The 57,671-nt window shown below is 37.5% G+C and carries 53 protein-coding genes (1 of these 53 cut by a window edge); 16 read left to right on the forward strand and 37 right to left on the reverse strand.

Going from position 1 to position 57,671, the window contains the following annotated elements; genetic code table 11:
• The first annotated feature begins 92 nt into the window (after window positions 1-92).
• From APB85_RS17405 to APB85_RS08135, 3 genes are all read left to right on the forward strand, one after another.
• The gene (locus APB85_RS17405) at window positions 93-2,060 is read left to right on the forward strand and encodes a CHRD domain-containing protein (protein ID WP_063870574.1); all 1,968 of its coding nucleotides are present in this window, start codon (window positions 93-95) and stop codon (window positions 2,058-2,060) included.
• Window positions 2,061-2,245: 185 nt separating this feature from the next.
• The gene (locus APB85_RS08130; RefSeq protein WP_057481133.1) at window positions 2,246-2,905 is read left to right on the forward strand and encodes a TrmH family RNA methyltransferase; all 660 of its coding nucleotides are present in this window, start codon (window positions 2,246-2,248) and stop codon (window positions 2,903-2,905) included.
• A gap of 22 nt (window positions 2,906-2,927) precedes the next feature.
• Window positions 2,928-3,470: an SRPBCC family protein gene (locus APB85_RS08135; protein ID WP_057481134.1), complete on the forward strand. Its 543-nt coding sequence runs from the start codon at window positions 2,928-2,930 to the stop codon at window positions 3,468-3,470.
• On the opposite strand, the gene APB85_RS08140 is transcribed toward APB85_RS08135, so the two are convergent.
• The 4 genes from APB85_RS08140 to rlmH form a co-directional block, all read right to left on the reverse strand.
• The gene (locus APB85_RS08140; RefSeq protein WP_057481135.1) at window positions 3,467-4,222 is read right to left on the reverse strand and encodes a carboxypeptidase-like regulatory domain-containing protein; all 756 of its coding nucleotides are present in this window, start codon (window positions 4,220-4,222) and stop codon (window positions 3,467-3,469) included. The two genes, APB85_RS08135 and APB85_RS08140, sit on opposite strands and share 4 nt — an antisense overlap.
• A gap of 76 nt (window positions 4,223-4,298) precedes the next feature.
• On the reverse strand, window positions 4,299-6,089 hold the full coding sequence (locus APB85_RS08145; RefSeq protein WP_057481136.1) for a DEAD/DEAH box helicase: 1,791 nt from the start codon (window positions 6,087-6,089) through the stop codon (window positions 4,299-4,301).
• A gap of 63 nt (window positions 6,090-6,152) precedes the next feature.
• Window positions 6,153-6,725, reverse strand: coding sequence for a non-canonical purine NTP diphosphatase (locus tag APB85_RS08150; protein ID WP_057481137.1), 573 nt, complete (start codon window positions 6,723-6,725; stop codon window positions 6,153-6,155).
• Window positions 6,726-6,735: 10 nt separating this feature from the next.
• Complete coding sequence (rlmH, locus tag APB85_RS08155; RefSeq protein WP_057481138.1) at window positions 6,736-7,209, reverse strand: 23S rRNA (pseudouridine(1915)-N(3))-methyltransferase RlmH; 474 nt, start codon at window positions 7,207-7,209, stop codon at window positions 6,736-6,738.
• 51 nt (window positions 7,210-7,260) lie between these two features.
• Between rlmH and nadC the strand changes: the two genes are divergently transcribed.
• The 5 genes from nadC (at window position 7,261) to priA (ending at window position 12,719) form a co-directional block, all read left to right on the forward strand.
• Window positions 7,261-8,118: a carboxylating nicotinate-nucleotide diphosphorylase gene (gene nadC / locus APB85_RS08160; protein WP_057481139.1), complete on the forward strand. Its 858-nt coding sequence runs from the start codon at window positions 7,261-7,263 to the stop codon at window positions 8,116-8,118.
• A 3-nt stretch (window positions 8,119-8,121) separates the two neighbouring features.
• Window positions 8,122-9,042 carry a YihY/virulence factor BrkB family protein gene (locus APB85_RS08165; RefSeq protein WP_057481140.1) on the forward strand — a complete coding sequence of 307 codons (921 nt, stop codon included), beginning with the start codon at window positions 8,122-8,124 and terminating at the stop codon, window positions 9,040-9,042.
• A gap of 26 nt (window positions 9,043-9,068) precedes the next feature.
• A complete protein-coding gene (locus APB85_RS08170) occupies window positions 9,069-9,632 on the forward strand; it encodes a chalcone isomerase family protein (RefSeq protein WP_057481141.1) in 564 nt (187 codons plus the stop codon).
• 11 nt (window positions 9,633-9,643) lie between these two features.
• Window positions 9,644-10,081 carry a DUF2147 domain-containing protein gene (locus APB85_RS08175; protein ID WP_063870575.1) on the forward strand — a complete coding sequence of 146 codons (438 nt, stop codon included), beginning with the start codon at window positions 9,644-9,646 and terminating at the stop codon, window positions 10,079-10,081.
• A gap of 184 nt (window positions 10,082-10,265) precedes the next feature.
• A complete protein-coding gene (gene priA, locus APB85_RS08180) occupies window positions 10,266-12,719 on the forward strand; it encodes a replication restart helicase PriA (protein WP_057481142.1) in 2,454 nt (817 codons plus the stop codon).
• Between the two features lie 123 nt (window positions 12,720-12,842).
• Here the strand turns inward: priA and APB85_RS08185 are convergent, their stop codons facing one another.
• Window positions 12,843-13,556: a LytR/AlgR family response regulator transcription factor gene (locus tag APB85_RS08185; protein WP_057481166.1), complete on the reverse strand. Its 714-nt coding sequence runs from the start codon at window positions 13,554-13,556 to the stop codon at window positions 12,843-12,845.
• A 258-nt stretch (window positions 13,557-13,814) separates the two neighbouring features.
• On the opposite strand from APB85_RS08185, the gene rpsF reads away from it, so the two are divergent.
• From rpsF to APB85_RS08205, 4 genes are all read left to right on the forward strand, one after another.
• The gene (gene rpsF / locus APB85_RS08190) at window positions 13,815-14,156 is read left to right on the forward strand and encodes a 30S ribosomal protein S6 (RefSeq protein WP_057481143.1); all 342 of its coding nucleotides are present in this window, start codon (window positions 13,815-13,817) and stop codon (window positions 14,154-14,156) included.
• A gap of 2 nt (window positions 14,157-14,158) precedes the next feature.
• On the forward strand, window positions 14,159-14,458 hold the full coding sequence (gene rpsR / locus APB85_RS08195) for a 30S ribosomal protein S18 (protein WP_037314517.1): 300 nt from the start codon (window positions 14,159-14,161) through the stop codon (window positions 14,456-14,458).
• A gap of 12 nt (window positions 14,459-14,470) precedes the next feature.
• Complete coding sequence (rplI, locus tag APB85_RS08200) at window positions 14,471-14,920, forward strand: 50S ribosomal protein L9 (protein WP_057481144.1); 450 nt, start codon at window positions 14,471-14,473, stop codon at window positions 14,918-14,920.
• Between the two features lie 152 nt (window positions 14,921-15,072).
• A complete protein-coding gene (locus APB85_RS08205; RefSeq protein ID WP_057481145.1) occupies window positions 15,073-15,549 on the forward strand; it encodes a DUF6495 family protein in 477 nt (158 codons plus the stop codon).
• A 323-nt stretch (window positions 15,550-15,872) separates the two neighbouring features.
• Here APB85_RS08205 and APB85_RS08210 read toward each other — a convergent pair whose 3' ends face one another.
• Window positions 15,873-17,120 carry an ABC transporter permease gene (locus tag APB85_RS08210; RefSeq protein ID WP_057481146.1) on the reverse strand — a complete coding sequence of 416 codons (1,248 nt, stop codon included), beginning with the start codon at window positions 17,118-17,120 and terminating at the stop codon, window positions 15,873-15,875.
• Window positions 17,121-17,289: 169 nt separating this feature from the next.
• On the opposite strand from APB85_RS08210, the gene hisS reads away from it, so the two are divergent.
• Window positions 17,290-18,660, forward strand: coding sequence for a histidine--tRNA ligase (gene hisS / locus APB85_RS08215; RefSeq protein ID WP_057481147.1), 1,371 nt, complete (start codon window positions 17,290-17,292; stop codon window positions 18,658-18,660).
• A 195-nt stretch (window positions 18,661-18,855) separates the two neighbouring features.
• Here the strand turns inward: hisS and APB85_RS08220 are convergent, their stop codons facing one another.
• The 3 genes from APB85_RS08220 to APB85_RS08230 all read right to left on the reverse strand — a co-directional run bounded on the left by APB85_RS08220 (window position 18,856) and on the right by APB85_RS08230 (window position 21,060).
• Window positions 18,856-19,812 carry an aldo/keto reductase gene (locus APB85_RS08220; protein WP_057481148.1) on the reverse strand — a complete coding sequence of 319 codons (957 nt, stop codon included), beginning with the start codon at window positions 19,810-19,812 and terminating at the stop codon, window positions 18,856-18,858.
• 138 nt (window positions 19,813-19,950) lie between these two features.
• A complete protein-coding gene (locus APB85_RS08225) occupies window positions 19,951-20,145 on the reverse strand; it encodes a hypothetical protein (RefSeq protein ID WP_057481149.1) in 195 nt (64 codons plus the stop codon).
• Window positions 20,146-20,397: 252 nt separating this feature from the next.
• Complete coding sequence (locus tag APB85_RS08230) at window positions 20,398-21,060, reverse strand: haloacid dehalogenase type II (RefSeq protein ID WP_057481150.1); 663 nt, start codon at window positions 21,058-21,060, stop codon at window positions 20,398-20,400.
• 587 nt (window positions 21,061-21,647) lie between these two features.
• Between APB85_RS08230 and APB85_RS08235 the strand changes: the two genes are divergently transcribed.
• The 3 genes from APB85_RS08235 to APB85_RS17285 all read left to right on the forward strand — a co-directional run bounded on the left by APB85_RS08235 (window position 21,648) and on the right by APB85_RS17285 (window position 31,968).
• Complete coding sequence (locus APB85_RS08235; RefSeq protein ID WP_103294439.1) at window positions 21,648-29,804, forward strand: malectin domain-containing carbohydrate-binding protein; 8,157 nt, start codon at window positions 21,648-21,650, stop codon at window positions 29,802-29,804.
• A 274-nt stretch (window positions 29,805-30,078) separates the two neighbouring features.
• Window positions 30,079-31,410, forward strand: a complete 1,332-nt coding sequence (locus APB85_RS08240; RefSeq protein ID WP_037314492.1) for a site-specific integrase — start codon at window positions 30,079-30,081, stop codon at window positions 31,408-31,410.
• A 414-nt stretch (window positions 31,411-31,824) separates the two neighbouring features.
• Window positions 31,825-31,968, forward strand: a complete 144-nt coding sequence (locus APB85_RS17285) for a hypothetical protein (protein WP_156100706.1) — start codon at window positions 31,825-31,827, stop codon at window positions 31,966-31,968.
• 267 nt (window positions 31,969-32,235) lie between these two features.
• On the opposite strand, the gene APB85_RS08245 is transcribed toward APB85_RS17285, so the two are convergent.
• The 28 genes from APB85_RS08245 to APB85_RS08380 form a co-directional block, all read right to left on the reverse strand.
• Entirely contained in the window at window positions 32,236-33,489 is a 1,254-nt protein-coding gene (locus APB85_RS08245; protein WP_051931244.1) for an MFS transporter, read from the reverse strand.
• Entirely contained in the window at window positions 33,490-35,592 is a 2,103-nt protein-coding gene (locus APB85_RS08250) for a copper-translocating P-type ATPase (protein ID WP_037314489.1), read from the reverse strand.
• 21 nt (window positions 35,593-35,613) lie between these two features.
• Window positions 35,614-35,907 carry a hypothetical protein gene (locus APB85_RS08255; RefSeq protein WP_009778877.1) on the reverse strand — a complete coding sequence of 98 codons (294 nt, stop codon included), beginning with the start codon at window positions 35,905-35,907 and terminating at the stop codon, window positions 35,614-35,616.
• A 6-nt stretch (window positions 35,908-35,913) separates the two neighbouring features.
• Window positions 35,914-36,558 (reverse strand): hypothetical protein, encoded by a 645-nt coding sequence (locus APB85_RS08260; protein WP_037314483.1) that lies wholly within the window; start codon window positions 36,556-36,558, stop codon window positions 35,914-35,916.
• Window positions 36,555-37,448: a ribose-phosphate pyrophosphokinase gene (locus APB85_RS08265; RefSeq protein ID WP_034886808.1), complete on the reverse strand. Its 894-nt coding sequence runs from the start codon at window positions 37,446-37,448 to the stop codon at window positions 36,555-36,557. The genes APB85_RS08260 and APB85_RS08265 overlap by 4 nt, the downstream gene beginning before the upstream one ends.
• 6 nt (window positions 37,449-37,454) lie before the next feature.
• Entirely contained in the window at window positions 37,455-38,957 is a 1,503-nt protein-coding gene (locus tag APB85_RS08270) for a thymidine phosphorylase family protein (protein WP_037314474.1), read from the reverse strand.
• A 28-nt stretch (window positions 38,958-38,985) separates the two neighbouring features.
• Window positions 38,986-40,362, reverse strand: coding sequence for an MBL fold metallo-hydrolase RNA specificity domain-containing protein (locus APB85_RS08275; RefSeq protein WP_037314473.1), 1,377 nt, complete (start codon window positions 40,360-40,362; stop codon window positions 38,986-38,988).
• Between the two features lie 15 nt (window positions 40,363-40,377).
• Window positions 40,378-40,632: a hypothetical protein gene (locus APB85_RS08280; protein WP_013072813.1), complete on the reverse strand. Its 255-nt coding sequence runs from the start codon at window positions 40,630-40,632 to the stop codon at window positions 40,378-40,380.
• Window positions 40,633-40,673: 41 nt separating this feature from the next.
• Window positions 40,674-41,516 carry an ATP cone domain-containing protein gene (locus APB85_RS08285; RefSeq protein ID WP_057481152.1) on the reverse strand — a complete coding sequence of 281 codons (843 nt, stop codon included), beginning with the start codon at window positions 41,514-41,516 and terminating at the stop codon, window positions 40,674-40,676.
• Between the two features lie 2 nt (window positions 41,517-41,518).
• Window positions 41,519-42,349: a universal stress protein gene (locus tag APB85_RS08290; RefSeq protein ID WP_057481153.1), complete on the reverse strand. Its 831-nt coding sequence runs from the start codon at window positions 42,347-42,349 to the stop codon at window positions 41,519-41,521.
• 26 nt (window positions 42,350-42,375) lie between these two features.
• Window positions 42,376-43,149, reverse strand: coding sequence for an SDR family oxidoreductase (locus tag APB85_RS08295; protein ID WP_037314466.1), 774 nt, complete (start codon window positions 43,147-43,149; stop codon window positions 42,376-42,378).
• 53 nt (window positions 43,150-43,202) lie between these two features.
• Window positions 43,203-45,539 (reverse strand): glycosyltransferase, encoded by a 2,337-nt coding sequence (locus APB85_RS08300; protein ID WP_037314464.1) that lies wholly within the window; start codon window positions 45,537-45,539, stop codon window positions 43,203-43,205.
• 84 nt (window positions 45,540-45,623) lie between these two features.
• Entirely contained in the window at window positions 45,624-46,706 is a 1,083-nt protein-coding gene (locus APB85_RS08305; protein ID WP_037314462.1) for a glycoside hydrolase family 130 protein, read from the reverse strand.
• A gap of 9 nt (window positions 46,707-46,715) precedes the next feature.
• Window positions 46,716-47,066, reverse strand: coding sequence for a phosphomannose isomerase type II C-terminal cupin domain (locus APB85_RS08310; protein WP_037314460.1), 351 nt, complete (start codon window positions 47,064-47,066; stop codon window positions 46,716-46,718).
• 10 nt (window positions 47,067-47,076) lie between these two features.
• Window positions 47,077-48,048: a 6-phosphofructokinase gene (locus tag APB85_RS08315; protein WP_037314458.1), complete on the reverse strand. Its 972-nt coding sequence runs from the start codon at window positions 48,046-48,048 to the stop codon at window positions 47,077-47,079.
• A gap of 2 nt (window positions 48,049-48,050) precedes the next feature.
• Window positions 48,051-49,391: a dicarboxylate/amino acid:cation symporter gene (locus APB85_RS08320; RefSeq protein WP_057481154.1), complete on the reverse strand. Its 1,341-nt coding sequence runs from the start codon at window positions 49,389-49,391 to the stop codon at window positions 48,051-48,053.
• An 8-nt stretch (window positions 49,392-49,399) separates the two neighbouring features.
• Window positions 49,400-50,461, reverse strand: coding sequence for a class I fructose-bisphosphate aldolase (locus APB85_RS08325; protein ID WP_037314454.1), 1,062 nt, complete (start codon window positions 50,459-50,461; stop codon window positions 49,400-49,402).
• An 11-nt stretch (window positions 50,462-50,472) separates the two neighbouring features.
• Window positions 50,473-51,486: a type II glyceraldehyde-3-phosphate dehydrogenase gene (locus APB85_RS08330; protein ID WP_037314452.1), complete on the reverse strand. Its 1,014-nt coding sequence runs from the start codon at window positions 51,484-51,486 to the stop codon at window positions 50,473-50,475.
• Between the two features lie 19 nt (window positions 51,487-51,505).
• Entirely contained in the window at window positions 51,506-52,861 is a 1,356-nt protein-coding gene (locus APB85_RS08335) for an APC family permease (RefSeq protein ID WP_037314450.1), read from the reverse strand.
• Between the two features lie 7 nt (window positions 52,862-52,868).
• Window positions 52,869-54,224: an NAD(P)/FAD-dependent oxidoreductase gene (locus tag APB85_RS08340; RefSeq protein WP_057481155.1), complete on the reverse strand. Its 1,356-nt coding sequence runs from the start codon at window positions 54,222-54,224 to the stop codon at window positions 52,869-52,871.
• Window positions 54,221-54,682 (reverse strand): universal stress protein, encoded by a 462-nt coding sequence (locus tag APB85_RS08345; protein WP_037321886.1) that lies wholly within the window; start codon window positions 54,680-54,682, stop codon window positions 54,221-54,223. Before APB85_RS08345 ends, APB85_RS08340 begins: the two co-directional genes overlap by 4 nt.
• A 132-nt stretch (window positions 54,683-54,814) precedes the next feature.
• Entirely contained in the window at window positions 54,815-55,633 is an 819-nt protein-coding gene (locus APB85_RS08350) for an AlbA family DNA-binding domain-containing protein (RefSeq protein WP_037314446.1), read from the reverse strand.
• 94 nt (window positions 55,634-55,727) lie between these two features.
• On the reverse strand, window positions 55,728-56,003 hold the full coding sequence (locus APB85_RS08355) for a DUF5676 family membrane protein (protein ID WP_027884440.1): 276 nt from the start codon (window positions 56,001-56,003) through the stop codon (window positions 55,728-55,730).
• 12 nt (window positions 56,004-56,015) lie between these two features.
• Window positions 56,016-56,240, reverse strand: coding sequence for an SHOCT domain-containing protein (locus tag APB85_RS08360; protein ID WP_027884439.1), 225 nt, complete (start codon window positions 56,238-56,240; stop codon window positions 56,016-56,018).
• Window positions 56,241-56,262: 22 nt separating this feature from the next.
• The gene (locus tag APB85_RS08365) at window positions 56,263-56,475 is read right to left on the reverse strand and encodes a heavy-metal-associated domain-containing protein (protein WP_027884438.1); all 213 of its coding nucleotides are present in this window, start codon (window positions 56,473-56,475) and stop codon (window positions 56,263-56,265) included.
• 10 nt (window positions 56,476-56,485) lie between these two features.
• Window positions 56,486-56,713 carry a hypothetical protein gene (locus APB85_RS08370; RefSeq protein ID WP_034892122.1) on the reverse strand — a complete coding sequence of 76 codons (228 nt, stop codon included), beginning with the start codon at window positions 56,711-56,713 and terminating at the stop codon, window positions 56,486-56,488.
• Between the two features lie 182 nt (window positions 56,714-56,895).
• A complete protein-coding gene (locus tag APB85_RS08375) occupies window positions 56,896-57,477 on the reverse strand; it encodes a helix-turn-helix domain-containing protein (RefSeq protein ID WP_037314444.1) in 582 nt (193 codons plus the stop codon).
• A gap of 176 nt (window positions 57,478-57,653) precedes the next feature.
• A protein-coding gene (locus APB85_RS08380; protein WP_027884435.1) for an HYC_CC_PP family protein crosses the window boundary here: on the reverse strand, window positions 57,654-57,671 show its 3' portion. Its footprint extends 399 nt past the window's final position; only the last 18 of its 417 coding nucleotides appear in the window; its start codon lies beyond the right edge, outside the window; it ends in the stop codon at window positions 57,654-57,656.

Genomic DNA, 57,671 nt, shown 5'->3' on the forward strand with positions numbered 1-57,671 from the left:
GCCCTCGTATCTATAAGTAGATTGAGCATTGGAAGCAAAATTAAAATCTGTTTCCAGTCTCTAAATTTACTAATAACTAAAAATTAAAACTTATGAAGAAATTCTTACTCGCTATGTTTATAGCACTTCCATTTATGTTTATGAGCTGCAGTGGAGACGATGATGCAGTTGACCCCGATGGGGATGGTGATGACTTTCAAGGTGAAACAAAAAGCTTTGAACTTTACTCGGTTGCCGACCCTTCAATTTCAGGAACCGCTACCTTTATGGAAAATGAAGACAATAGTACTACTGTTGAAATTGAATTAAACGGCACTCCAGATGGAGGCATGCACCCGGCACATATTCATTATAATACCGCTGCCGAAGGTGGTGATATTGCGGTTTCTTTTGAACCTATAGATGGAGCTACCGGGATGAGTACCACTACTTTTTCCACTTTAGACGATGGAACAAATATTACATATACCGAAGCAATTAATTTTGACGGGTATATCAACGTGCATTTAAGTGCAGACGATCTTGGTACTTTAGTGGCACAGGGAGATATTGGAGAAAATGAGCTTACCGGAGAATCTAAAAACTATATGCTTGAAGAAAAAGCTGTAGAAGGAATTTCCGGAAATGTAATGTTTCAGGAAAGAGTAAACGGGGAAGCCCTGGCAACTATTATGCTAGATGGAACTCCAAATGATGGTGAACATCCGGCACATATCCATATGGGATCTGTAGCTGAGTCTCCGGGAGGTATAGCTTTTACCTTTACGCCGGTTAATGGGGCAACAGGAATGAGTAAAACCAATATAGCTACATTAGACGATGGTACCGCATTTATGTATAACGATGTACTTAGTTATGATGGTTATGTAAATGTACACCTAAGTGCAGATGAGCTTGGAACTCTTGTAGCTCAAAATGATATTGGCGCAAACGAACTTACCGGCGAAAGCAAAACTTACGAGCTAAATGAAAGAGCTGTAGAAGGAATTAGCGGAACTGTGATGTTTGAAGAAAGAATGAGTGGTGCTGCTCTAGCAACTATTATGTTAGATGGAACTCCAGAAGATGGAATGCACCCAGCACATATTCATATGGGATCGTTTGTAGAAGGTCCAGGAGATATTGCTTTTACTTTTAATCCAGTAAATGGAGCAACCGGAATGAGTATGACTCAGGTAGAAATGTTAGACGATGATACCGAATTTGGTTACGAAGAAGTACTAAATTATGACGGTTATGTTAATGTTCATCTAAGTGCAGAAGATTTAGCAACTGTGGTTGCTCAGGGCGATATTGGAGCAAATGAATTAACCGGTGAAAGCAAAACTTACGAATTAGGTGAGAAAGCTGTAGAAGGAATAAGTGGATCTGTGATGTTTGAAGAAAGAATGAGTGGGGAAGCTTTGGCTACTATTATGCTAGACGGAACACCGGCAGATGGTATGCATCCGGCTCATATTCATATGGGAACAGCTGCTGAAGGTCCTGGAGATATTGCCTTTACTTTTAATCCAGTAAATGGAGCAACCGGAATGAGTATGACTCACGTAGCTATGCTTGATGATGATACCGAATTTGGTTACGAAGATGTTTTAAATTATGACGGTTATGTAAACGTTCACCTAAGTGCAGACGATTTAGGAACTCTTGTAGCCCAGGGAGATATCGGGCAGAATGAATTGACCGGCGAATCAGCTTCTTATGATCTTGGAAGTGTAGATGTTGATGGCATTATGGGAACTGCAATGTTTGAAGAACGTGTAAATGGTGAAACTTTGGTGACTATTATGTTAGACGGAACTCCGGCTGATGGAATGCACCCGGCACATATTCACGTTGGCTCTGTTGCAGATGCTCCTGGAGATATCGCGATTACTTTAAATTCAGTTAACGGCGCTACCGGAATGAGCGCTACCAACGTTACTAAGTTTAACGGAGAAGATGGAGATATGATAGATTATAACGGCCTTCTGGAATATGACGGTTATATAAATGTGCATTTGAGCGCAGATGATCTAGAAACTCTTGTTGCCCAGGGAAATATTGGTTCTAATTCTTAGAATTTAATTTCTACCCTATTGTAATTAAAAATCCGGTCTCGATGAGGCCGGGTTTTTCTATTTAATATAGAATACTAATAATTTAAATATCAGAATTATAAGCTTATAGATTTTAAAAGATAAAAATCTTTAAATATTTCTTTTGAAAAAGCCCGACTTCGTGTTGGGTTTTATAATTTTAGCCTATGCAAAATAACAAGCTTTTGGCTCATCTTGAAACCTTTCTCACTCCAAGGCGTATCGCTTTGTTTGATAAGGTGATCGCGCAGCGAACCAATCATTTTACCGTGGCAACCCAAGACGTTTACCAGCTACATAATACCAGTGCTGTAATTAGAAGTTGCGAGGTTTTTGGGATTCAGAATATTCATGTGATAGAAGAGCGCAAACCTAAACGAATAGATAGAGAGATTGCGATGGGAGCCCAAAAATGGGTAGACGTAAATCGATATGCTACTTCAAAAGAATGCATTAAAGAATTAAAAGCGAAAGGTTATCAAATTGTGGCCACAACGCCCTATGGAGAAAGTACAGAACTCAAAGATTTTATTATTGAAAAACCTGCAGCTATCTTCTTCGGAACTGAAAAAGATGGATTAAGCAAGGAAATTCTGGATCAAGCCGACAGTAGAATTCAAATTCCCATGTTTGGTTTTACTGAAAGTCTTAATATTTCAGTTTCAGCAGCTATTATTTTACAGCACCTTACTTCGGAATTAAAAAGCAGTGAAATTAGCTGGGAACTTTCTGAAGATGAAAAGGAAACCCTTAAATATGAGTGGCTAAAAAAATGTATTAAAAATTCAGATTCAATAATATCACAATACAATTCAGAAAATCCTTAAATTAGTTGAATAATTTGCTCCAATGACCCTCTTTTTCTACCTACTTATTGCATTTATTACATTTATTGCTTTTCTACACGCCTGGGCTAAGAAAAGATATGATATTAGTCGAACGATGGTGATTAATGCTCCTCGTGATGTGGTGTTTAGCTATGTGAGACAATTAAGAAAACATCCCCTCTGGGTGCCCTGGTTTTCAAAATATCCAAAGACCGTTTTAAAACATAAAGGAGAAGATGGAAAGCTTGGCGCTGCTATTTATTGGAAAGGTGAAAATAAGGAAGTAGGGGAAGGCACTCAAAAGATTATAAAGGTAAAACATCCAAGAGTTTTTGAAACACGGGTGCTTTTTGTAAAACCGGTAAAAGTGAGTATGCTTACTTATTTTGCCGCTAAAGAATTGGAGCCCGGCAAGTCTAAAGTAGTTTGGGGAATAAGAGGAAATTTACCTTTCCCGCTTTCGGTAATGAGTCTTTTTTATAGCCCAGATAAATTATTGGGACAGGATATTGAAAAAGGACTGATTAACTTAAAAACCAGAATGGAGAATAAAGTGCAGGTTTAATTTCGTTGTAAAACCCGGTATTCTTCATAACATCCACTTAAAGCATCAAGAATTTGCAGATCATTTGCCGATCTTAAGAAGTCTTTAGAGTAGCTGCATCGCTGCAGGATTTCATTAAGTTCTACTTCATTTAATGGTAATAAGGCAATTAATGTTTCCCGGTCAAATTTATTTCTAAGCAGGTTTCTAATCTCATCGTCTTCTTTCATCTGCCTTAATTTTCGCATCTGTCTCGGTTTTTTTCCGAAAATATTATGCATCAAATCGGCGGGATTAAATATTGCGCCTAAAGTTCGGGAAACCGCACTGGCAGAATTATCTCCACCTTCGTAACCGGCATTTAAGCCTGAAATACTATAGCGATTATTCTCATAAATAGGAATGTTCCTGGCATCGATCTCCAAATATCCGGTAAGCGTAACCGGCTTTAAAACCACTTCTTCCAAAGCAATTCCTAACTCGGTCATTTTTACTTTTACACTCCCATACTTAAGCCAGTCGTTTGTTACCCTAACTTTAATAGGTCTAAACCCAAGGTAAGAGAAATATAGGGTATCGTTAACGGTGGCCTGTAATTTAAAACTTCCATCTTCTTCACTAACGGCGCCCTTAACCTGGTTGAGGTTCACAATATGAACTTTCTCAATAGGTTTATCGTCGGCAGCGTTCATAACGGTTCCCGATACAACATCCTGTGAAAATGCCTGAAAAGCTAAAAAAAGTAGTAAAAAGGTAAAAAGGAATTTTTTCATAACAATTGGCGCCTAAATTATAAAATACTTATAAAAAATAATGCCATACTTTAAAATTTAGGCGCCAGATGTAGTTTTAATTTTTGTTGCGTCTTCTTTTAATAGAGCTCTCAATGTTTTTGCTTCGGTTTCCAGATTTTTTTCCTTTTCCAGAACCGCCTTTAAAATCGTCTGAGCGTCTGCGACCACCACCTTTAAAATCAGGTTTTTTGCCGCCTTTGTTGAATTTCCCGCCTTTTCGGCCTCCGCCACCGCCGCCGCGTTTTCCACGTCCGCCGGTATCAGTAGTTTCTTCAACATTAATAAATCTACCCTGGTGTTTAAAGTCTTTGAAAGTACTTAAAACAGTCTCGGCATTTTTAGTATCAGTATTAAAGAAAGAGAAGCTGTCCTTAACGTCAACTTTATAAACATCGTCACGTCCAAGATCTAAAGTAGCCTTAAGGAAATCTTTTAGGCTCATCCAGTCAAAATCATCTTTAGCGCCAACATTTATAAAGTAACGCGTAGAGTCTCCAGAACCACCTCCATCTGCAGGAGCTGAGGGAGAACTTAAGCCTTCAGAATTTTTGTAATAATTGAAGAAACGAGTAAATTCTACAGAAAAGAACTTCTTAATAAGCTCTTCTTTGGTAAAATCTTCTAAAACTTCGTTGATGCTCGGTAAATAAGCATCTATCTCGTGATTAATCTTAGTTTCCTTTATATCATTTGCTAAGTGGAACAGCTGTACGCGGCAAATTTCCATTCCGTCCGGAATATCTTTTTGCTCAAATTTTTGCTGAATTATGCGCTCAATACTTTTTATTTTACGCATTTCACTTTTGGTAACAATTACCATAGAAACTCCGCTCTTTCCTGCACGACCTGTACGGCCACTACGGTGAGTATAAGTTTCAATTTCATCGGGTAGCTGGTAGTTGATTACGTGTGTAATATCATCTACGTCAATTCCACGAGCAGCAACATCTGTTGCCACTAACATTTGAATTTGCTTGCTTCTAAAGCTTTTCATCACCAAATCTCTTTGGTTTTGGCTTAGATCCCCGTGTAAAGCTGCGGCGCTATAACCGTCTTCAATAAGCTTTTCAGCTACTTTTTGAGTATCTCTTTTTGTTCGGCAAAAAATTACCGAAAAGATATCTGGATTAGCATCTGCCAGTCTTTTTAAAGCTTCGTAACGTTGTCTCGAATTAACTAAGTAATACTCGTGAGAAACATTAGAAGTTCCCTGGTTTTTAGATCCTACAGTAATTTCTATAGGAGTACGCATAAATTTCTGGGCGATAGTTGCAACCTCTTTAGGCATAGTTGCAGAAAATAACCAGGTATGCTTTTCTTTTGGGGTATGAGAAAGAATTGCTTTAATGTCTTCAAAGAAGCCCATATTTAGCATCTCATCTGCTTCATCTAAAACACAATATTCTATTTTAGAAATATCTACCAGATTACGATTAATCATATCCTGCATACGTCCGGGAGTGGCAACAATTATTTGCGCTCCTCGTTCAATTTGTCTGGCCTGGTCTGTAATGCTTGCGCCACCATAAATAGCAACAGGATTAAGACCTTTTTCGAATTTTGAGTAATTCTTTAGTTCATTGGTAATTTGCAGGCAAAGTTCACGTGTTGGTGAAAGAATTAATGCCTGGGTATGTTTTTTACTTACGTTTATTTTCTGGATAAGCGGGAATCCAAAAGCAGCTGTCTTTCCTGTACCGGTTTGGGCTAATGCCACCATATCGGTATCTTCATTTAGTAAAACAGGAATCGCTTTTTCCTGTATCTCACTCGGGCTTGTAAAACCCATATCTTCGACTGCTTTAAGAATAGAAGGGTTTAAACCTAATTGTTCAAATTTGTTCATATAAAAAATTAAATAAGCGGCAAAGGTACGGCTTAGATAGCAATATATGCCTATCTACTTCTTTTATTTTGAAAGATAGGCGATTAGCTTCTTAAAGGCTATTCCGCGATGGCTAATTTCAGATTTTTCGCTCAAGCTCATTTCAGCAAATGTCTCCTTGAAACCTTCTGGAACAAATATTGGATCGTAACCAAACCCCTGATCGCCACGTTTTTCCTTTATAATTTTTCCTTTGCAAATTCCTGTAAAAAGATTTTGATTGTCGTTTAAGTTTAGAGCGATGGCCGTTTTAAACTGTGCATTTCTATTTTCTTTGCCATCTAAGTTCTTTAATAATTTAGTGACATTAGAATCATCATTTTTATCATCCCCGGCATAGCGGGCAGATAAAACACCCGGCTCACCATTTAAGGCCTCTACTTCTAAACCGGTATCATCGGCAAAACAATCGTAACCGTAACGATGCCTAACGTGCTCGGCTTTTAAAATAGCATTGCCTTCTATAGTGTTTGCAGTTTCGGGAATTTCCTCATTGCAGCCAATATCATCTAATGATAAAAGTTTAATGTAATGCGGCAAAAGCGCCTTTATTTCAATTAGTTTGTTCTTATTATGAGTGGCGAATACAAGTTCCATAGCGTAATTTTTATCGGTGGTGATAGGGTTCGTTTTTTAAAATAGTAAAGGCGCGGTAAAGCTGTTCGGTAAAGAAAAGTCTTACCATTTGGTGGGAGAAAGTCATTTGTGAGAGTGCCACTTTAGAATCGGCTCTTTGGTAAACTGCTTCCGAAAATCCGTAAGGCCCGCCAATTACAAAAATAAGTTGCTTAAGCCCACTGTTTAATCTCTTTTGAATGTATGCTGAAAATTTTTCTGAAGAAAACTCTTTTCCGTTTTCATCTAAAAGTACCAGAAAATCTGAATTCTGCACTTTAGCAAGGATCAATTCTCCTTCTTTTTCTTTTTGCTGATTTTCATCCAGGCTTTTAGTCTTTTTAAGATCTGGAATAATATCAATTTCAAATTTATTGTAAAACTGAAGGCGTTTTTTATAGACTTCAATAAGTTGCTTAAGCTCCCGGTTATCGGTCTTTCCTATACAGAGTAATTTTATGGTCATTCGGTAGATTTTACACAGACTTTGCTACATTTACAAAAATAAGTATTGCAAATGATCTCAAAAGCACAATTTGAAAAAGAAATAGATCTTATTATCGAAAACGCCATTCGAGAAGATGTGGGGAGTGGTGACCACAGTTCGCTAGCTTGTATTCCTGCTGAAGCGAAAGGGAAAGCGAAACTCCTGGTAAAGGATAAGGGCATTTTAGCCGGAGTGGATTTTGCCTTGCAGGTTTTTGGATATGTAGACCCAAATTTAAAAATTGAAGTTTTAATTAAGGATGGGAGAACAATAGAAAGGGGAGATATCGCTTTTTATGTTGAAGGTAGTTCACAATCTATATTAAAAGCGGAAAGGCTGGTTTTGAATGCCATGCAAAGAATGAGTGCCATTGCCACTAAAACCAACACTTTTGTTCAAAAATTAGAGGGTACTAACACCAAAATTCTTGATACCAGGAAAACCACACCCGGGATTAGGGCTTTAGAGAAATGGGCGGTAAAAATTGGAGGAGGAGAAAACCATAGATTTGCTTTATATGATATGGTAATGCTTAAAGATAATCATATAGATTTTGCCGGCGGAATTACCAAAGCAATCAATAAAACCAAAGATTACCTTAAAGCTAACCAACTTGATCTTAAAATAATTGTTGAGGCGAGAAATTTAAAGGAAATTGAGGAAATTCTGGAAAGTGAAGGTGTTTATCGTATTTTAATAGATAACTTTAATTATGAAGATACCCGGCAGGCGGTAAAACTTATTAATGGTAAATGCTTAACTGAATCTAGCGGAGGAATAACTCTGGATACCGCTAGGAAATATGCAGAATGTGGTGTAGATTATATTTCCAGTGGTGCTTTAACGCACTCTGTTTATAATTTAGACCTCAGTCTAAAAGCAATATAATGTATGGCGCCCAAAAAAGCCCTTCTATCAAAAATAGAACAATTTTCAAATTGGTGGGAAAATAAAACCAAGGGGATAATTTTGCCCGGCTTTGATGGTTTATCGCTTTACGATCTTTGGGAAATATATTCTGGCGGAATTATAAAAGGGACTTTCTCAACCAGGGCAAGCGCTATTGCGTTTAGTTTTTTTATGGCGCTGTTTCCTTTTTTGCTGTTTATGCTTAACTTAATTCCTTACATCAACTTTATAGACGATTTTCAGTTGCAGTTCCTGGTTTTTATGGATTCTTTGCTGCCGCCAAATACCTCAGATTTTTTTAATGATATTTTTCTGGATATTGCTAATACCCCTCGTGGGGGCTTGCTCTCCTTAGCATTTATTGTTTCTATTTTTTTAATGACTAATGGAATAAATGCCATCTTTACCGGTTTTGAATTCTCTTATCATACCAATGCAAATAGATCTATTGTAAGACAATACCTTGTTGCGGTTGGAGTTTCACTTATTATGGCCTTACTTTTACTGCTTACGGTGATTCTTGCGGTTTACCTAACCTACGCAGTAAATGATTTTAATGAGCTGGGATTAGGATTCAATGATCTTAGTGCATCTTTTGTAAAATATTTGGTATTTATTTTGCTAATTTATACCGCTGTTGCCACTTTATATTATTTTGGCACTAAAGAAGCACGGCAAGCCCGTTTCTTCTCTATTGGGGCTTCTTTTACCACTTTATTAATTGTCATCTTTACCTACTTGTTTGGTTTGTATATAGAAAATTTTTCTACCTATAATGAGCTTTATGGCTCGATTGGTGCATTACTAATATTAATGGTGTATATCTGGTTAAATTCTAATATATTGCTCCTGGGATTTGAATTAAATGCATCTTTAATAAAAATGAAGAAAAAAATTAAATAACTTAACAAACTAAAACCACATTAAACATGAAAAAATTATTAGTACTTTTTGTTGCCGTTTTTGGCTTAAACTTAACTTCAGCACAAACCGAAATTGGTGGTGCCACATTACCAAATACTGTAGAATATGGTTCTGAAAAACTAACACTTAACGGAGCCGGAGTAAGAGAGAAATTCTGGATGGATATGTATGCCGGCGGACTTTACCTCAAAAACAAATCGGGAGATGCTACCGAAATAATGAATAAAGATGAAGCCATGGCACTCAAATTGCACATAGTTTCAAAAATGATTACCAGTGAACGAATGATGGATGCGGTAAATGAAGGTTTTGAAAATGCTACCGGTGGAAATACAGCACCTATTCAAGCCGAAATCAAGAAATTTATCAGCTTTTTTGAAGATGAAATCAATAAAGGAGATATTTTTGACCTTGTTTACCTGCCAGAAAGAGGTTCGGTAATTTATAAAAATGGAAAAGAAAGTGGTGCTATCCAGGGAATGGAGTTTAAAAAAGCTTTGTTTGGGATATGGCTTTCTGATGAACCAGCAGATGATGACCTTAAAGAGGGAATGCTGGGTAAACAATAAAATTTTAAATAATGAAAATTAAATTTAACTTACTAAACCTATTAATTTTTGGATCTATCCTGATTTCTTCAGGACTGCAGGCCCAGGAAGTTTTTGGGAAATGGAAAGTAGTTAATGATGCCGGTCGTGTAAATTCTATTGTAGAAATTTATGAAAAAGATAATGCTGTTCATGGTAAAGTAATAAGAATTACCAAAGAAGAACACCGTGATCGTAAATGCACTGAATGCCCGGGAAAACTTAAAAATCAGCCTATAGAAGGTCTAAACGTTATTCGGGATTTTAAAAAAGAAGATGACGAATATGTAGATGGTACTTTAATTGACCCAAAATCTGGAAAAGAGTATAAAGGGAAAATTTGGGTTGACGAGGAACACCCTGATAAGCTTAACGTTCGCGGATATATCGCTTTTTTCTATAAAACTAAAGTTTGGGAACGCGCCGAATAAATTTTCTAAGAAATTAAATAGATTAAAAACCATTCTTTTTTAAGGATGGTTTTTATTTTTGAATAAACTTACTTTACTCGATAATCGAGATTAAATGCATCTTGAGCTTACTCCGAAGTTTACTGGGTAAGATTTAAAAATGCGAGTATTGCAGCAAAATATTTAGAAATTCTCAACTTTAAATATGCCCTATTTTATAGATGTTATTTTACCATTACCGCTGCAAAAGCGTTTTACTTACGCTATAACTGAGGCAGAGGCTAATTTTTTAGAAGAAGGGATGCGGGTAGCTGTACCATTCGGTAAATCTAAAGTTTATACCGCAATTATGGCTGCAATTCATCAAAATCCACCACAGGTTTACGAAGCTAAACCTATAAACCAGATTTTAGATAAAAACCCTTTAGTTACAAAACATCAATTAAAATTTTGGGCCTGGATAGCGTCCTATTATATGTGTGCTGAAGGAGATGTGCTAAAGGCAGCACTGCCCGGTGCTTTTTTATTGGAAAGCGAAAGCATTGTAGAGCTTAAAAAAGATGCAAATGTTGAGGAAGCGGAAGTAGGAGATGAAGAATACCTGGTGATAGAAGCTTTACAGCGACAGTCTTCAGTAAAGATCCAGGAGGTTATGAAAATTCTGGATAAAAAAACTGTATTACCTATTATTAATGCACTGGTGCAAAAGGAATTGGTAGTGCTTAACCAGGAGATTTATGAGCAATATAAGCCGAAGAAAATACGCTTTGTTAGGTTAAACCCTGATTATGACAATGAAGCCAGGATGCATCAACTTTTAGATGATTTAGAAAAGGCACCAAAGCAAAAAGAAGCTTTATTAAGTTTTTTCAGCATAAAAGCGCAGCATAAGAAACCTTTAAAAGTAAAAGATCTAAGCGATAAATCGGGAGTTTCAGCAGCTATTATTAAAAGCCTTATCAAAAAGAAAATTCTCGAGGAATTTTATGAAAAGACCGATAGGGTAACTTTTTCTGGTGAATCTTCTCAAACGGGAATTCAGTTAAGTGAAATTCAACAGAAAGCTTTTTCAGAAATAGAAGACGGCTTACAGGATCAGGATGTTTGCTTGTTTCACGGCATTACTTCTTCAGGAAAAACAGAGATTTATATAAAACTGATAGAAAAAGTTATTGCAAACGGCCAGCAGGCACTTTATGTTTTGCCAGAAATCGCGTTAACTACCCAGTTAATTGAACGTTTAAGAGCTTATTTTGGTGATAAAGTTTTGGTTTATCACAGTAAATATTCGATAAACGAAAGGGTAGAGGTTTACCGGCATATTTTAGAAGATTCTGAAAAAGCCCGAATTGTAATAGGTGCACGTTCTTCAATATTTTTGCCCTTTGCTAATTTAGGTCTGGTGGTGGTAGATGAAGAGCATGAAACTTCGTTTAAACAATTTGATCCGGCACCTCGCTATCACGCGCGAGACGCTGCGGTAGTTCTGGCCAATTTATTTAAAGCTAAAACCATTTTAGGTTCGGCGACTCCTTCATTAGAATCCTATTTTAATGCCCAACATCATAAATATGCTTTTGTAGAATTAAACCGAAGATATGGCAATGTTTTGGAGCCCGAAATTGAAATTGTTGACATAAAAACCAAGTATAAGAAGAAGGAGATGAAAGGGCATTTTTCTGATAGAATGCTCGCTGAAATTAAAGAAACGCTGGATGTTGGAGAGCAGGTGATCTTATTTCAAAATCGCAGAGGATTTTCCCCGGTACTGGAGTGTAATACTTGCGGACATTCTCCGCAATGTCCTAATTGTGATGTAAGTTTAACTTATCATAGCCATAACAACCAGTTGCGTTGTCATTACTGTGGTTATCATATTGCAATGCAAAAAAAATGTATGGCTTGCGACAGTCCCGAAATTACCACTAAAGGTTTTGGAACCGAGCAAATTGAAACCGAGTTAAAAGCTATTTTTCCAGATTATAAAACCGCCAGAATGGATCAGGATACTACTCGCGGAAAATATGCTTACGAAAAATTGATCACTGCATTTGAGCAACAGGAAATTGATATTTTGATTGGTACGCAAATGCTTACTAAAGGGCTTGATTTTAGAAAAGTAAACCTGGTAGGAATAATGAATGCCGATAATTTATTGAATTTCCCCGATTTTAGAGCGCACGAACGCAGTTTTCAATTGATGCTTCAAGTGGCCGGTAGGGCAGGGAGGACAAAAAAACGAGGAAAAGTCTTGATTCAAAGCTACAACCCGCATCACCAGATCATTCAACAGGTTTCTATGGGAGATTATGCCGGGATGTATAAAGATCAGTTAGAAGAACGCTATAATTATAAGTATCCCCCATTTTATCGATTAATTAGAATTACATTAAAATGCCGGGATTACTCTAAAACCAATGAGGGTGCTGACTGGTTAGCAGCCGGAATGAAAAACGTTTTTAAGGAAAATGTGTTGGGGCCTGAATTTCCGCCAGTTGCCCGTATTAGAAATGAATATCATAAGAATATTTTGCTTAAAATTCCGCAACAGCAATCATTAGGAAAGACCAAAAAAATACTTCAACGTATTATGGAAAGCTTTAAAGCTATTGGAGCTTTTAGGAGTATAAAAGTGGTGATCAATGTAGATCCTATTTAAAAATCAGACTGGCTTTTTTAGAATGTCATCCTGAACTTGTTTCAGGGTCTATTGAGGTAATAAATTAAAACCTAAAAATAGTTCAGGTTTATGATAGTATAATAGAATGTAAGTAATTAGAATTTACTGAATAGCACTTAAAGCTTCAACCAGATTAGTTTTCTTATGGCGACTAAGTGGTAATTTTTGCTTATCGATCTCAATGTTCTTAGAGTTGTATCGCTCAATCTTATCTAGGTTTACAATATAGGATTTATGCGTTCTAAGAAACTTATCATTGGGTAATTGCTCTTCAAAAGACTTCATAGTGGCAAGGACTACAAAGTTTTCTTTTTCAGTTACAAATTTCACATAATCACCTAAGGCCTGGATATACTTTAATTTATTTAGAAAGACCTTTCTATTCTTTAGGTTACTTTTTACAAAAATATAGTCTTCATCTTCCGGAGCCGCGGCAATTTGATGTTTTAGTTTATAGAGGTTTATGGCTTTATTTACTGCGTTATTAAAGCGCTCTTTAGTTACCGGCTTATGAATATAATCTACCGCATCATAATCAAAAGCTTTAAACGCATATTGAGTTTTCCCGGTTACAAAGATAATTTGTGGTTTATTTGGAAGATCGTCTAAAAGTTCAAAACCTGTTAGAACAGGCATTTCTATATCCAGAAATATTAAATCGATCTCATTATCGAGGAGGCCATTTTTAGTTTCAATAGCATTATTATACTCTGCAACAAGCTTTAGGTTCGCATGGTCTCTAATTAACTTGACGATAGATAATCGTTGTAAGCTAGAATCGTCAACAACAATACATTTGAGTAAAATTTCTTCCACGGTAGTTAGGTTAAGTAATAACAATATTAAACATAAAATATCATAATTACAAGATAAACTTTACATTCGTCGGATTAATTTGAACTTTATCCTCCACTAAATAATTGAGTTTTATACATTTTTTTACTAATGTCGAAATTTTTGATCTGCAGCGAAAAATACTTAATTATTAAGTATAAAAGTTCCTTCACTTTTATGCTTTGAAAATAGAAATAATTGAGCTACTTTTGCACTCAATTTAATTTAAAGTAAATTTTTATGAACACTTATGAAACTGTTTTCATCTTGAATCCCGTTTTATCTGATGAACAGATAAAGGAGACAGTTCAGAAATACGAAGAATTTCTTGTTTCTAAAGGGGCCGAGATGGTATCGAAAGAAGATTGGGGGCTTAGAAAATTAGCCTACCCAGTTCAACACAAAAAGAGCGGGTTTTACCACCTGTTTGAATTCAAAGCTCCAGGAGAGGCTATAGAGCCGTTGGAACTTGCTTTTAGAAGAGACGAGCGCATGATGCGTTACCTAACTGTGAAGTTAGATAAACACGCGATCGAATGGGCCGAGAAGAGAAGAAATAGAAGACAACAAGAAAAAGCGTAAGTATGGCTACATCTATTGAACAACAAGCAAAAGGAAAAAAAGACGGAGAGATCAGGTATCTTACTCCTCTTAATATAGAGACCAGCAAAACCAAAAAGTATTGCCGTTTTAAAAGGTCTGGAATTAAGTATGTAGATTACAAAGATCCAGATTGGTTAATGAGTTTCGTAAACGAACAGGGAAAATTATTGCCTCGCCGTCTAACCGGAACTTCTTTAAAGTACCAAAGAAAAGTGGCTGTTGCTGTAAAAAGAGCGCGTCACCTTGCGTTAATGCCATATGTTGGTGATTTACTAAAATAAAAAGAGGCAATTATGGAATTGATACTTAGACAAGACGTAGATAATTTAGGTTTTAAAGATGATGTTGTAAACGTAAAAAATGGTTATGGCAGAAACTATCTTATTCCTCAGGGATATGCACATCTTGCAACTCCTTCGGCTAAAAAAGTTTTAGCTGAAACCCTGAAGCAAAGAGCCTATAAAGAACAAAAACATATCGATGAAGCTAAGAAGCAGGCAGAAAAACTTAATAACGTAGAGATTAAGTTAACTGCTAAAGCTGGTGCTGGAGACAAATTATTTGGATCTATCACTAATGGTGATTTAGCTGAAGCTTTCGCAAAAGAAGGAATCCAAATCGAAAAGAAATTTATTAGCATCGCAGGTGGTAACATCAAAAGATTAGGACAGTACGAAGCAACTTTACGTTTTCACCGTGAAGTAGTGACTACTTACAACTTTGATGTAGTATCTGAAGCTTAATATAATTTATTATAAAGTTAAAAGCCCGCTCCAGTAGTGGGCTTTTCTTATTTTAGTGAGACCCTGATTTATAAATAGCGAAGCTATGCAATAAATTAGTAGGTCAAACTAATCCCGACGCAATTCGGGAACTCTTTTAATTTTTATTGAAAATGAAATATTCCAGATTAACCAAAGAACAGTTTGAAGAAATGAAGCAGGAATTTATTAATTTCCTAGCTTCGCAATCTATTACTGCTGATGAATGGGAGAAAATAAAAAAAGAGCAACCAAAAGCGGCAGAGCAGGAGCTTGATGTTTTTAGTGATCTTATTTGGGAAGGCGTTCTAAATAAAGTGGAATACCTGGAACATTTTTCTGCCAATCAAATTTACCTTTTTCATATTACCGAAGTCACAATCCATCTTATTGCTATCAAAATTGAACATGAAGGCGTAGATCTAACCACAAGAAAAGGTTACAGCTGGCTACAAACTAATTTGCTAGACGAATCTGTAAATATTTATACCTCTTCTAAAGCCCTAAGTGAAGATAGAAATAAAGATATTTTTGCGCTTATAAAGCAAGGTGCAAATATTACTAAAGGAGAGCTTTATCGCTATTTCGATAATATGGTTGAAAGTAAATAAGATTATAATAGGTCTCTGGGAATTAGCTGAATTAATTTCCAGATCAATATCTATTCTAGTTCTTTTTCCACTTCTGTTGTATATCTACACTTAACCTAAGCGCTAAAAAAGCATTTATTACAAATTATTGATTTTTAGGCTTCTGGAATACCTGGTAGAATAAATATTATGTAAAGCTTAGTTTAAGAAAAGGAAGAAAATAGTAATATTTAGCTATCTATTTATGCCTTCAACGGAATTAAATTTAATTTCACTACTCACTACTCACTACTCACTACTCACTACTCACTACTCACTACTCACTACTCACTACTCACTACTCACTACTCATACCTAAGCGATTCTATAGGATCTTGTTTGGCTGCTTTGGCTGCAGGATAACTTCCGGCTAGAATAGCTACTAAAATAGTAATTGCGGTTGCCCAGAGAATAGCAACCCATGGTGTGGTGAAATCAAAATCGGCAGCGGCCGAAACGGCTATCCCAATTAATATTCCAAGAATAATTCCTAAAAGACCACCTAGTTGGCCAATAATAAGAGTTTCCATAAAGAATTGGGTAGCAATAGTTTTTCGTTTCGCTCCCAGGGCTTTTCGCACCCCAATTTCACGCGTTCTCTCGGTTACGCTTACTAGCATAATATTCATTAAAGCTATTGAGGAACCAAAAATAGTAATGATAGAAATAATCCACGCCGCATAATTTAGGTAACTGGTGATGGAGAAAATTCGGTTGATAAGATCGTCACTACGTTCCAGGCCAAAATTATTTTCTTCTATAGGATTGAGTTTTCTAATATTCCTAAAGGTTAAAATAGCCTCATCCTGCGCGCCTTCCAATAACTCTTTATCATCAACTTTCACGCTTACGTTGTAGTTAATTTGCGGCTGGGTAAACATAGAGCGTGCTACCTGAATTGGCATAAGAACCCGTAGATCCTGATTGTTTCCAAAAGTAGAGCCTTTAGATTCCAGGATTCCAATAACCCTAAATTTCCCGCCTCTAATACTAATAATCTTATCTATAGGGTCTGCACCTTTAAAAAGCCCTTCGGGTTTAGCGAAATCAGATCCCAATATGACTACGTTATTATTATTCTGAATATCAAAAATGTTGAATTCACGACCTTTTTCGACGTTAAGGCCAGAATTCTCAAGAAAATTTTCGTTAACACCCAGCACCCTTACTTCGGGATCGGTTTTTTCGTTGATATATTTCACTTCAGCTCCAGAAGTTCCTGTGAAAGAAACTGCAGTTTGCGCCTGCGGATATTGATAATTATCTTCAAATTTCTTTACTTCTCGATAACTGATAATAGGATTTATCTTTTCAACTTCACCGCCGCCCTGGCGTTGTGAATTGAATTCATAGCGTTGGATATTAAAGGTATTTGCACCCATAGAAGCAAAATCACTACTAATAGTGTTTTCTAAGGCGGTCACCGCACTCAAAATTCCAACCAGTGCAGTGATTCCAATAGCGATAATCAAAACGGTAAGTATGGTTCTAAGTAACTGACTTTTAATAGAATTAAAAGCAATGCTTATGTTTTCTCTAAATAACCCTAACATAAAAAGTTTTTTCAGTGCTATCTAGTTAGACATCAATCGTGCAAGAATGTTACTTAAAATCTGAAATTTGTTTGGGTTCATTTAAAATTTAAGATATTTGCAGCACTGTTTCAGTCGCTTTGTGGCGCTAATTTTAAACTAAAAATGGTATTTATACCCTAAAGATTTTATGGCACAAAAACCTTCTATCCCAAAAGGAACTCGTGATTTTAACCCGGCCGAAGTCGCTAAAAGAAATTTTATTTTCGACCAAATTAAAACTGAATTTAAAAAATTTGGTTTTCAACCTATCGAGACGCCAAGTTTTGAGAATTCTGATACCCTGATGGGTAAATACGGGGAAGAAGGAGATCGATTGATTTTTAAAATTCTGAATTCAGGTGATTTTCTTAAAAAAGCAGATGACAAAGCTTACGAAGATAGGGATAGCTTAAAGATTACTTCTTCTATTAGTGAAAAGGCCTTGCGATACGATCTTACGGTACCTTTTGCCCGTTATGTAGTTCAGCATCAAAACGAAATAGATTTTCCGTTTAAACGCTACCAAATTCAACCGGTTTGGCGAGCTGATAGACCACAAAAAGGCCGTTTTAGAGAGTTTTTTCAGTGTGATGCAGATGTAGTTGGGAGTAAAAGCCTTTGGCAGGAAGTGGAATTCGTGCAGTTATATGATGCAGTTTTTTCGGCTTTAAAATTGGAAGGTGTTACTATTAAAATTAATAACCGAAAAGTACTTTCTGGTTTCGCCGAAGTAATTGGCGAAAAAGATAAACTTATTGATTTTACCGTCGCTTTAGATAAACTGGATAAGATAGGGGAAGAGGGAGTTAAAAAGGAAATGCTGCAAAAAGGAATTTCTGAAGATGCCATTGAGAAAATCCAGCCAATTTTTAGTTTAACCGGATCTTTTACTGAAAAAATTGCCGGGATTAAGGAAATTCTAGCTTCGTCTGAAACTGGAAAAGAAGGTATTGAAGAGCTGGAATTTATTGAAAAAGCTATTGCAGAAATGCCATTAAAAACAGCTAAGCTGGATCTTGACGTAACATTGGCTCGTGGACTTAATTATTATACAGGAGCTATTTTTGAAGTTTCGGCGCCAGAAAATGTAAAGATGGGATCAATAGGCGGCGGCGGTAGATATGACGACTTAACCGGGATTTTTGGTTTAAAAGATATGAGCGGCGTGGGAATTTCTTTCGGTTTAGATCGTATTTATTTGGTTTTAGAAGAACTCGATCTTTTTCCTAAAGCTGTTACTCAAAATACCAAAGCACTTTTTATTAATTTTGGTGATAAGGAAGCACTTTATGCGCTAAAAGCCGTGAACAAATTGAGAAGCGAAAGTGTTACTGCTGAACTATTTCCCGATGCAGCCAAAATGAAAAAGCAAATGAATTATGCTAACAAGCGCGAAATCCCATTTGTTATTCTTGCTGGAGAGGAAGAAATAGAAGCTGAAAAATTTACCCTGAAAAATATGAAAACCGGCGAACAGCAAAAAGTTGATTTCGCTGAATTGATAAAGGTTTTAGATTAAAAATTTTTAATCTTGGAAATATTTCATCTCAGCAAGGAATAATTCGATTTTAGAAGGATTATAACGTGGCAATCTTTTTCTGGATAAATTGGATGAGATTGCTTCAGCCGCCGAACAAAGCGGCTTTGCAATGACGGGTAGTTTGTTTTTCTACCATTGCAAAGTTTTAGCTGAAGCAACCTCTTGGTATTTTACCTATTCAGTTTCACTGGCCTTATTTAAAATTTCCATATCTTCTTTTGAAAGCGAAACTTCAATGGCCTCACTAAACGATTTAAGATGAGAAGATTTAGTGGCGCTGGCAATTGGCGCACTCACCCCGGGTCTTTTTATTAACCAGGCAAGAGCAACCCCAGCCTGAGAAATATTATGCTTTTCAGAAATTTGATCCAGACTTTTTAGAACTTTTTCGCCACGCTGATTCAAAAATTTCTCGGTAAACATCTTTCTATCTTTTCCTTCTAAATCTTCTTTTGTACGATATTTTCCGGTAAGGAATCCACTTGCGAGCGAGAAATAAGGAATTACGCCTAGATTATTTTCAGAACAAATTTTTTTAATTTTTCCTTCAAATTTGTCTCGCACCATTAAATTATATTCCGGTTGAAAAACTTCATAAGCCGGTAAATCTTTTTCAGCAGCCACAGTTATGGATTTTTGCAATCTTTCCGCAGAAAAATTTGAAGCTCCAATATGTTTTATTTCGCCACTGGTCATAAATTTTTGATACGCTTCCAATGCTTCTTCAACCGGAGTTTCTTCATCATCAAAATGTGTGAAATAAAGATCTATATAATCGGTTTGAAGTCTTAGCAATGAATCTTTTACCGTACCGGTAAGATAATCTCGAGAATTATCTTTTGGCCCTCCGGGCTGTAAACCAGAGCCACCTTTGGTAATTAGCGTAATCTTATCTCTTAGTTTACGCTCTTTCATCCATTTTCCAATAATTCTTTCTGAAGTTCCGTGTGATACGCCGTCTGCCCAGCGGGAATAAACATCGGCAGTATCTATCGTGGTGAAACCTCGTTCAAAAAGCTCGTCTAGCATCTTGAACGATTTTTTTTCATCTAATGTCCAGCCAAAAACATTGCCGCCAAAGATAATTGGTGCCGATTTTAAGCCTGACTTTCCTAATTTAACTGTTTTCATTTTTTAGCATTTTTACTAAAATTAATGATCACAATTAAGAAAGGCGAATTCTATTTAAGGTTTTGGACAGATCTAACGTTGCGAATAAAACAAAGAAATTGCGAGTAGTAAATAGAAATTTGGCGATTAGTAGCTCATTTATTCTTCGGTAGTACTACCTTTTCTCCTCCATATCACGAAAATAGCGGCTATCGCTCCAAGGCCTAAAACAATAGGGAAAATTTTTGGAGGAGCATCAAGGGTATTTTCCAGTTCAAAAGTAAAGGAGCCAATAAGAACAAAACTTCCTAATATAACGCCCAGGGTCATTAATATCTTTCCTACTATTTTCATGCGCTTTAATCTTCAAAATCTGATTTTCAAAGAGGTTTAGTATTCTTTTTTAACCAGATTATCTTGTTAGTATTCAGTTAAATAGGAATTTATAAGTTAAGTAATAAGAACTGGCGGAAGGTTAATTTAAGGTAAATTAATCGTTAAGTATTTATTCATTTAATGCCTAAAAAAGAAAAAAATATTATCAGGGGAATGAAGGACTATTAGGTTGATTTTGTAATAACTTTTGATTGTGAAAACCTAAAGTTTTTAGTTCAAATTTTCAGCAATCTCATCAATACCGGAAACTGTAATTTCTGGTTTTTTGGCTAAATGATAAAAACTTTTTCCTGGTCTTTCAATAAAACAGGTTTTAAGATTTGCTCTTTTTGCACCAAGAATATCCCAGGCGTGAGCCGCAACCATTAAAGCGTTTTTAGCTTTAGTTTCGTATTTACTTAGTATATATTGATAGCTGTTCGGGTGTGGTTTGTATTTTTCAATTTCTTCAACACTATGGATTCCATCAAAGAAAGAGTCTATTTCGGCAAATTCAAGTTGAGATTTTAATACATCTGGTTTACCGTTGCTAAAAGCGATAAGCTTATAGCCAGAGTTTTTTAATTGTTGCAGGCCGGGTTTCACATCAGGGTAGGGAGGAAGTTTAGTGATCTCAGAAAGTATATTCTTTATTTCTGAATTGGTAAAAGATTTATCAAATTTCCCCGCAATCATTTTAAAAGTCGCAGCAGCTATTTCAGTAAAATTCTTGTAGTTTCCCGTAGTAGTTTCAACCAAAGAGTAATGTAGTAATTTTGGAAACCATACTTCAAAGCCCATCTCATTTTCCAGGGCTGCATTTATTTCTTCCTTTAAAGGAAAGAGGTTTAAGAGGGTCTCATTTACATCGAAGATTATGATTTCCGACTTCATAAAGAATAGATTTTGAAGAGGAAAGATAGGTTTTCTTTAGATAATCGCATAAAAAATAATTTCTGAAAGAACGCATTTTAGTAGCGAGAACGAGAATTGAACTCGGGAAGGTCTGGATTATGGATTCCAAATTCTAACCAACCGAGCTAACTTGTGCAGCAAAAGCTTTCGGTTGGTTTAAGGTTGTATAGAGTAGATTTGTTTAAACTATAATCCATAATTTAGTGCTTATCTCTATTGACTGCTAATTTGTTAAGGTTTATAATTTTTTTCATCTTTTAAAATTAATAGCAATTTTTTTACTAAATTTAGTTGTATAAAATCTCCCCGAATCATTCCCTAATTTCTTTTACTGCCCCTAAAGTTTGTAATCAATTGGCCCAACCCCGTTTGTTGATTGATACATAGTACTAATTGTAATCCCCAACAAGTTTGTTATTAAGTTAATAATAGTCTTAAAGTAGTATAATTGAATTTTTAAAAGCTGGAATTAATTGTTCTATAACATATCTCTGCCCCTGGATAATGAACATCTAGTTTTGATTGAATTATTTACTGAAATCTAATTTTTGAAAAATTATATCGGGATGAAAAAAAATTATTTTTTAAGGGGATGGAATATTATTTTATTAGTAATAATATGCGCATTTATTTTCAGTACAAATTTATACGGACAAAGTTTCTCCCAGAGCAATTTGAATTTTAATGGTAAGGGATCAATCTCCAATGGTACTTCATTAATGTTTGGACCAGACGGGCGTCTATATGTAGCTGAATATACAGGAGCTATCAAAATTTTTACTATTCAACGCACATCAGGAACTGATTATAAAGTGCTTGAAAGTGAAGTTCTTTCAGATATAGCATCTATTCAGGATCACAACGATGACGGTAGTCTCTACAGTACAACATTAAGAGAAACCACGGGCCTTACCGTTGGCGGTACGGCCACCAACCCTGTGATTTATGTAGCGTCCAGTGATTTCAGAATCGGTGGAGGTGGCGGGGGTGGAAGCGGAGATACTAACCTGGATACTAATTCAGGTATAATTACCCGTTTCAGTTGGAATGGAAGTTCATGGGATGTAGTAGATATAGTTCGCGGCCTTCCCCGTTCAGAAGAAAACCATGCTACTAACGGGATGGAATTAGCCACTATAAATGGAGTGAACTACCTAATTGTAGCTCAGGGTGGACACACGAATGCCGGTGCACCTTCAATAAATTTTGCATATACCACAGAATATGCCTTATCAGCTGCGATATTATCGGTTAACCTGGATATGATAAACAGTTTACCCATCAAAATCGATAATGGCAGAAAATATTTATATGATCTTCCTACTCTTGATGATCCAACTCGTCCAAATAAAAATGGTATTACCAATCCTGATATTGCAGGATATGATGGAGTGGATATAAACGATCCATTTGGCGGTAACGATGGACTGAATCAGGCTAAAATTGTACCGGGAGGGCCGGTGCAAATTTTTTCTCCCGGGTTTAGGAATTGCTATGATTTGGTGTTGACAGAAGCTGGGGCTGTGTATGTTACAGAAAATGGTTCAAATGGAGGTTGGGGAGGATTCCCGGTCAATGAGGGAGGGGGGAATGCTACCAATGATTATGATCCGAACGAACCTGGTAGTACAGTTTCTTCAGGCGGAGAGAAAGTAAATAATTTGGATCATTTGCAATTAATTACTCCGAATATCCAAAATTATTCATTTGGTACTTTTTATGGCGGGCATCCAACTCCTGTTAGAGCGAATCCATTTGGAGCAGGTCTTTATACCAATCCTTCTAAAAATGGCACCACCGGCGCTATTTTTAGAACTAAAAAATACCATCCTACAAAGAATACCGGAGATTTTACTAATGATCCAACTATTGGACTTCCCGCCGATTGGCCACCTGTGGCTGTTGCGAACCCTGTGGAAGGAGACTGGAGAGGCCCTGGAATACCTAACCCTGATGGGCCGGTAGATGATATTATTACTACTTGGGGAACAAATACCAATGGGATAGATGAATATACAGCCAGCAATTTTAATGGTGCAATGAAAGGTAATCTTATAGCTGGAGTTAATACCGGGGTATTAAGAAGAGTGGAACTAAAACCAGACGGAAGCCTGAGCAAGCTAACTCCTTCTTTTGTATCGGGATTGGGCGGAGATGCTTTAGGGGTAACTTGTAACAACGATAACGACATATTTCCAGGAACGATTTGGGTAGTTACCTTAAACGGGAAACTTATAGTGCTAGAGCCCCAAGATTTTGGAGAATGTAAATTACCTGGAGATCCTGGTTATGATGCGAATGCCGACTATGATTTTGATGGTTATACCAACCAGGATGAAGAAGATAATGGCACAGATCCTTGTAATGGAGGTTCACAGCCAAACGATTTTGATAAGTCTAACGATGGCTCCAATATTTCTGACCTAAATGATTTGGATGATGATGCAGATGGAATACTGGATGAAAATGACCCATTTCAATTGGGGGATCCACAAGAATCAGGGAGTGATGCATTTTTACTTCCTGTAATCAATGAGCTTTTCTCGAGTAATACAGAATTAGGAGGTTATAAAGGCCTTGGTTTAACCGGGATAATGAATAATGGAATGCCTAATCCTAATTGGTTGAATTGGTTGGATAGGCGTGATGATCCAAATGACCCGAATGATAATGATATTCTTGGAGGAGCAATTGGGGCCATGACCATGCAGATGACTTCTGGAACCGCATTCGGTTCTAGTAATAGTCAGGAAAAAGGTTTTCAATACGGCGTTCAGGTTAATTCTAACTCAGGTATATTTACAGTAGAAGGTGGAATCGCTAATTTTAATGGTCCTGTACAACTATATGGTTCTAATTCTCCTTCTAATGGAGAACTCGGATTTTTTATAGGTGATGGAACTCAGAGTAATTATATAAAATTCGTTATTACACCCAATGGTCTAGTAGCTCTTCAAGAAGTAAACGATATTCCTCAGACGCCTATAAGCATAAATATTCCTGTTTTAGAGCGGCCAGATAGTAGTGTATCGTTTTATTTTGTGGTAAACCCCTCCAATGGTGAGGTAGTTTTTAAATATTCATTTGATGCCGGAGTTCAAGTGACAGCAGGAATTATTACCGCTAAGGGACCAATTTTACAGTCTTTACAAGATGCAAATAAGGATTTGGCTGTTGGGATGATAGGTACTTCGAATACTGTTGGAGTAGAGCTGGAAGGTACTTGGGACTTTCTAAATGTAATTTCCGATGGCCCTACCATCGCTTCAGAACTTTCAGATATAGAAAGAACAGTAGGGGTTGTAACAGAAAACATCAGTCTTTTATCTTATTTTGAGGATAACCAGGGTGTTGAGAATCTCACCTATAGCGTTTCTGGCAACACCAACACTGCTATTGGAGCTACAATATCCGGCAGCACACTCACTATTAGCTATCCTGATTCACCTGCGGTTTCAGCTATTACGATTCGTGCTACCGATGCTGATTCGAATTTTATAGAGCAGAGTTTTAGCGTAAGTGTAATTGAGGAACAGGTGGCAGATGAAGTCCTGTATCGTGTAAATGCCGGGGGACCGGCTATTACTGCGATCGATGGGAAGTTAGACTGGGAGCAGGATACCAAAGCTAATAAATCGTTATACTTAACTCAGGCAGGTATGAATAACACTTATGCAGGAGGAATGACGAGCTATAATAACGAGGTAGATCAAGCTACCACTCCGGTAAGTATTTACAATACCGAGCGTTATGATAGTGGTTCCGGGGCTCCTAATATGACTTATGCTTTTCCCGTGGATAAAGCAGGTATGTATGAGGTGCGTTTGTATATGGGGAATAGTTATTCAGGGACCTCTGCGGTAGGAAAACGAATATTTGATATCTCCATCGAAGGAGTAGTAAATCCTTCCCTGGATGATATAGATCTTTCGAGTAGGTTTGGTCATCAGGTTGGCGGTGTTATCATTAAAGAAGTTGAAGTCACCGATGGGCTTTTAGAGATATCTTTTATCCATGGAGCAATTGAAAACCCTTTAATCAATGGTATAGAGATCCTGGGAGTGGCCTCGGGAGTCCCCAGTACTCCAATTAATGTATCAGCAATTGAAGACCAGGTGAATTTCGAGGGAGATGCTTTAGATGGTAGTCTGGCAGTTTCTGCTAGTGGTGGTGACGGTAATCTAACCTATAGCATAAGCGGAGCTCCTTCAGGAGTAGTCATAGAACCTACCAATGGACAAATAAGTGGAACGATCAGTTCCGGTACAGCAGCAAACAGCCCTTATACCGTTACTGTAACAGTAGATGATAGCGATGCTGAAACCAGTGATGCGGTAGAGATTAGTTTTAACTGGGAGGTTAAATCTGGTATTCCTATTGAGGTTACAGCAATTGAAGACCAGGTGAATTTCGAGGGAGATGCTTTAGATGGTAGCCTGGCGGTTTCTGCTAGTGGCGGTGACGGTAATCTAACCTATAGCATAAGCGGAGCTCCTTCAGGAGTAGTCATAGAACCTACCAATGGACAAATAGGTGGAACGATCAATTCCGGTACAGCTGTAAACAGTCCTTATACCGTTACGGTAACAGTAGATGATAGCGACGCTGAAACCAGTGATGCGGTAGCGCTTAGTTTTAACTGGGAGATCAATTCTGGTAGTCCCACCATCGCTTCAGAACTTCCAGATATAGAAAGAACAGTAGGGGTTGTAGCAGAAAATATTAGTCTTTTATCTTATTTTGACGATAACCAGGGTATTGAGAATCTTACCTATAGCGTCTCAGGCAACACCAACACTGTCATTGGAGCTATAATATCCGGCAGCACACTCACTATTAGCTATCCTGATTCACCTGCGGTTTCAGCTATTACGATTCGTGCTACCGATGCTGATTCGAATTTTATAGAGCAGAGTTTTAACGTAAGTGTAATTGAGGAACAGGTGGCAGATGAAGTCCTGTATCGTGTAAATGCCGGGGGACCGGCTATTACTGCGATCGACGGAAAATTAAATTGGGAGCAGGATACCAAAGCTAATAAATCGATATACTTAACTCAGGCTGGAAACAATAACACTTATGCAGGAGGAATGACGAGCTATAATAACGAGGTAGATCAAGCTACCACGCCGGTAAGTATTTACAATACCGAGCGTTACGATAGCGGTTCCGGGGCTCCTAATATGACCTACGCTTTTCCCGTGGATAAAGCAGGTATGTATGAGGTGCGTTTGTATATGGGGAATAGTTATTCGGGAACCTCTGCTGTAGGAAAACGAATATTTGATATTTCGATCGAAGGAGTAGTAAATCCTTCCCTGGATGATATAGATCTTTCGAGTAGGTTTGGTCATCAGGTTGGCGGGATTATCATTAAAGAAGTTGAAGTCACCGATGGGCTTTTAGAGATATCTTTTATTCATGGAGCAATTGAAAATCCTTTGATCAATGGTATAGAGATCCTGGGAGTGGCCTCGGGAGTCCCCAGTACTCCAATTAATGTATCAGCAATTGAAGACCAGGTGAATTTCGAGGGAGATGCTTTAGATGGTAGTCTGGCAGTTTCTGCTAGTGGTGGTGACGGTAATCTAACCTATAGCATAAGCGGAGCTCCTTCAGGAGTAGTCATAGAACCTACCAATGGACAAATAAGTGGAACGATCAGTTCCGGTACAGCAGCAAACAGCCCTTATACCGTTACTGTAACAGTAGATGATAGCGATGCTGAAACCAGTGATGCGGTAGAGATTAGTTTTAACTGGGAGGTTAAATCTGGTATTCCTATTGAGGTTACAGCAATTGAAGACCAGGTGAATTTCGAGGGAGATGCTTTAGATGGTAGCCTGGCGGTTTCTGCTAGTGGCGGTGACGGTAATCTAACCTATAGCATAAGCGGAGCTCCTTCAGGAGTAGTCATAGAACCTACCAATGGACAAATAGGTGGAACGATCAATTCCGGTACAGCTGTAAACAGTCCTTATACCGTTACGGTAACAGTAGATGATAGCGACGCTGAAACCAGTGATGCGGTAGCGCTTAGTTTTAACTGGGAGATCAATTCTGGTAGTCCCACCATCGCTTCAGAACTTCCAGATATAGAAAGAACAGTAGGGGTTGTAGCAGAAAATATTAGTCTTTTATCTTATTTTGACGATAACCAGGGTATTGAGAATCTTACCTATAGCGTCTCAGGCAACACCAACACTGTCATTGGAGCTATAATATCCGGCAGCACACTCACTATTAGCTATCCTGATTCACCTGCGGTTTCAGCTATTACGATTCGTGCTACCGATGCTGATTCGAATTTTATAGAGCAGAGTTTTAACGTAAGTGTAATTGAGGAACAGGTGGCAGATGAAGTCCTGTATCGTGTAAATGCCGGGGGACCGGCTATTACTGCGATCGACGGAAAATTAAATTGGGAGCAGGATACCAAAGCTAATAAATCGATATACTTAACTCAGGCTGGAAACAATAACACTTATGCAGGAGGAATGACGAGCTATAATAACGAGGTAGATCAAGCTACCACGCCGGTAAGTATTTACAATACCGAGCGTTACGATAGCGGTTCCGGGGCTCCTAATATGACCTACGCTTTTCCCGTGGATAAAGCAGGTATGTATGAGGTGCGTTTGTATATGGGGAATAGTTATTCGGGAACCTCTGCTGTAGGAAAACGAATATTTGATATTTCGATCGAAGGAGTAGTAAATCCTTCCCTGGATGATATAGATCTTTCGAGTAGGTTTGGTCATCAGGTTGGCGGGATTATCATTAAAGAAGTTGAAGTCACCGATGGGCTTTTAGAGATATCTTTTATTCATGGAGCAATTGAAAATCCTTTGATCAATGGTATAGAGATCCTGGGAGTGGCCTCGGGAGTCCCCAGTACTCCAATTAAGGTATCAGCAATTGAAGACCAGGTGAATTTTGAGGGAGATGTTTTAGATGGTAGCCTGTTAGTTTCTGCTAGTGGTGGTGATGGTAATCTAACCTATAGCATAAGCGGAGCTCCTGCGGGAGTGACTATAGAACCTACCAATGGACAAATAGGTGGAACGATCAGTTCCGGTACAGCTGTAAACAGTCCTTATACCGTTACGGTAACAGTAGATGATGGCGATGCTGAAACCAATGATGCGGTAGCGCTTAGTTATAACTGGGAAATTTCAGAAACCGCTGAAAAATGGATTCTTAAAAATGAAAGTGAAAACTATACAGCGAGACATGAATGCTCCTTTGTTCAAGCCGGAGATAAATTCTATTTACTCGGAGGTCGTGAGAATGCTAAGACAGTAGATATTTATGATTATAGTTCTAATACCTGGACATCTCTAAACGGTTCTTTACCATTTGAATTTAATCATTTTCAGGCAGTTGAATATCAGGGATTAATATGGGTAATTGGCGCTTTTGGTGATAATGGATTTCCTACAGAAGTTCCAGAAAAATTTATTTGGATTTTTAATCCAGCAACAAAAGAGTGGATTAAAGGTACGGAAATTCCCTCAGAAAGACAGCGTGGCTCTGCAGGATTAGTAGTATATAATGATAAATTTTATATCGTTGGAGGTAATAGCGATGGACACAATGGTGGTGCGGTTGCCTGGTTTGATGAATTTGATCCTGCTACCGGAACCTGGACCCCTTTAGTTAATGCTCCAAGAGCCAGAGATCATTTTCACGCCGCTGTAGTTGGCGATAATTTATATGCTATTGGCGGAAGATTATCAGGCGGTAATGGTGGTACTTTTAAACCAGTCATACCTGAAGTTGATGTTTATGATTTTAGCACAGCTACCTGGAGTACACTTCCATCTAATAAAAATCTACCTACACCGAGAGCAGCGGCTTCTGTGGTAAATTATGATGAAAAAGTTTTGGTGATTGGTGGAGAGGTCGACAATGAAATAGTATATGGGGAGAATATAAGCGGAGCCCTTAAAATCACTGAAGAATATGATCCAATAACTGGAAGTTGGGAAAGAATGGAAGATTTGAATTACGAAAGACATGGAACACAAGCAATAGTTTCAGGTATGGGAGTTTTTACTTTGTCAGGATCGCCTAAACTTGGAGGAGGTAATCAGAAAAATATGGAATATTTAGGAGTAGATGAGCCCATAGGGATCTTAAGTATTGAAAGTTCGCTAACTGTTCCGTCTTCAGTGCAAGTCCCAAATGACTCTGGTTCGCAGGTTTCTATTTCGGTAACTGGTGGTAATATCGGTAAGATTATTACTTCGATGGAGATTACAGGACCAAACAAAGAAAATTTTGTAATTACTTCTGGAAACTTAATCCACGGATTATTGAAACCAAATAGTAATCACAATGTTCATTTAAATTTCCTCGGAGATACCGCAAATGAAACTGCAAATCTGGTTATTTACTATGATTCTGGTGCAATCGAAACAGTTGCTCTTCAAGGTAATTTAACTAGCACTTTAAAAAGTTCTATATCTTCTGTAGCAATGTATCCTAATCCAGCAGCTTACGAGGTAACTATTCAAATTTCAAATCCAGAAGTAATTGTAGAAGAAATATATGTCTACAATTATAGTGGGATACTTTCTAGAACATATACTTTCCCTGAGAATGAAGAGTCTGGTATTTATAATTTTGATGTAGCTACGCTCCCTTCTGGAGTGTATATAGTGAAGTTAAAAACAAACCAGAGTAAATACATAAATTTGAACTTGATTGTTAAAAGATAATTGTTACTAATAAAAAAATCCCTTCTGAAAAGAAGGGATTTTTTAGTAGCGAGACCGAGATTTGAACTCGGGACCTCCGGGTTATGAACATCGACAAGTAGTTATTCCAAATAGATTAAAAACCGTTAAAATATATGATTATCAGTTAAATACGTAATTTTTGCAATCAATTGAATTCTGTTAAAATCAAGTGATTTTGTACTTATTCTGTACTTATTCTGTACTAGTTTTTAAACTAATTATTTATCTTTATAAAGTTCTAAATTAAATAGTTATGGCTAGTATAAAAATAGTTTTAAGGAAGAATATGATTCGAAAAGATGGAAGAATTCCTCTAGCACTGAGAATTAGTGAGAATTATAAAACTAATTACAAGTGGCTTGGACAGTATGTTTTTGAAAAAGATTGGGATAAAAATGCTGGAATGGCTAAGAATAGTCATCCAAACTCGCAACAGCTCAACATTTTTTTAATGAAGAAAATGGTTGAGGCTAATAACCTATTTTTCCACTCTGAAGATCGTGTTACTCCAAAACAGATCAAGCAAAAATTAAAGGGAGCCAGGGGGCAAAAATCATTTTTTGAATTAGCGGCTGAACGTATAATGGAAAAATATGAGAGGGGAATATTCTCAGTTGCAAAAGGTGATTTATCTATACTGTATAATATTGAAGAATTTTTAAACTTTAAAAGGACTAAAAGGAAGTCAGCGATCATTGAGGATATAAAGGAACGCAGATTGAAACGTATCAGTAATGCTCGTCGTAATAAATATGTATGGATGGATGGGGTAGAGCATTTCAAAAAAAGTAAAGCTCTTTCTTTTAGAGATATCGATGAAGTATTCATTAATAAATACAAAACCTTTTGCTATTCTTATTTAGGACAAAAAACCAGAACTATTACTAATCAGCTTATTTTAATTAGAACCCTGTTTAATTTAGCAATTAAGCAAGGAATTATTGATCAAAAATATTATCCTTTTGCCGGAGATAAGGAAAAAATTAGAATTGGTTCTGGTAATAAAGTAGGACTTAGCGTAGAAGAGGTTGAGAAAATTGAACAGTTGAAATTGGAGGAAAATACTTCTATCTGGCATACGCACAACATATGGTTATTTTCTTTTTATTTCGCAGGAATTCGTATTTCCGATGTGGTTAAAATGAAGTGGTCTGATTTTAAGGACGATCGTCTTTATTATGTGATGAACAAAAATGAAAAAGCACTCAGCCTTAAAATTCCTTTGAAAGCGGAAAAAATTTTAAATTATTACAAAAAGGAGAAACACCTTAATAAAGGTTTTGTATTCCCCTTTTTAAGAAATACCAATCCTAAGGATGCTGAACAAATTTATATAAAAACAAAAAGTGCTACGAAGGTTTTTAATAAATGCTTAAAGCTAATTGCCACGGAATGTGGAATCGAAAAAAACTTATCTAATCACATTGCTAGGCATAGCTTTGGTAATATTGCTGGCGATCGAATTCATCCATTAATGTTACAAAAGCTCTATCGTCATAGTGATTTAAAAACTACCTTGAATTATCAAGCTAATTTTATGCACCGGGATGCTGATGAAGCACTTGATGAAGTTATTAATTTTTAAATTTATATGGATTAAAAGTCTGTAATAACATGATTTATGATGGTTAATCAACCGTTGATAAATATCTGACATTTGGTAATACCAAGTTTATAACCAGAAGGTCTCTCGAGTCCAAGTCCCTCTACTGGCATTGACAAGGTTTCAAGAAATTGAAATCTTTTTTTTTGGACTGGGTACAACATTTTTTGAAAGTCCGAATTCCCTGAAATTTAATATTAATTAAAATTATTCAGAATAAAACCTTATGATAACCGGGATAAATATGGTCGCCATAGCCCAGACTTGGTTATTTCGTTTTATCAAATATTGTGGTGAAGTGACTACAGAATGAACTTTATATTTTAATTGATATTATTAAGATTATTCTATTGTGCCTATCGCAGCTTTGAGACCTTTAGAGGGAAATCCCTATTAGTGAATCCCGCTGATACAGACCGTAAAGGAAAGGAGCAATACACCACAAATGACAGGATGGACACTCAGCTCATTAGTCGGAAACTTATAGACGGTCGTCTGGATAGTATTACTATACGTAATATAGAGCGCGAGGAATTGTGAAGTCTTTTCCGTCGTAGTATTGAACTGATTCTTATGAAATTGGGGTGATATTACAATATAAATAAATAGCTAAAATCAGAATAGTAAAAGTTTGTACCACAAAAAACGTAGGTGACCAATTAGGATCACATTTTTTAGCAGATGGACGGACTTATTTCACCAATCAGAGTGATGCTGATGGCGCTCTGGAACTGCCTTAAAAAATTAAATGATTATGAGATAATAAAAATTTAAATATATTTTTAAGAAATAAGATTATTGCTTTTCTTAGGATACTTTGTTGTCTTGTCCTATTTTAGTTGTTTTACTATTAAAGCTTTTATAAAAATAAAGTAATCCAATGGCGGTCAATATAATGATGCCGGCAATAATAAAGGGAAAATAAAACCCACCTGTAATAAGCCAAGTCCCTATAACCGGACCTAAAATTTGTCCCACACTATTTGCCGATGTTTGGATAGAAATATTGCTGCCCGCATTTTCTTTTGAAAGTTGGGAAACAGCTGAAAGTAGGTTTGGGGTCACCATAGCACCTCCTGCGGCGAATATGATGATTAATAAATAGACGGCAAATTCATTATTAAAAAATGGGAATGCAATCATTGAAATTCCTGAAATAAACAACCCGGCTGCAATTTGCTGCTTTGCCGTTAATAGTTTTTCCCCATAGGTTGCAAATACTGGCTGTAATACGGCCATTACCACTCCACAAAGCATAAAGCCAATGCCTATTTGATTACTAGAAAATAACAACTCATTTTTTCCGTAAATTGAAAAAACCGTTTCGAAGAGGGTAATTACGAATTGCATTACAAAAGAAAGCAGTAATAGGACAGTAAAGAACCTACTAAAGCTAAAGCTCAATTTTTGTGCTTCTGAAACAAACCGACTTATAGGTGTTGTGTTCCCAAGCCATTTTATGAGTATGCTCAATATAACAAAACCCAAAAGAGCAACCAGGAGAAAGGGGATTGAAAAGCGATCCAAATGTAATATTCCCAAGGAATACTTGAAATGTAGATTGGTTTGGGATAGAAGGCTACCTAAAACAGGGCCAAAAATAACCCCTGAACTTATCGCTACCCCAGACCAGGCCATAACCTTGGTCCTGTGCTTTATAGAAGTGATATCACTAAGATATGCATTACTAACGGGAATTACAGCTGATGTAAAAATACCTCCGAAGATTCTAGCTATATAGAGCATCGTCAATGATGTAGCAAGACCGGTAAGTAATTGCATAATTACAAAGCCGATTAGCCCAACAATGATAATGGGCTTACGTCCGTATTTATCGGATAGCCTGCCCCAGAGTACAACGAAAAGAAGCTGGAAGAGCGGATAAATACTGGTCAAAAAACCAATATGAAAGTTAATCGAATCAGTATCTAGGTTATCTCCTAAAGCTAATCTTTCGGTATAGTAGGGAAGGGTTGGCAATAAAATACCATAACCCAACATCACTACAAATAAACTCAACAGGATTAAAGATATCCTGTTGAGTTTTTCTTTTCTTTCCATCTATTTTTTACCGATTTTTCGCTTTAATAATTGCGCATTAATAGCTACTATAATCGTACTTAAACTCATAAATACCGCACCAACCGCAGGACCTAAAACAAAGCCTGAAGAATATAATACACCGGCTGCTAAAGGAATAGCCACGACATTATATCCTGTAGCCCACACAAGGTTCTGGATCATTTTATTGTAGGTAGCCTTGCCGAAAAGAATCAGGTTAGCAATATCTTGCGGATTGCTGTTTACCAAAATAATATCCGCGGTTTCAGCGGCCACGTCAGTACCTGAACCAACGGCAATACCAACATCAGCTTTTGCAAGTGCAGGCGCATCGTTTACACCATCGCCAGTCATAGCCACAAATTCTCCTTTGTTTTGTAACTTTTCTACAATTTCTACCTTTTGATGTGGCAGCACTTCAGCATAGTAACCATCCAAGCCAAGCTTATCACTTACAGCTTTGGCTGTTTTTTCGTTATCTCCTGTTGCCATCAAAACTTTAATGTTATTCTTTTTAAAGACTTTTATGGCTTCGGCAGATTCTGGTCGTATTTCATCGGCAAGAGCAATGTAACCAGCTAATTTTCCATCAATCAAGACAAAAACAACTGTTTCAGCGGCATCACTGTATGCGTCTTCGGGAATAGTGATTTTTTCATCCCTTAAAAAACCAGGACTAACCACTTTTACTTGCTTACCTTCTACATTGGCCTCAACGCCTTTACCTGTAATTGCATTAAAGTTTTCAGGCTTTGGGATGGTCATATTATCTTCTTTGACTTTTTTAATAATACCTACGGCGATAGGATGTTCCGAACTTTGTTCCAATGCACTCGAAAGCCTTAAAATTTCTTCAGATGAATAAGTTTCGCTAACAGACTCAATTCGAGTAACGCCAAAATCGCCTTTGGTCAATGTTCCCGTTTTATCAAACAATAAAGCTGATATTTTTCGGGATTCTTCAAAAGCTGTCCTATTTCGAATTAATAACCCGTTTTGAGCTGAAACAGCAGTAGAAATAGCAACCACAAGTGGTATGGCAAGACCTAATGCGTGTGGACAAGCAATGACCATAACGGTAACCATTCTTTCTAAAGCATAGACAAATGGAAAGCCTAAAATCAGCCATACCGCTAATGTTCCAAAACCAATACCTAATGCGATATAGGTAAGCCATTTTGCAGCTCTATCCGAGAGGTTTTGCATTTTTGATTTGGTTTTTTGCGCTTCTTCGACCATTTTGATGACCTTGTTGAGATAGCTATCTTTTCCAGTATGCTCAACCTTTACTTTTAAGGTACTGTTACCATTTACCGAACCACCAATAACCTTATCGTTTTCATCTTTTTTTACAGGTTTGGATTCGCCTGTAAGCATAGATTCATTTAGGTAACTTGAACCGTCTACTATAATCCCATCAGCAGGAACTTTTTCACCTGGTTTAACCAAAATCACATCATCTTTTAACAAATCTTCCAACGGAATATCTTCTATGGTATCATCCTTTACCCTATGCGCTTCTGCGGGCATCATACTTACCAAAAGCTGTAAGGCCTTTGATGCTCCCAAGACGCTTTTCATCTCTATCCAATGTCCTACCAACATAATAGCGATAAGGGTAGCCAGTTCCCAGAAAAAATCAACTCCTTCTAAGCCGAACACGGTTGCCGAACTATAAACGTAAGCCACGGTAATGGCCATAGAAATAAGGGTCATCATCCCTGGCGCACCTTTTTTGATTTCAGACCAGAATCCTTTTAAAAATGGCCAACCACCATAGAAATATACGATTGTGGAAAGTGCAAAAAGGATATATGGATTTCCGGGAAGCAAAAACTCATATCCAAAAAAGTCCTGAATCATCGGCGAGAAGAACAGTATGGGAATAGTAAGTACAAGGGTTACCCAAAACCGTTTTCTAAAATCGGCAATCATCATTTTATGATGGTCGTGCCCGTGTTCTCCGTGCCCTGGATTGTGGCCAGAATGGTCTCCACCTTTGTGGTTCATTTTAGAATGGTCTTCTTTTTTGTGTTTCATCTTCGAATGGTCCATTTTAGAATGGTCCATTTCATCGTGATTGTGGTGTTCGTGATTTTCCATAATTTTTGTTTTTGTTGATTTTTATCGTAATTTTTTTCTCATAGCTTCCGAAATGTTTTCGGCATAGACGCCATAGGCATCTACTAAAAGACCTTTAAGCTCTTTTTTGGAAGATATTGCATATAAAATGCTGTTATCATCGGTACTGCTCATTCCTTCAAAGCGATATATTTTATCCACTTTAAAATCTTCTGGTCGAATCTCAATTTTCAGGGAAGCACATTCCAGACATTCAGGTTTTAAGTTGAAATCATAAGGGTATTCGTTTGTCTGCAAATCGTTAATAGCTTCTGAAAGGGTGTTATAATTTTTCATTTATTTTTATTTATAAGTCATTGTAAAATAACTGTTGTCTTCTTCGGTAAATTTTTGAAAGGTCAATAGACCTTGTGCATTTAATTTCTCGTTAACAGTATAATTGAGTTGCTTAATGCGAATTCCCAAGGCATAGGCCTTAATGTTAATTTTTGAATTAATATTATTTTCGCTATTATTAAATTTTCGGTCGTAAATTTTTATGGTACTTTTTGAGCCAAAAAAATTCAACAAGCCCGAATCAAAACTCATTTCCAATTCTATATCTTCAAGGTTGTCCAAATCGTAGAGCTCTTTAAATTTTTTAGAGGTGGTATTAATTTCGGTCTCCTTTGATTTTGGGTTTGAAAACGGAAAAGCCATTACCATTACACTTGCCTCATCAGGCTTACAGCGATAGGTTGTGGTGTATTTATCGGTCGATTTTTTGTCTTTATCAAACAATTCCGTAACTACCTCAATTTCATAGTATCCATTTTTCTTTATTGTTTCACTGGCTTTGAAAGTTTGTTTATTTAAAAAAGAACCATTTTCATCAAAGTTTTCCCGAATAACAACTCTGCCTGAAATCTGCCCAATGAGCATTTCAGTTTGTCCAGTCATTGTGATGCTGAATAAAGTGATTAGTACTATAAAGCCTTGTTTTCTCATATATGGTGCATTAATTTTTTTACCTCTTTTGCCATAATATCACTTAAATCTATTCCATTTGAAGAGTGTGGGATGGTATTACAAGTCACTATTTTTTCTACTCCGGAATCCAATAAATCTTGATAGGCGTTTCCTGAAAAAACGGCGTGAATGCCTACACAAATAGGTGGTTTCATTCCTGCTTTTTTAAGATGTTGTACGGTTTCAATCATTGTTCGGGCTGTGGAAATAATATCATCTACCAAAATGGGTGTAGCATCTTTATATATATCCACATCGGGAACAGAGACTTCTACATCACGGTCACCGTGACGCACCTTTTGTAATACCGTAAATGGTGCTCCTGCATTTTTGGCGACTTCTGATACCCATTGTTCACTTTCAGAATCAGGTCCGATAAGTACCGGGTTTTCAATGTTTTCTTTTATCCATTCTGAAATGGCATCGGCAGCGTGAATCACTTTATTTGGAATTTGATATACTTCTCCCAACGAACTAATTCTGTGCAAGTGAGGGTCAACCGTGGTAATGCTATCGGCAAAACCTGATATCAATTTTCCGAAGAAACCAGAAGTCACTCCTTCACCTTCATTAAATACTTTGTCCTGCCGCATATACGCCAAATAGGGTGCTACCAAACAGGTACACATTGCCCCCAATGATTTGGCTGTGTGACTTAAAAAATAAAGCGGCAACAGTTTTTCGTCCGGTTCGTGTAAGGTGCATACCAGTACCACACATTTATCTTTAACATCAGATAATATACGTGTGTACGATTCCCCATCAGGAAAATTACGCAAAGTGGCTTTGCCCACTTCAGCATCCATTTTTGTAGCCATAAGTTCTGTGAGTTCTTCATTTCCGGGAAGACTGAATAATATTGTTTTCATAGTTTTTTAAATTATAGTTATGATGTCGTTATGGTTGTTTTCATATTCCAAGGCATAATTAAGTTCACCTTTGGATTCAGCATATATGGTATAAAGCAGTTGGTTCTCTTCGATTTGTTCTCCCAAATGCACATTTAGAAGAATCCCTGCCGATTTAGATTGTGGTGCTCCAGAAAGCTTGGCCAGTTTTGCAATTTTACGGTTATCAATTCGTTGCAAAACGCCTGACTTTTCAGCTTTAATTTCAATTTTATAAGGTGCTAAAACTGGTTTTGAAAATTGACCTTGCGCCTTACAAATGGCTACGAATTTTTCATATGCTTTTCCAGATTTGAGAATTTTATGTGCGGTTTCCTGTCCCTTTCCTTTTTCTACTTTTCCAGAAAGTTCTAATAGTTCAGTAGCTAAAAGCAATGCTCTTTCTGTTAAGTCTTTAGGTGCATCTTCCTCATTTTTCAAAACTTTTAATATATCTATGGCTTCTAAAGTTGGACCGATACCTCTTCCAACAGGCTGCGTGCCATCCGTAACTACAACTTTTACATTCAACCCAACAGCAGTTCCAACGGTTTCCATATGATTTTTTAGTTTTTCTGCCATTTCGGTACTGCGAACCTTGGCGGTTTCTCCCACGGGAATATCAATGACCACGTGAGTAGAACCAGCTGCTGCCTTTTTAGAGAGTACTGAAGCGATGAGCTGACCTTCGCTATCAATATCCAAGGCTTTTTCAATTTTAATGAGCACATCATCGGCAGGACTTAACTGCGCTGTACCGCCCCAAACAAAACATCCGCCTTCTTTTTCTACTACGGTCTTTATTTCCTCGGAAGAGAGCGTAACATTGGTCAGTACTTCCATTGTATCTGCTGTGCCTGCTGGCGAAGTGATTGCCCGTGAGGATGTTTTTGGCATAGTAAGCCCATACGCGGCAACAATGGCAACTACCAATGGTGTTGTCCTATTGCCAGGCAATCCGCCAATACAATGTTTGTCGACCACGATATCCTTGTTCCAGTTCAGTTGCTTTCCGGAAGCAATCATTGCTTTCGTTAGGTCGGATATTTCATCAATATCCATTCGGTCGCCAGCACAGGCAGTAATAAATGCCGAAAGGTGGATGTTGGAATAATCGCCTTCCACGATATCGGTTATGATGTTGTTATAGGCCTTATAATCCAGTTTTTTGTTATAGATTTTTGCCCTGACGTGGCTTAAGGATTCAATAGGCTCTAAATGGGAAACATATAATGTATCGTTTGGGGAAACATTGAGTTTTTTCGCAGCAGCATCTGATAGTCCGATTTCATTAGGCAACAGAATATCAGAATTCAGGACATTAAGACTTGCTACGATTGATGTATTTGCATTGGATATTCTTATTCGGGTAAGTGCCTCAAACCCTTCTGAAATACAGACGTGGCAATCTTCGCGCATATACACTACATTTTCGTTTTGGGTATAGATTCCGAGATGTTTATATTTTAATATGTTTGAGTGTGTGTCCATATTTTATTGGTTGTTGTGATTTTTCGATTTATTCTATTTCTTCGATGGTGTATAATTGCGGAATTTCTGCATCCCACCCATAGGTTTCCTTGATGCCTTTTTGCAATGCTTCTGCACTCTCTTTTTCACCGTGTACAATGAAAATACGTTCGGGTTTGTTTTTTATCTTATCCATCCAGTCCATAAGTTCTGCGTGGTCTGCGTGTGCCGAAAGCCCTTCAATTTCTGCAACTTCCATATCAAAGGGCACCCATTTTCCATAGACTTTTAGTTCCTTATCGCCTTCCAATAATTTTCTGCCTCGCGTACCTTCAGCTTGATAACCCACAAAAAGCAAGGTGTTGTTGGGGTTTTGTGCCTGTGTTTCAAGGTAGTTTAGCATTCTTCCGCCTGTGAGCATTCCGCTTCCTGCAATCACGATTTTCGGTTTATTATCTGTTCGTAATTCCATTGTTTCCCGATAACTGCTTACGACCGTAAAGTGCGAGCACATTTCGTCACATTCGTTATCTTCCAACCTGTGCCAATCTCTTGTGCGATGAAACAATTCTAATACACTTGCTCCCATTGGGCTATCCATTATCATTTGTATTTTTGGTATTTTCTTCTCTTTCAATAATTTCCAAAAAATCAGCATCATCAATTGGGCACGTTCTACTGAAAAACTTGGAACAAATAGGCTGCCACCTCTGTTGATGGTGTCATTGACCAATTTTTCTATCTGTGGAAGTGCTTCTACTTCATCAGGATGAAATCTTCCTCCGTAGGTGGATTCAATAAATAATACATCTGCCTTTTTTGGCTTTAATGGCGGAAACAGTAATAAATCGTTTGTTCTGCCTATATCGCCAGAAAACACAAAACGTTTCCTGTGTACATCCAACTCAATGTAAGTTGCTCCCAGAATGTGTCCATTATATTGAAATCGAGCCCTTATGCCATCAAACAATGGAATCCATTGTGATTGCGGAATTCCTTTAAAATGAGGGATAGTTTTTTCTACATCATTTAAATCGTAAAGTGGTTCAGCAGGATTATGTTTGGAATAGCCTTCTTTATTGGCACGTTCTGCTTCTTGTTCCTGAATTTTTGCACTATCATTCAAAATGATTTTTGCAATGTCCAAGGTGGGATTGGTACCATAGATGGGCCCTTTGAAACCTTGCTTTACCAATCTCGGCAGATAACCTGTGTGGTCCATATGGCCGTGGGTGAGCAAAACAGCATCAATATCACCTACATTAACAGGTGGGTACTCCCAGTTTTTAAGGCGTAATTCCTTTAACCCTTGGAAGAGGCCACAGTCTATAAGTATCTTTCTATCTCCTGTATCCACCAAATATTTTGAGCCAGTCACGGTGCCTGCCGCTCCCAAAAAGTGGATGTTTATTTTTTTGTTTTTCATCGTTATAGTATTTATTTAGAGTCCACCACAGCAGGAAGGTGTATTTCCTTTATCTTGTTTTGATTTGCTCAATTCCACTATTTCTTTATATAGATTACGAGAATCCTCTTTAATAAAAAGAGCCAATTTCTTTACTGATTTAGGTTCAAAGTGAACCATTTCCAATAATATCTCAAGGGCTTCTTCAAGTAGTTTTGAGTCATCTTCCAATGCCTGGTAAAATGGTTCTAAATCTATGTTGCCCTGTTTTTGCAATTCTTCAGTTTTCATTTGTATTATTTTTAAAAATTAGTAATTATTCATTATTTGAATTAATGGGATCTACATAATTCTCTTGAATCTTCGAGTATCTTATTTTGCCTTAGCTTACTGATACCCATTTGTTCCAAAAAGTCTGGATTTTCGTGTAGCTCCTTGCAGAGTATGATGCCTTGATCCAATAATTTTGTTTTTTCAGCTTTGGTAAGTGTTGTTAAAGCGGTTAAGGGATGTAGCCCCGATTTATCTATTCTGTCCTTGAGACCATTTCCTCTTGGATAATCCCAACTGGTCATAAGCATTCCAACACATTTCCCGTACTGAATGGCATCGGTTGTGAAACGCGTATTGGTGTAAACCCCGCCTTTATGAAGTTTAGCCTCGTGACCTTTTTGGTGTTTCCATTGCTTTTCCACGTCCAAAAACCGTGAATGGATATATAATGGGATTTTTACATTGCAAAACCTGCCTTGGTCACTATGGTATTTACATTCAATCATATAATGTTTATTTCCTTTTTGCGCTATCACATCCACTTCGTGCTGAACGCAATTGCCTTGAACTATGACACCAACCTGTGTTGAAAATCCTTCGTGTGCCAATAGTTTGCCTACTAACTTTTCAAATGGAAAACCGGTTGGACCTAGTTCCATTAAAGCTTTTTTGAGCTTGTACTTTGAAGCACTTACTCTCGACTTACCTTTTAGCATTTTAAATGCCATTTGATAGATTTTTTTGGTTGTCATTCCTTCTTCAATCTGCTCTTGCACCTTCCGGGCTATATCCTGAATAATATCCTCATCTGCACGTGAGCGACGTAGGGAGTTGATGAGTTTGTTTATATCAAAAGCTTCGTACTCGCCGGAATTTTTTTTTATTAAGAGTGGTTTATTCATCGTTATACCTTAATAGTCATTACCGGCAGGTCAAATTTTTGTACAACGCCCTCTGCGACACTTTTGGAAAAAAGGCTTAGGAAACCGGTTTTTCCATGCGTACTCATCACGATAATATCCACCGGGTTGTGTTTTGTAAAATGACTGACCCCTTCGGTCACCGACGGGCCATTGTACACGTGGGTTTTTGCCTGTTCCAGTTCAGGGAAACCTTTTAAAAAATCTTTTATTGGGGCCCGACCATCGTTAATACTATTAAAGTCAGTCTCGGTATTGATACGGAGCAGGTTTAGCTTTGCATCCAGTTTTTGGACCAGTGGGATTACTTCCTTAAAAGCCCTGCTCACATCTTCTTGAAAATCGGAAACAAAAAGGATATTTTGCCAAGGAAAATTTGCTTCGGTTTCCTTGGCCACGATTACGGGTACGTCGGCATTTCTGACGATTTGGTCGGTATAGCTGCCCATAAGTTCTCCCAAAAAGCCTTTTTTTCCACTACTACCTGTCACGATAAAATCATGTTCAAAATGTCCCGAGTGGTGGAGGATGTTTTTCTGACCAGGGTTGTAATCTATAAAAGTCCTGCATTTTAGGCCTTTTTTCTCGGCAGTCCGTTCCAGTTCCCTTAATTCCGTTTTTGCCTCGCCTATTCTTCCCAAAACTTCGGGATATCTTTTTTCTTTGGTTTTATCCAGATCTACCCAGTCCATCGGGGTTTGGATCATATGCAGGAAGTGGATCTCTGCTTTAAAGGTCTGGGCAAGTTTTATTCCTAGTTGTGCAGCCTGCTGGCTGCTTTTGGAAAAATTTGTAGGTACGAGTATGTTTTTCATAATTTATTGTTTTTTAAATTTGTCTTTTATTGTGCAGTATAACCACCGTCGATTACCAATTCAGAACCTGTCATAAATTTAGATTCATCCGAAGCCAGATACACCACTCCATAACCTATATCATCTGGCTCTCCCATATGTCCAACAGGGTGCAAACTTTCCAATTGCTTTTTTCCTTCTTCTAAATTACCTTGGGCTTTAAGGAAATTTTCTACCATTGGTGTCCATATATAAGCTGGATGAATGGAATTGACACGGATGCCATAACCCTGTTTCGCGCAATGAAGTGCAGCAGACTTGGTAAATAAAGTTATACCACCCTTACTTGCGTTATATGCAGCTAAATTGGGGTCGCCAATAAGGCCTTCAATAGAAGAAAAGTTAATGATTGAACCACCTTCCCCGGTCTCTTTCATAGCCTTAATGCCGTATTGGGTGCCTAGGAAACTGCCATCCAAATTGATGCTTAAAAGTTTTTTCCAGTCTCCAAGCGTTATCTCTTCCACGTTTTTACCAACTGCTATTCCAGCAGCGTTAGCCAGAATATGGAGTTTTCCAAATGTTTTGAGCGCAGTATCGATTACCTTTTTCCATTGATTTTCTTTGGATACATCTTGTTTGATGAATATGGCTTTACCGCCATTATCTTTAATTTGTTGAACTACTACATTTCCGTTTTCTTCGTCCAAATCTGTTATCACTATTTTTGCTCCTTCACGTGCTAACAAAATAGCACTTGATTTTCCGAGGCCAGAGGCACCTCCCGTGACAATGGCTATTTTATTTTTTACTCGATCCATAATTAAGATTTAAGTGTTTATAAGAGCTTTCTTAGGTGTGGGTTTTCTTGCACCTATATCGAATTTTTAATTTTTATATTTTTCTTTCTTCCTTTATATTCCTGTTGTTCACACTGTTTTTCATCATTACAATCACACATAAATAACTTACCTTTTTTTAATTGAAAGGGTTCTGTACTTTTCGTTACCCAGTGATCCATAACCAATCGGGCAATAAAATAACAAATGGAAGATTCCGCTCCTTGATTAATATTGATGTGGTTCTTTTCCAGCCCGTCATAACAGGCCCCATTTACCGGGTTATACATAATTTGGTTAAGATGGTTGTTGCCCAGAAACCAACTAAAGGCAATTTGCAATTGTTCTTTGTACTTGCTTTTTTGTGTTACTTTAAAAAACAACTCCAGACTAAAAATGGTGTAGGCTACTTCTATGGGTTGTTCTCCAAAAAAAGTGCGTTGATTGCGTTTGTGAAACCATCCCTTATTAGAAATTACCTGGATTTCACCTTTCATAAAATATTGGGACAACAGGAAATCAAAAGTCACTTCTGCTATTTCTTTATATTTTTTGTTCCCTAAAATTAAATAGGCATACATCATAGCTTCCGGTAAGACACTATTGGCATAGGTGAGGTAATCTTCATACCACTTCCAGTCTTGGTCTGAAGTAAGCTCATAATATCGCATTAATTTATTCACTAATTTCTCCGTCAATATTTCAATACTGGTATTAGAAGTGGTGTGATAGTAGTAAAGTCCTTTTAAAGTAAAACTGATAGCCCTGGGCGAAGTAAAGTTGGCAACGTTTGGCAATGCTTTTTCGAGACACTTTTTAGCCTTTTCAGTAACAGCCTCAGGTAGCAATTGGTTGTTTGATACCACATATCCCAGGCTCCATAAGGCTCGGCCATTAGCATCTTCCAGATTAACTTCTTTGTTCTGTGCAGTTATTTTACCGTTAAAATCCACATAGTTTTGAAACCATCCATTTTCTTGTTGAACAAATTCCATAAACTCCAAATACCGGGTTACCAGCTTTAAGGTATCGGGATTGTTATATCTCTCATAGTACATTGTCATCGCAATCAATGCCCTGGCATTGTCATCTAAAGTATAGCCGGAACAAGGATCGGGTGTATCAAAGTGCGAGAATTGAAGCATTCCGAAATTGGTAGTGAGCTCTTCGATATGCGCGGCTTTTACAGGGGGAAGTTGATAACATAGATCTTTATCTTTATTGGTTATTTCCCAAAACACCCTGCCGTAGCCAATGGCCACATTTTGCCAGCTGGTGGCGCGCAGTTTAGAAAATGCGCTTTTGCCCATCTTTATCCTTTCCTCTTTATTTTCTATTAAATAGAGAATGGCTTTTTGGAATTGTGCGGGATCGTTGAAATCATTCAGCAGTATCCCGTTGGAATCATCTATCAATTCATTTGCGTGGGGAATAGGGGTGGAGACCACAGGACAGCCTGTACTCATTGCATATACAAAGGTCCCGCTTACCGCTTGATGTGGATCTTTGGAAGAAAATAAGTATATGTCCGAAAGGTTCAGGTATTCGAGCACTTTTTCAAGTGCTAGGTATTTATTGATAAACCTTACATGGTCTTTTAGATTCAATTTATCAATAATGGTAACCAATCTTTCCCGGTATTTTTCCCCTTCTCTTTTAAAAACCTCAGGGTGTGTTTTCCCTAAAACCAAAAACAATACATTAGGATGTTTTTGCACAATTTTGGGTAATGCATATAGCACGGTTTCAATACTTTTATTTTCGCTAAGAAGCCCGAAGGAAGATAAGATTATGTTTTGCGTAAAATCATATTTCTTCTTTAGCGTTCCTTTTTCTTTCCATAAAACAATGTGTGTACCGTGGGGAATCACTTCAATTTTTTTGGAAGCAATACCATATTCGTTCATTAATATTTTACGGGAATTATGGGTAAGAACAATTAATCTTTCAGAAAAATCGTTGATAGCCGCTACAATACTTTTTCTCCTGCTGTCCGCGTTGGGCAATACCGTGTGGAAAACCGTTACTATGGGTTTATTTACGGCCAGCATGAACGATAAAATATGCTCCCCATAGTCTCCTCCAAAAAGACCAAACTCGTGCTGAATGCATACCATCCCCACATCTGTACGTTCGTTTATGGCATCGGCGATTTTCCTGTAATCGGTTAGAGTGGGGCTGTGCAATGTATCTGTAACATCATCTTTATCCTTACATCTTTCCGGATCGTTTTCCAAAGCATATACTTCCACAGGCAGTGTACAGCCATAAATATTCTTCACGGCGTTGACAAGGTCTTGTGAAAATGTAGCAATACCACACTCCCTGGGAGGAAAGGAAGAAATGAGTATCATTTTTAGGGTTGTGTCCATAATTTTGATTTTTGTGCAATAGTTTCCTGTTACCTATTTTGTTACTTTAATTTCGTTATTACATTAATCGTTATCAGCTATCTACTATGGTGTGTTTTTCTGTGAAGGATGTTTTTTTAGCTCACCCAATAATTGTTTGAGGCTTAGTTTGGCCACAGCAATATGTTTATCTGCTGCCCCATAATAGATATAGAGATCATCATCAAACAATGAGGTTCCCGTAGGGAATACCACGTGGTTCACCACTCCTTCTAATTCCCATTTTTCTGAAGGGGAAAACAAGGGATAAGGCAACCTCCCGATTACTTTTGTAGGGTCTTCAATATCCAATAGCGCAGCTGCCGCGTGATACGTTTTTCCGATGTTGGTTTCACAAACCCCGTGGTATATTATCAGCCAACCATCTTCTGTTTCTATGGGTGCGCCTCCCGCACCCAGATAATTCACTTCAAAATCGAAGAACGGATCCATAAGGATATGATCGGTGAGGTTCCTTATATGATTTATCCAAAATTCTTTGGTAAGGTCTTCCCATTTTTCAAATTGTACTATTTGTATTCCCGGCCATATACGGTGGAGCATGACGAATTTCCCGTTGATTTTTTTTGGGAAGAGTACAATATCCTTGTCCCGTAAAAATCTATGTTTTTCATCTGCTAAACCTATGCTAGCAAAAAGGTTGTAATAGTGATAGTATTTTGGGTTTAACTTTTCCTGACTACAACATTCAAGATGGTATTTATATTCCTTGTAATTCAATTTTGGAGTAATAATCCCTTTTTTATCGAAATGTCTCATGTCTTTGGAGGTAGCCAAAGCACCCATGGCATTGAACCCGTCATAAGCTGTATAAGTTAAATAATAGGTATCTTCAATTTTAACAATACGAGCATCTTCCACACCATGTTTTTCATAATCAAAATCACGAGTTATTAACGGGCTTGATTTCCTTTCTATGAGATCTAAATGCTCATTGGTTTTGGCATATCCAATGGTAGAGTAATTGCCATCTTCCACCGCACGGTAAAAGATATGCACCTCTTCACCCTCTTGAAATATTCCAGGATTGAGCACGCCGTTATTTTCAAATTCCAATTTAGTGGGACTAAGTAGGATCCCTAATTTTTCTATGGGTACTTCTGTATTAATCTGAATTGTATGTTCCATGTCTCTGTATTATTTTGGGTCTTCCCTGTTGTATTTATCCTCCAGTCTAACAATATCGTTTTCATCAAAATTGCCAAAGGCTATTTCAAGGATGCTTACCGAAGAATCTGATGTTTTTATTTGATGTACGGTTTCTTTTGGAATAAAAAATTCGTCTCCTTTTTGGCCCACTGTTGTTTTGTCGCCTATTACGAAACTTCCCATTCCTTCCAGTACCCTCCAGAATTCTTCCCTGTTGTGGTGAAACTGGAGGCTTAGTTCTTCGTTTGGAATAACCGTGAGTATCTTTACGGTGCTTACCTCATTATGGGTAAAGCGTTCAAAGTTTCCCCAAGGCCTTTCTTCTTTATACTTTTTCATTTTTCTTGTTTTATGAGCTAAATAGTTTCAAAAGATCCTGTAGCTCATCATTTATTTTATGTTGTTTAACCACCTCTTCAAAAGGTGTTAAGTGCAATTGATTGTTTAAAATCCCTACCATTACGTTGTTTTTCCCTTGCAAAAGTGCATCTATTGCTGCCACTCCAAGCCTAATACCAAGCATTCTATCTAAAGCAGATGGGTTTCCACCTCGTTGCACGTGGCCAAGCTTCGTTATGCGTAAATCGACATTGGGATTGACTTCCTTTATTTTTGAAGAAACAAGTTCGGCACCAATTTCGTCACCTTCAGAAACTACGATTAGAAAAGCATCGTCGCTATCGTAATGTTTTACCTTATCCAAAAGGTTAATAAAGTCGGTATCGCTCTCTGGGATGAGTATGGCATCAGCGCCAACCATCAATCCTGAATGAATGCCGATATAGCCAGAATCTCTACCCATTACTTCCACGATAAATACCCGATTGTGAGATTCGGCAGTATCCCTTATTTTATCAATGCTTTCAATGGCTGTGTTAACTGCGGAATCGAAACCAAGGGTGTAATCCGTACCCGAAATATCGTTGTCAATAGTTCCGGGAATCCCTATGAATGGGATATCGCATATCTCTGAAAAAGCAAGTAATCCTTTAAATGTACCATCACCACCAATGGCAATTAAAGCGTCTATTTTGTTTACATTTAGAGTTTGCAAGGCTTTTTTTCGACCTTCCAGTTCGAGAAAACGTTTGCTTCGGGCTGTCTTAAGGATAGTGCCACCCTTTTGGGTCAGTTTTTGTAATTCGTGCGATTTTAATTGAACCAAGTCACCGTCTATCAATCCTTCATATCCTTTTCGAAAGCCGCTTACGTTTATACCATTTACTTCAGCCGTTTTTGTAATGGCGTACAAGGCTGCATTCATCCCTGGACTATCACCTCCAGAGGTAAATACACCTATATGTTTTATAGTACTATCCATAGTTATAAAGCTTCTTTTTTAAGAATTTCAATGTTTTTTATACCATACAACCTATTAAAAACCATACAAGCTGTAAGGTCACCCGTTACGTTTACAGCAGTCCTGAACATTCCCAACAATCTTTCTACACCAATAATAATGATGATGCCTTCGGCTGGGATACCAACACTTCCCAAAACAGAAGCGAGTATCACCACACCACCTCCGGGAATGGCAGGTGTGCCGATTGAAGCAGCAACGATAGTTACAATGACCACAATAATATTGAGTAAACTCATTTCCAGTCCATAGGCTTGGGCTATAAAAAGGGTTGTTATCGTTTGATAAAGTGCAGTACCATCCATATTGACGGTTGCGCCAATGGGAATGATAAAATTGCTAATGGTCTTGTCCACCTTTAATTTTTCTTCGGCTGTTTGAAGGGAAAGTGGCATCACGGCCGCAGAGCTTGTGGTTGAAAAGGCCAATAATTGAACGTCCCTTATTTTTTTTAAGAAATGCATAGGGTTTGCTTTTCCAAGAAGCACAATTAGCCCTAAATAGAAAATTACCAAAAGTAATAGACCGAGCAGGACGACGCCAACATAATAGGTGAGACCGGAAAGAGAACTTAAACCAACACTAGAGGTAAGCTGTGCCATAAGTCCGAAAACAGCAATAGGGACTAATAACATAGACCATTTTACCACCGTCATACAGACTTCCTGAATGGCACTTAGAAGCAGCTTTACTGGGCGCAGTAAATCATTTTCAAGAGATAGCACAGCTACACCAATAATGATTGTGAAAATGACAATACTTAACATTTCACCACTTACCATAGATGCCAATGGATTTTCAGGAAGCAGGTTTGAGATGGCATCAGGAATCGTTTCAACTCCGAAGGAAAGCTCGGGTTCATCAGTTGAAACTGCCGTAATTTCATTATGCTCTTTTAGTGCTTGTTGATGAAGAAAACGACCCGGTCTAAAAATTTGGGATAGTATCGTACCAATGCTAACCGAAACTATTGTTGTGCCCAAAAAATATAGTAAAACACCACCACCTAATTTTTTTAAACTGTCCTTATCATTACTTGCGATTCCTGTGATGATGGAAGCCACAATCAACGGAATCATAATCATTTGAACCAGTTTCAGAAATAGTACACCGGGCAATGCCAGCCAATTCCCCGCGATATCTGCTGTTTCTTTAGAAATCCATCCATTTTGTGGACTCAATAGCAGACCAAATCCAACACCTAAAAATAAGGCAATGATTACTTTAAGCCATAGACGGCTTTCTACCAGTTTAAGGAGGTAGTGGTTAAGTGATTTTAATGATTTTATCTCTGTATCAAACATTCTGTTGATTATGCTATACTAATTTTATCGTCCAAATAAACTTCCTGAACAGATTGTAATACTTTCACGCCTTCGCTAAAAGGCTTTTGAAATGCTTTTCTTCCCATTATCAGCCCAGAGCCACCAGCCCTTTTATTGATGACGGCAGTAGTTATAGCATCAACTAAATCGGACTTCCCTTTAGAACCACCGCCAGAATTTATCAGTCCTATTTTACCCATATAACAATTTGCTACCTGTAATCGACAAAGGTCAATGGGATGGTCTGTCGTCAACGTTTTATACATTTCATCATCATATTTTCCAAATCCTATTTCTTTAAACCCGAAATTATTGGTTGGTAATTTTTGTTTGATGATATCCGCTTGAATAGTTACGCCCAAATGATTGGCCTGCCCAGTAACATCGGCAGCCGCGTGGTAATCTTCTTTTTCGGTTTTAAAAGCTTCATTTCGTGTATAGCACCATAAAATGGTAGCCATACCAAGATTATGAGCTTCTTCAAAAGCCTCTGCTATTTCTTTGAGTTGTCTGTTACTTTCCGCTGAACCAAAATAAATCGTAGCTCCTACGGCAATTGCTCCCATATCCCAAGCGGTTTTTACCTTACCAAAGAGTGTTTGGTCATATTTGTTCGGGTAGGTAAGCAGTTCATTGTGGTTAATCTTAACGATAAAAGGGATTTTATGGGCATATTTTCGGGCATTCAAACCCAAAACCCCAAACGTGGAAGCCACCCCATTACAACCGGCCTCAAGGGCGAGTTTTATAATGTTCTCTGGGTCGAAATAATCTGGGTTTTTATAGAATGAAAAGGCCGCGCTATGCTCAATACCTTGGTCAACAGGAAGGATACTTAAATAACCAGTTCCTGCCAGATTTCCGTGATTGTATAATTGGGAAAGGCTACGAAGTACCTGTGAATTTCTGTTGCTATTGCCAAATACTTTTTCTAAACTATTTTTGCTTGGCACTTGCAATTCATCCTTTGTTATTTTTTCACAAACGTGTTCTAAATAGAAGTCTGCTTTTTCTCCTAAAAGTTCTACTATATTCTTGTCTGTTTTCATTTTGATAGTATTTAATGGATTCCTAAACTTTCATTTGTTTTGGCTATGGATTTTGTACCATCTGTTTCAATTCCAGTTAATGCCCTAATAGCATCGATTGTTTCCGGGATTACAATGGCTTGGTTATCGACTACATAGGCATAAAAAAGTTCATCTCCCTGTACTTTGAGCATATCTTCCCACAGCGCAACTTCATACATATCGCCCCAAGGTCTTCCCATATCCAAGAACATTTCCTTAATGGTATTGTTAGAAACCAGACCTTGGTCATATTGAATTAATTTAATACGACTTGAAGTTTTGAAAGCATTTAGCACTTCTTCCTTTGTCGCCTGCTTTTTCAATTTCACATTCCAGTAGTGCATATGGCTCAATGTTTCGGGTACTTTTACCGCTGCGGTGATGACATCCAGTTCTGGGTCAACACTTTTAGCATCTGGACCTTGATGGCTTGGGATATCTTTTTCGGGAACCATCGTATTCATAATACCACCTAAATGACTTTCCCAAGGGTCTGTAGCTCTTCTTAAAAGTGTACCTCTGGCATAATCCAATAAATCGGCTCTTTTTAAAGCGGTCAAGGTTCTTAAAATAGACGTAGTATTACAAGAAACTACTCTTGTCGCATTCAAGTTTAGAGCGGATTTGTAATTATTTTCTGCACTAAAGGAATGCCCTGTGGTTTCGTGTTTTTCGCCACCGTGCAAAATAAATTTTATATTCTGTTCTTTATAAATCGCTACATTTTGAGCAGCAATCTTTTTAGGCGTACAGTCCACTACAAGGTCTGATTTCTTTAAAAGTTCCTGCATATTGCCTTTAACAGAAATCCCTTCAGATTTCATATTATCAGCTGCATCTTGAGTTGCTGCGTATATGTTGTAATTCTTTCTTACGGCATTTTGAATACGCCAATCGCTGATGATATCACATACTCCCGAAAGCTTCATATCGTTTTGTAAGTTGATGGCATCTGCCACCCTTTTTCCAATGACTCCGTAACCTATAACTGCTACATTTTTCATATAAATTGTTTTTAATTAATTATGTTTTTTTGTTTTTGTCACTTGTATTCTTCATTCCCATCGGCATATTACCTTCATCGTCTGTATGTGAAATCATAAAAAGGCGTTCCGCCACAAGTATTAGAACAATCCCAATCGCTGCTACGATAAGCACCAAAGGATCGTTCAGATATTTTATATAAAGAAAAGCTGCCAATACCGCAATGTCCAATACGATGGCTATTAATGGGATGATAGGCTGAAAAACCACTTTGTTTTTAAGGTGACGGAACAGCCCCCAATGGATAGCGATATCCATAATAAGGTAAAAAATAGCCCCAATGGATGCTATCCTTGTCAAATCGAAAAGCACGGTCAGTAAAATGGCGAGGGAAGACGTGAATACTAGTGCTGGATTTTTTAAGCTACCAAGTTTGGTTAAAGAAGGCACCTGTTTCATATTGCTGAGCATTGCCAACAAGCGTGAAGAGGAAAAGATACTGGCAATGACCCCAGAAACCGTGGCAATAATGGCAATGCCAATGGTAATCCAGGAACCCCATTCCCCAAAAACAGGTTTTGCGGCGGCTGCAAGGGCATAATCTTTAGCTTCGATTATTTCAGGAATGCTTAAACCTCCCGCAACAGCTAATGCCAAGGCTACATATATCAGTGTGCAGATAAGTATGGAAAACACGATAGACCTACCAAGATTTTTATGCGGGTTTTTAATATCGGCTCCTTGGTTCGTGATAGTGGTAAAGCCTTTATAAGCAAGGATAGATAACGCCAAAGCGGCCACAAATCCGAAGCCTTGTGGTAATGTCTCAGTATTTTTGGGAATATAGTTTCCCGTAATATCGGCAAAACCTGAAATTGCAAGGCCGGCAATAGCTAAAATTGCTATTCCCACTACCTTTATAATAGCGGTAAATGTCGCGGTGGCACCAATAACCTTATTGCCCAGGATGTTCACTATATAAGCAACAACAATTAGCCCAACACCCAGGGTAGAGGCATAACCTGCATAGGACTCGGGAAATAGTCTCAACGTATATGCTCCAAAAGTGCCCGCCACCAGACTTTCGGAAACTACCATTGATACGTACATCAGCAAAGAATAAAACCCTGTTGTTGTTCCAGGTCCATAGGATTTGTTAAGGAATTTAACCACACCTCCAGACGATGGAAAAGCATTTGAAAACTTGACATAGGAATATGAGCTAAAACCCACCACAACAGCACCTGCAATAAATGCAATGGGAAATAGATCACCCACCAACTCTGCTATTTGCCCCATAAGGACAAATATGCCAGCACCAATCATTACGCCTGTACCAAGAGATATGGAACCTATTAGGGAAAGCTTATTATTTTTATCTGTGGTGTTTTTCATTTCAAAATTATTTTGTTCTGTTTTTAACCGAAGATTTCGGTTTAAAGTTTCTAATAATCAGGCGGTTGCTCTTTTCATAAGTGAAATAACTTACCGCCCAATTAAAACCAACCATCAATCTATTTCTAAATCCACTTATGGACATCAAGTGAACAACGGACCACAGCAACCAGGCGAAATAGCCTGCAAATTTAAATTTGCCCAAATCGGCAACTGCCTTGCGTTTACCTACGGTTGCTAAGGAACCTTTATCTTTATATTTGAAAGGTTTTATGGATTTGTTATTTATGATATTTAATATCGAATCGCCCAGGTATTTACCTTGTTGAATAGCGGTCTGTGCTACTTGTGGATGTCCTTTTGGGGTTTCTTTGGAAATGAGTGCTGCGATATCACCTATGGCAAAAATATTTTCGTAGCCTTCTACTTTTAAATTGGCATTGGTTTTAATACGGTTGCCTCTGACTACGTGTTTTCCATCAATACCATTTGGGAATTGTCCTTTTACGCCAGCCGTCCAGATAAGATTTTTAGCCAAAATGGTCTTACCACTTTTGGTAGTGACTTCGTTGCCGTCATAATTGCTTACAGCTTCATTTAATAATACCTTTACATTTAAATCCTCTAAATATTTGAGGGTTTTCGAAGATGCTTTATCAGACATTGTACTTAACAACTCATCAATGGCTTCTATTAAATAAATGTTCATAATGGAAGCAGGATACTCTGGGTAATCTTTGGGAAGGATGTATTTGCAAAACTCTGCCAAAGCTCCTGCCATTTCTACGCCTGCTGGACCACCACCTACAATTACAAAATTTGTCAGCGCGTCGCGTTCTTTATCATCACAAGTAATAGCTGCCTGTTCCAAATTTTGCAACATCATATGACGGATGTTGAGGGAATCGCGAATATCCTTCATCCCCAAACTATTTTCGGCCATAGAATCCATCCCAAAGAAATTGGTGGTCGTGCCAGTAGCCAACACTAAATAGTCATAAGAAACACTTCCCTTATTGGACAATATAGTATTTGAATCAGGTTGAATTTCCTCAACTTCAGCCAAACGAAAGAAAACATTTTTATAGCCATTGATTTGTTTTCTGAATGGAAATACAATACTGTCAGGCTCCAGGGCACTCGTTGCCACTTGATATAATAAAGGCTGAAACTGATGGAAGTTATTTTTATCGAGTAAAACCACTTGAACTTCTTTGTGTTTCAGTTTCTCAACCAATGCCAAACCTGCAAATCCTCCACCAACGATAACCACACGAGGTAATTTAGTATCGGGAAGACATATCTCATCTGTTATCTTACAGGTGGATTCCAACGTAATGCTATGTGTTTGCTTTTCTTTCATTTTTTATTTCTATCTCTTGCAATCAGTACTGAACATTTGGCATTTGTGGTTAAATATTGGGATACTGAGCCCAATACTAAGCGAGAAAAAGCACCGTGACCCTGAGAGCCTACTACAATTAAATCTGCACCCCAATTTTCTGCTTTTTCATAAATAGTACTTTTGGGCAGGCCACTAACAACACTTGTGGTTATGGTAAGTGCCTTGTTTTCGGCCTTGATTTTATCGAAAGCTTCTGAAACGATTTTGTTTCCCAATTTTTGAGCGTTACTTCTAATTTCTTCTATGTAATTTCCTATCCTGCCGCCCATAGTATGCAATCCCAGGCCGGTTGTTTTCGGAACTTCATAAACATTTATAATATGAATTTCACTATTTGAGGATAGGGTCATTTTTATAAGTTCGTGAATGGCTACTTTACTAAAATCTGAACCATCTATGGCCAATAGTATTTTCATTTTTTTCGTCTTTTTAATCTCTGATTTCGGGTTTAATTCCACTAATTCTGTCCGAATTAGATTTACATGTCAAGCCAAAGAATTTAGTAATCGAATCATTTTGGATATTTCATTTCCAACCTCTCTTATAAACTAGTTGTATTGCATAAGCTTAAGCTTTTTGGTTTTTAAATAATCCACTGTTTCTTTTACCGATAGTGGATACGTAGCATTTCCTGTGCGTACATAAAAAGTGGTGTTTCCTTCATCACTCACATAAACCGGTTCGTTGGAAGGTTCGATATCCACCACGCACACATCTTTCTCATCAATACTGTAGAACGAAATATGGTTGCTGAAACAAGCCTCGTGACCCAATTGTGTAGAGATAATCCTGAACACCGCACGTTCATACCCATCCATGTTTTTATGCTTTAGAGTTTTATAATCTTTTTCCAATCCCAGAACATTTCCGTCGTCATCAACACCAATTATAAGTTTTCCACCCTTGGCATTCATAAAGCCCACAATGGTTTTGGCAATGACCAACTCCAGTTCCCGATTGGTTGTTTTACGGTAATAATCATAGCGTATGGAAGATTTGAATTCCACCCGTTCATTTTCACCGGCCTGGATTAATTCTTCAATATCACGAACAAGCAGCCGCTGTTGTGTGCCAATAATTTCATTTTTCTTTTTCAGGTTTATCCAGAATAAACCTGAAACTATCCCCAAGAATCCTCCCAATAAAGTTAAGAGTCCGCCCATGCCCCGCATATTGAAACTGAAAGATTCCAAAAAACGTTCTTCTAAGACTTGCTGAAACAAGGGGAAAGAGAAGGGCGTATCACTGAACTCAAACCAGTAGATTACCATTGTAAAAGGGTGTACCAGGAAATAAAAAATACCTGCCCCAATAAATAAATGAGTCAAAATGATCTTAATATTTTTATAAGTATTACTGTTTATCATTTTTAGCGGTTTATGAATCTTTGATATAATTATGTTCTAAATTCAAGAGGGCCTTATCTAAACTTTCGATTAAACAATCCTATTTAATGCAAAATCATCTGTTTTTTATTTGGGCATTATAAAATGCCGCAATACACGCTCCAATCAACCAGCCTAAAATGAAGCTTTGCACAATACCAAAAAATGCTTCTAATAGTGGCACGTCCATTCTTATAATATTACTGGTGTCCAGACCGTGTAAAAGGCTGTTGAAAAATATAATCGTTCCTTCCTGTCCTGCTGTAGCCATCACGATCATACAGCCCAAATAAATTAAGGATACTGTTAGACCGAGGGCAAAACCGAATTTTTTTACATTTAATCGATACATAATTTATATGTTTTAAGATTGGTTATCTGATTTTAATAATTTTTTGGATTCTTCAAATTCCTCCTTTGAAATTTCGCCCTTGGCAAACCTGTTTTTTAGGATGTCCAATGGCTTTTCTTTTTTTGGTTTTTGGTATGGGATATCAGTTGGGATAAAGAAAATCCAAATGATAAACGCCATCCAAATAATCCACCATATCAGGTGCATACCTCCGAAACTTCCGTCGTGAAAAAACATAATTTTTGATTTTAAGTTACTTTTATAGTTTTTCAATTGTGTAACCCTCAAGGTTGCTGAGTTGTTTTTGTAATTCATCTACTGAAAGCGTTTCCTTCATAGTGATGATTGTAGCTCCTTTTGGTGCCAGAAAAATTTCTGCCTTTTCAATCTTTGGATGTTCTTCCAATGTCTTTTTGACCCTGCTAATGCAGCCGCCGCAACTAATACCATTAATTTGAAATTTTCGTTTCATAACATAAATTTTAGTGATGTTGTCCTTCTTTTTTTTTATCCTTCTTTTTTAAGTTCTCATTGGACAATCCGTGCGTATGGCTCCCGTGCCGCATGGGCATTAACAAGTGTACTGCGAACATTATTATAATAAATGCAAAAAGCCAGGTGCCACCACCAATTCCAATAGATGGTGCTAAAAAGATGAGTAAAAGCGGCAGTCCACAACCGAGGACCATCCATAACCAGTGATTTTTCATTGTTTTTTATTTTAATTAATGTTTATTCCTCGCCTTTTTAAGACCTGAACTGGCTTATGTTGTAATTGGGGGATTATCAACACAAGCCTTAGGGAGTTCGGGCTTTAGGGTTTTTAATATTATAATTAACACGAAAGCTATCTGTTTTTATGCTACTTCATCTGCATAACTTTCGTTGTTATTTATATAATTTCATCATAGAAATTTCGTTTCCATTTTTCTGTGTTTTTATAGTCGCTCATACTCATTCCCACAATCTCTTTAAACTGTCTTGATAAATGGTTAATGCTACTATAATCCAGCATATATGCCACATCTGAAAAAGAATATTGTTTTAATTGAATAAGTTCTTTTACTTTTTCAATTTTCAGTTTTATAAAGTATTTTTCAATGGTGGTGTTTTCATTTTTAGAAAACAGCCTGCTCAGTATTTTATAATCCCTGTTGAGCGTTGAAGACAAATGTTCTGAAGTATTTGTTTTCAAATGAAGTGGTAACTGAGTAAGCAGTTGGATTAGAATCATTTTTACTTTTTCAACCAGCATTTCCCCTTCACTTTGTACTATTTCAAAATCATTGGAATGAAGTACTTTGGTAACTTTATACGTAACCTCCGTGTTGGTGTTTTTTGAAGATTCAACCAATAGTTTACCTAATTCCAAAGAGAGTACGGTTATTCCCATCTCTTCCAGTTCTTGCGTTATTACTTTTAGACAACGGCTACATACCATATTCTTTATCCAGAATTCTTTCTGTAAATCCATAGTATTAATTATTTATTCTTAGAATGGTATTTATTCTAATAGATTATAAATTTCTGTTTTTCAAAAAGTTGAAAGTGTGGTATGCTCAGGATAGAGCGCACCAGTTGTTAGCCTTTGCGTAGTACAGGCCAACATATAAGGTAGGTTGTTTGAAAAAGAACCTACTTAGGATGAAATCAAATTAAATATACCTC

The sequence above is a fragment of the Salegentibacter mishustinae genome (assembly GCF_002900095.1).
GTDB lineage: Bacteria > Bacteroidota > Bacteroidia > Flavobacteriales > Flavobacteriaceae > Salegentibacter > Salegentibacter mishustinae.

Bases quoted from the DNA above. Each gene is read 5' to 3' on its own strand.
- rpsF (WP_057481143.1), top strand. From the start codon at position 13,815: ATGAACACTTATGAAACTGTTTTCATCTTGAATCCCGTTTTATCTGAT.
- APB85_RS08135 (WP_057481134.1), top strand. From the start codon at position 2,928: ATGACCCTCTTTTTCTACCTACTTATTGCATTTATTACATTTATTGCT.
- APB85_RS08175 (WP_063870575.1), top strand. From the start codon at position 9,644: ATGAAAATTAAATTTAACTTACTAAACCTATTAATTTTTGGATCTATC.
- APB85_RS08315 (WP_037314458.1), bottom strand. From the start codon at position 48,048: ATGGATAGTACTATAAAACATATAGGTGTATTTACCTCTGGAGGTGAT.
- APB85_RS08290 (WP_057481153.1), bottom strand. From the start codon at position 42,349: ATGAAAAACATACTCGTACCTACAAATTTTTCCAAAAGCAGCCAGCAG.
- APB85_RS08325 (WP_037314454.1), bottom strand. From the start codon at position 50,461: ATGAAAACAGACAAGAATATAGTAGAACTTTTAGGAGAAAAAGCAGAC.
- APB85_RS08260 (WP_037314483.1), bottom strand. From the start codon at position 36,558: ATGAGAAAACAAGGCTTTATAGTACTAATCACTTTATTCAGCATCACA.
- APB85_RS08240 (WP_037314492.1), top strand. From the start codon at position 30,079: ATGGCTAGTATAAAAATAGTTTTAAGGAAGAATATGATTCGAAAAGAT.
- APB85_RS08150 (WP_057481137.1), bottom strand. From the start codon at position 6,725: ATGGAACTTGTATTCGCCACTCATAATAAGAACAAACTAATTGAAATA.
- APB85_RS08145 (WP_057481136.1), bottom strand. From the start codon at position 6,089: ATGAACAAATTTGAACAATTAGGTTTAAACCCTTCTATTCTTAAAGCA.
- APB85_RS08330 (WP_037314452.1), bottom strand. From the start codon at position 51,486: ATGAAAAATGTAGCAGTTATAGGTTACGGAGTCATTGGAAAAAGGGTG.
- APB85_RS08165 (WP_057481140.1), top strand. From the start codon at position 8,122: ATGGCGCCCAAAAAAGCCCTTCTATCAAAAATAGAACAATTTTCAAAT.
- APB85_RS08355 (WP_027884440.1), bottom strand. From the start codon at position 56,003: ATGTATCGATTAAATGTAAAAAAATTCGGTTTTGCCCTCGGTCTAACA.
- APB85_RS08360 (WP_027884439.1), bottom strand. From the start codon at position 56,240: ATGTTTTTTCACGACGGAAGTTTCGGAGGTATGCACCTGATATGGTGG.
- APB85_RS08250 (WP_037314489.1), bottom strand. From the start codon at position 35,592: ATGGAAAATCACGAACACCACAATCACGATGAAATGGACCATTCTAAA.
- APB85_RS17405 (WP_063870574.1), top strand. From the start codon at position 93: ATGAAGAAATTCTTACTCGCTATGTTTATAGCACTTCCATTTATGTTT.
- APB85_RS08305 (WP_037314462.1), bottom strand. From the start codon at position 46,706: ATGGAACATACAATTCAGATTAATACAGAAGTACCCATAGAAAAATTA.
- APB85_RS08245 (WP_051931244.1), bottom strand. From the start codon at position 33,489: ATGGAAAGAAAAGAAAAACTCAACAGGATATCTTTAATCCTGTTGAGT.
- APB85_RS08210 (WP_057481146.1), bottom strand. From the start codon at position 17,120: ATGTTAGGGTTATTTAGAGAAAACATAAGCATTGCTTTTAATTCTATT.
- APB85_RS08370 (WP_034892122.1), bottom strand. From the start codon at position 56,713: ATGAAAAATCACTGGTTATGGATGGTCCTCGGTTGTGGACTGCCGCTT.
- rlmH (WP_057481138.1), bottom strand. From the start codon at position 7,209: ATGACCATAAAATTACTCTGTATAGGAAAGACCGATAACCGGGAGCTT.
- rpsR (WP_037314517.1), top strand. From the start codon at position 14,159: ATGGCTACATCTATTGAACAACAAGCAAAAGGAAAAAAAGACGGAGAG.
- APB85_RS08375 (WP_037314444.1), bottom strand. From the start codon at position 57,477: ATGGATTTACAGAAAGAATTCTGGATAAAGAATATGGTATGTAGCCGT.
- hisS (WP_057481147.1), top strand. From the start codon at position 17,290: ATGGCACAAAAACCTTCTATCCCAAAAGGAACTCGTGATTTTAACCCG.
- APB85_RS08285 (WP_057481152.1), bottom strand. From the start codon at position 41,516: ATGAATAAACCACTCTTAATAAAAAAAAATTCCGGCGAGTACGAAGCT.
- APB85_RS08230 (WP_057481150.1), bottom strand. From the start codon at position 21,060: ATGAAGTCGGAAATCATAATCTTCGATGTAAATGAGACCCTCTTAAAC.
- nadC (WP_057481139.1), top strand. From the start codon at position 7,261: ATGATCTCAAAAGCACAATTTGAAAAAGAAATAGATCTTATTATCGAA.
- APB85_RS08235 (WP_103294439.1), top strand. From the start codon at position 21,648: ATGAAAAAAAATTATTTTTTAAGGGGATGGAATATTATTTTATTAGTA.
- APB85_RS08350 (WP_037314446.1), bottom strand. From the start codon at position 55,633: ATGATAAACAGTAATACTTATAAAAATATTAAGATCATTTTGACTCAT.
- APB85_RS08345 (WP_037321886.1), bottom strand. From the start codon at position 54,682: ATGAAAATACTATTGGCCATAGATGGTTCAGATTTTAGTAAAGTAGCC.
- APB85_RS08265 (WP_034886808.1), bottom strand. From the start codon at position 37,448: ATGAAAACAATATTATTCAGTCTTCCCGGAAATGAAGAACTCACAGAA.
- APB85_RS08270 (WP_037314474.1), bottom strand. From the start codon at position 38,957: ATGGACACACACTCAAACATATTAAAATATAAACATCTCGGAATCTAT.
- APB85_RS08130 (WP_057481133.1), top strand. From the start codon at position 2,246: ATGCAAAATAACAAGCTTTTGGCTCATCTTGAAACCTTTCTCACTCCA.
- APB85_RS08205 (WP_057481145.1), top strand. From the start codon at position 15,073: ATGAAATATTCCAGATTAACCAAAGAACAGTTTGAAGAAATGAAGCAG.
- APB85_RS08365 (WP_027884438.1), bottom strand. From the start codon at position 56,475: ATGAAACGAAAATTTCAAATTAATGGTATTAGTTGCGGCGGCTGCATT.
- priA (WP_057481142.1), top strand. From the start codon at position 10,266: ATGCCCTATTTTATAGATGTTATTTTACCATTACCGCTGCAAAAGCGT.
- APB85_RS08170 (WP_057481141.1), top strand. From the start codon at position 9,069: ATGAAAAAATTATTAGTACTTTTTGTTGCCGTTTTTGGCTTAAACTTA.
- APB85_RS08320 (WP_057481154.1), bottom strand. From the start codon at position 49,391: ATGTTTGATACAGAGATAAAATCATTAAAATCACTTAACCACTACCTC.
- APB85_RS08255 (WP_009778877.1), bottom strand. From the start codon at position 35,907: ATGAAAAATTATAACACCCTTTCAGAAGCTATTAACGATTTGCAGACA.
- APB85_RS08335 (WP_037314450.1), bottom strand. From the start codon at position 52,861: ATGAAAAACACCACAGATAAAAATAATAAGCTTTCCCTAATAGGTTCC.
- APB85_RS08295 (WP_037314466.1), bottom strand. From the start codon at position 43,149: ATGGATCGAGTAAAAAATAAAATAGCCATTGTCACGGGAGGTGCCTCT.
- APB85_RS08280 (WP_013072813.1), bottom strand. From the start codon at position 40,632: ATGAAAACTGAAGAATTGCAAAAACAGGGCAACATAGATTTAGAACCA.
- APB85_RS08225 (WP_057481149.1), bottom strand. From the start codon at position 20,145: ATGAAAATAGTAGGAAAGATATTAATGACCCTGGGCGTTATATTAGGA.
- rplI (WP_057481144.1), top strand. From the start codon at position 14,471: ATGGAATTGATACTTAGACAAGACGTAGATAATTTAGGTTTTAAAGAT.
- APB85_RS08300 (WP_037314464.1), bottom strand. From the start codon at position 45,539: ATGGACACAACCCTAAAAATGATACTCATTTCTTCCTTTCCTCCCAGG.
- APB85_RS08275 (WP_037314473.1), bottom strand. From the start codon at position 40,362: ATGAAAAACAAAAAAATAAACATCCACTTTTTGGGAGCGGCAGGCACC.
- APB85_RS08340 (WP_057481155.1), bottom strand. From the start codon at position 54,224: ATGAAAGAAAAGCAAACACATAGCATTACGTTGGAATCCACCTGTAAG.
- APB85_RS08220 (WP_057481148.1), bottom strand. From the start codon at position 19,812: ATGAAAACAGTTAAATTAGGAAAGTCAGGCTTAAAATCGGCACCAATT.
- APB85_RS08310 (WP_037314460.1), bottom strand. From the start codon at position 47,066: ATGAAAAAGTATAAAGAAGAAAGGCCTTGGGGAAACTTTGAACGCTTT.
- APB85_RS08140 (WP_057481135.1), bottom strand. From the start codon at position 4,222: ATGAAAAAATTCCTTTTTACCTTTTTACTACTTTTTTTAGCTTTTCAG.